A 55,331-nucleotide genomic window follows, 5' to 3' on the forward strand; every position below is an offset into this window, starting at 1 on the left:
GCTGATCATCGAGGATGGCGAGAGCGACGAGAACGCTGTCGCCGCCAGCAGCAAGCTCTGGAAGGCGGTGCAGACCGTCGCCATCGCCGACATCGTCATGAGCCTCGACAACGTGCTCGCCATCGCCGCCGTCGCCAAGGATTCGATCCCGCTTCTCGTCGGCGGCCTGATCATCTCGATCCCGCTGATCGTGCTTGGCGCCTCGCTGATCACCTCGCTGCTGACCCGTTTCCCGATCCTGGTTTGGGCCGGCGCCGGCCTGCTCGGCTGGGTCGCGGGTGAGATGTTCGAGACCGATCCCTGGCTGATCGGCAAGCTCGGCGAGACGCTGGCACACCAGCTCGAATATCCCGCCGCGATCCTGGGTGCCGTCCTGGTGCTCGGCCTTGGCTATTTCCTCAAGCAACGCCGGCCAGATCCGGCCCTTTAAGACAGGGACTGACCGACCTATGGATTTCTCATCTTCAGCCTTCTGGACATCATTGCTCCAGATCATCTGGATCGACCTTCTGCTCTCGGGCGACAATGCGGTCGTCATCGCCCTCGCGGTGCGCTCGCTGCCGGAGAAGCAGCGGAAGGTCGGCATCCTGCTCGGCGCCGGCGCTGCTGTCGGCCTGCGCATCCTCTTCGCGGTGGTCGTCACCTACCTGCTCGCCGTCCCCTTCCTGAAGGTCGTCGGCGCTCTCCTGCTGTTCTGGATCGCGATCAAGCTCGCCAAGGGCGAGGAAGAGGCGCATGGCGACATCCAGGCCTCCGACAACCTGTGGAAGGCGGTGCGCACCATCGCCATCGCCGATGCGGTGATGAGCCTCGACAACGTCCTCGCCATCGCAGCCGCGGCGCGTGGTCATTTCGAGCTCTTCATCTTCGGCCTGCTGCTGACGATCCCGCTGATCGTCTACGGCGCCCGCCTGCTCTCGACGGTTCTCGAGCGCTTCCCGATCCTGATCTGGCTCGGCGCGGCGCTGCTCGGCTGGATCGCCGGCGAGATGCTGCTTGGTGACCTGGCGGTGCTGCAGTGGCTGCAGGCGAACATGCCGAACTGGGTCGTGAGCGTGCCGGTCTCCGACACCAACCCGATCGGTCTCCTGCCCGCCAAGGTGCCGTTCTATACGGCGGCCACTCTCGGCGCGCTGATCGTCGTCGTCGCCGGCTATGTCCTGAAGAAGAAGCCGGTCGACCAGCCCGGCTGAACAATCAGGCTCGATCGAGAATGATGAACGCGGCGGCCATGCTTTCATGGCCGCCGTTTTTCGTGAGGCGGATGACCCCGGCGGCTCGGCGGCCAGTCTCGTCATCGTTCACGGTGAAGCGCTCGGCGCCGTCGAGTTGCACCGAAAAGCTCTCGGGCTCCCGCGCGAAGCCGGTGCCGAGCGCCTTCACATAGGCTTCCTTCGCGCTCCAGAGCTGGGCGAAAGCCAGCGGCCTGGCAGAGGCGGGCAGGCTCTCCAGCCAGAGCTGCTCGTCCGGATGCAGCATGGCGAACGGCGGCTCGCTCGCGAGTGCGACCCGCTCGACATCGATGCCGACCGAGTGATGCGCCAAGGCTATCGCGACAAGGCCCGCGCGCGTTGCGAGCGACAGGTGCAGGCCTGAGGCGCGCGGGCGCAGGATCAGCGGGCGTCCTGCGGGCTCATGCCCGATCTCGACAGCAGCTTCCGCTAGACCGAACTGGCGGGCCAGCAGCGTGCGGGCGAGGGAGCGTCGCAACTCCGAGCGCTCGGGCAGATTCGCAGGTTGCGCCTGCGTCGCGATCAGCCAGGCTGCGGGCAGGGCAGGGGCGGTCTGATCGATGGAGGAGAGCCAGAGCATATCGCGGTTCTAGAGCAGCATGCTCGCGTGAAAAAGGAGAGGGTCGGCCCGCCCTGCGCGGCGCTCATGGAGGCCCGGAGCTTGCAAGATGTTGACGTGAGCCAATGAAACCGGTTCGAGGACGCATGCCTTCCTCCGACGACAATTCCGACCCGCCGGCCGCGGCCCAGCTCACCCTCGCGGGCATGCGGCTCGGCCTGCGCCGCGTCTCGGTGCTGATGCCGGGCGTCGTCGTCTTCGCCGTCGCTTTCGGCGCTGCCGCCTCGGCCAAGGGCCTCACCCTGTTCGAGGCGGTGTTGATGAGCGCGCTGGTCTATGCCGGCGTCTCCCAGCTCGTGGCGATGGAGCTCTGGCGGCCGGAATGGACCTGGGGGGCGATCGTCGCGCTGGCCTTCGTGACGGCGACGGTCAACGCCCGCACCATCCTGCAGGCCGCGTCGCTGCAGCCCTGGTTCTCGCGCTATCCCTGGTTCGTGACCGCCTTCCAGCTCTCCTTCTTCACCGATGCCAACTGGCTGGTCGGCACGCGCTACCATGGCGAGGGCGGCCGCGATCTCGGTGTCGTCCTTGGCGCCGGCCTTGCGCTCTGGGTCCTCTGGGTCGCCATGACCGTCCCGGGCTACCTGCTCGGCACCCTCGTCGCCGACCCCCGCAGATACGGCATCGACATGGTCATGCCGATCTTCTTCGCGGCGATGATCGTGCCGCTCTGGCGCGGCAAGCGCGCAATGCTGCCCTGGATCATCGCCGGCGTCGTCGCGCTGGTCACCGCGCGGCTGGTCGACGGCTATGCCTTCATCATCGTCGGCGCGCTCTCCGGCGCCGTGGCGGGAGCCTTGCTCGATGACCCCTCCTGAACCGGGAAGCTGGGGTCCCTATCTCGCCATCCTCGGCATGGCGCTGGCGACCTATCTCTGCCGCATCTCCGGCGTCGTGCTGATGAGCTTCATCCCGCTGACGCCGCGGGTGCGGCGCGGGCTTGCCGCCCTGCCGGGCTCGATCGTGGTCGCGACCGTGCTGCCGCTGATCGAGCGCCTCGGCCTCGCCGCCGGGCTCGCTTTGCTGGCCGCGATCGCCAGCATGGTGATCAGGCGCAGCGAACTGCTGGCGCTCGTGACCGGCATGGTGGTGGTCTCGCTGATGCGGTCCGCGGGCTTTTGAGCCTCGGCCTCGATCGCGCAGGGCTGTGAACGAAGCTGCGCCTGCCGCCGCGATCCATCACCGGCTACGATCGCATCCATCACAGCAATCGTTCGTCGGCATGCGGCGGGCATGTTGACGTCGCCCTGCCTGCGGCAGACGGTGCCGGCCAGAAGCACTGGCGATTGGAGCGCATGATGGCCTGGTATTCGCAGACATGGACCTGGTTCGACGGTGAGTGGCGCGAGGGCAATCCCGGCATCATGGGGCCGCGCACCCACGCCGCCTGGCAGGCCTCCTGCGTCTTCGACGGCGCCCGCCATTTCGACGGCGTCTCGCCCGATCTCGACCGGCATGCGGCCCGCGTGAACCGCTCCGCCCTGGCGCTCGGCCTGAAGCCGACCGTCTCGGCCGAGGAGATCGTCGCCAAGACCGCCGAAGGCGTGAAGAAGTTCGCAGGGGGCACCGCGCTCTACATCAAGCCGATGTACTGGGCCGAGGCCGACGGTCCGTCCACCATCATCGGCGACCCCGAGTCGACCCAGTTCGCGCTCTGCCTGTTCGAGGCTGCGATGGGCGATCCCGGCAAGGGTTTTTCGGTGACCAAGGGCGCCTTCCGCCGCCCGACCCTGGAGAACGCCCCGACCGACGCCAAGGCCGGCTGCCTCTATCCCAACAATGCCCGCGTGCTGCGCGAGGCCAAGGCCAGGGGCTTCGACAACGCGCTGGTGCTCGACATGCTCGGCAATGTCGCCGAGACCGGCACCTCCAACATCTTCCTCGCCAAGGACGGCGTGGTGAAGACGCCAGCCCCGAACGGTACCTTCCTCAACGGCATCACCCGCCAGCGTACCATCGCCCTGTTGCGCCAGGCCGGCGTCACCGTCGAGGAGACGACGCTGCGCTATGAGGATTTCGAGCAGGCCGACGAGATCTTCTCCTCCGGCAACTATTCGAAGGTGATGCCGATCTACAAGATCGACGATCGCGAGCTGCAACCTGGCCCGATGTTCCGCAAGGCACGGGAACTCTACATGGAGTTCGCCCACAGCAAGGGCGCCTGAGGCCTGATGGCCCGGCTGAACGCGGGCGTAGGATCGATCGCCGGCTGAACCACGCGGTCTTTCCGGGGCAGGCCGAAGGCCTGAGCCCGGAACCCATGCACACCGCCCTACCGTCATTGCAAGGAGCGCAAGCGACGAAGCAATCCAGGGGGACGTAGAGCCCTGCCGCTTCTGGATTGCTTCGCTACGCTCGCAATGACGGAGGAAGCTTCTGAGCCGCAATCGTAATCGGTTCCGGGCCTTTCGCTGAGCGAAATCCCGGAATGACGGCGGCTGCTAGCGCAGAAGCCGCCAGAGCCCAGCCGATCTCAATCCCCCAAGCGCCACGACGCCATAGATCCCTGCCGCGACGAGGCTGAGGATGGCGAGTGCGATCAGGCGTGGCTCGACAGGGAACCCGATGAGCAGCCCGTAGAGCGGTTCGGCCAGCAGCCGGGCGACCAGCGCGGCAAGGCCGGCAGCGACGCCGACGATGACGATCAGCAGCGGCAAGGCGCGATCGGGGTTGGTCCAGCCGCGCTTCAGCGCCAGGCCGTAGAGCGCGCCGAGATTGATCCAGGCGCCGACGGCAGTGGCGAAGGCGAGGCCGGGCGCGCCATGGCTGCGCCAGAGCAGCAGCTTCAGCCCGACATTGGCGGCGATGGCCGCGAGCGAGACCAGCATCGGCGTCGTCGTATCGCCGCGCGCCTGGAAGCTCGAGACCTGGGCGCGGATCAGCACGATCGCCGGCAGGCCGATCGCATAGGCGAACAGAACGGCGCCGGCAGCCTGCGTCGCCGCATCGTCGAAGCGGCCGCGCTCGAACAGTGCCGCGACGATCAATTCGGGAATGGCGAGGAAGGCGGCGGCGAAGGGCGCGGCAGCGACCAGGGTCAACGCGATCGCGCGGTTCTGCGCCGCTTCGGCCTTGGCTTCGTTGCCGTTGGCGATGGCGCGGCTCATCGTCGGCAGCAGCACCGTGCCGACACCGATCGCGATCACGCCGAGAGGCAGCTGGTAGAGGCGTTCGGCATAGTACAGCGCCGAATAGGCGCCCGCCGGCAGCAGCGAGGCGATGATCGTGTCGGCGAATAGGGCGATCTGCACGCCGGCCGAGCCGATCACCGCCGGTCCGAAGGCCTTGAGGAAGCCCCTGACCTCGCCGTCGAGGCGCGGCCGGGTCAGCGCCGCCGACACGCCCGCCTGCCGCGCCGCGATCCATAGCAGCAGCCATTCGAGCACGCCGGCGACGGCGACGCCCCAGGCGGCGGCATGGGCCGCGCTCGGGAACAGGAAGGCGACGAAGAGCGCCCCGATCAGGCAGACATTCAACAGGATCGGGGCGGCGGCCGCCGCGGCAAAGCGATCGACGGCGTTCAGATTGGCCGAGAGCAGCGTCACCAGCGTGACGAAGAGCAGATAGGGGAAGGTGATCCGCGTCAGCGTCACCGCGAGGTCGAAGCGGGCGGGATCGCCAGCGAAGCCGGGCGCCAGCAGCCGGACCAGCTCCGGCATGAACGGGATGGCGAGCCCCGCCAGGACGAGCTGGACGAGGAGGTTGAGCGAGAAGACGCGGTTCGAGAACTGTGCTGCGGCGGCTTCGCCCGATTGCTCGCGGATGCGGCTATAGGCCGGGATATAGGCCTGGTTGAAGGCGCCTTCGCCGAAGATGGCGCGGAAATGGTTCGGCAGGCGCAAGGCCACCGAGAAGGCGTCCATCAGCCCGCTCACGCCGAGCGTTGCCGCCAGCACGGTGTCGCGGAGGAAGCCGGACAGCCGCGAGAGCAGCGTGAAGCCGCTGACGGAGAGGATCTTTCTCAGCATCGCGCCACTCGGGCCCGCCACGGTCGGCGCTCCCCTTTGCAGGTAGCCGCATAGCTGCGTCGCGGGAGATGGTCCAGCACTGGGCTTGCTATGGCGCCTACCCGATCCCGGGCGGCAGCTCATCGCCGCGCGGTTGCGTGTTGTCCTGCCTGTCGAATCCGACCCGCTCGCCGACCAGATAGAGCGGCCGGCGCTTCACCTCGGCGAAGATGCGGCCGACATATTCGCCGATCATCCCGAGCGAGATCAGCTGGATCCCGGAGAAGAACATGATCGAGACGATCAGCGAGGGAAAGCCCGGCAGGTCGGTGCCGAAGAGCAGCGTCCGGACCATGAAATACAGGCCCGTCAGGGTCGCTACGATAGCGATCAGCACGCCGAGCCAGGTCGCAATCTTGAGCGGCACGGTCGAGAACGAGGAGATTCCATCGAAGGCGAAGCTGAACAGCTTGCGGAAGCGGAACTTGCTCTCGCCATGGGCGCGGTCGGCGACCGCGAAGGGCACGCCGGTCGCCCGGAAGCCGACCCAGGCATAGAGACCCTTCGAGAACCGCGCCCGCTCGGGCAGGGCCCGCAGCGCCTCGACCACGCGCCGGTCGAGCAGGCGGAAATCGCCGGCGCCCTCCGGCAGCTCGGTCTCGCCGAAGCTGGCGAAGAGCTTGTAGAACGCCTTGGCGAAATTGCGCTTCAGCGCGCTCTCGCCTTCGCGGTCGGTGCGTTGGCCGTAGACATTGAGGAAACCCTCGCGCCATTTCGCCAGGAAGGCGGGGATCACCTCCGGCGGATGCTGCAGATCGGCATCCATGATCACCACGGCGTCGCCATTGGCATGGTCGAGCCCGGCGGCGATTGCGACTTCCTTGCCAAAATTGCGGCTGAACGAGATGGCTTGGATCCGGCTGTCCTGCGCGTTGAGGGCCCGTAGCGCCGCCAGCGTGCCGTCGCGGCTGCCGTCGTCGACGCAGACGATCTCCCAGGAAGCGACATGGGCGTCGAGGATCGGCTCGAGCCGCGCGATCAGCGGCGCGAGATTGTCGGCCTCGTTGTAGACCGGCACCACGATCGAGAGCTCCGGCCGTGGAGCGAGGGCCGGCATCGTGGCGGAGGCGGAGCTGGGCGCAATCGCGGACAAGGCTTTCGGGACCTTCGTTGCTCGGCTAGAGCCGGATCCAACCAGATTGAGTCAATCTGATTGGTGAATCCGTCTCTCATTTCTAGTTTAGAGACCGTTTTACCGATCAGCTTGCGATGCCAGCTGATCGGGACGGGCTCTAGGGCTGTGGAACCAACCGCAGGCTCAATATACCAGCGCTGATGAATAGGGGGTAACAGCCGGCATGACCCGCAGCTTCGTGCTCTGCGCCGATGATTTCGCCATGACCGAGGGTGTCAGCCGCTCGATCCTGGAGCTGCTCGCCGCCGGCAGGCTCTCGGCCACGGGGGCGATGACCAACCGGCCGCACTGGCCGCGCCTTGCCGGCGAGCTTGCGGCCTTTTCCGGCCGAGCCGATCTCGGCCTTCACCTTAATCTCACCTGCGCCGCCCCGCTCTCGCCGATGCCGACCGTCGCGCCATCAGGCACCCTGCCGAGGCTCGGCGGGCTCGCGCCGCTGGCGCTGCGCTCCGGCGCGGCGCGTGCCGAGATTGCGGCCGAGATCGCCCGCCAGCTCGACGCCTTCGAGCAGCATCTCGGCCGGGCGCCCGATTTTGTCGACGGCCACCAGCACGTCCATGTCCTGCCCGGCGTCCGCCATCAGGTGCTCGACGCGCTGGCGGCGCGCTATCCCGCCGGCTCGGTCTATCTGCGCGATCCCTCCGATTCGATCGCGGCGATCCGGGCCCGCGGCATCGCGGTCGGCAAGGCGCTGACCGTCGCCGGGCTCGCCATGGGGCTGCGCCGGGCCGCGGCCCGACGTGGCATCCCGACCAATCGCGGCTTCTCCGGTTTCTCGCCTTTCGATCCCGAGCGCGATTTCGCTGACGATCTCGAGGCCTTCCTCATCCGGCCGGGGCCGGCGCATCTGGTGATGTGCCATCCAGGCCATGTCGACGACGAACTCGTCGCGCTCGATCCTGTCGTCGCGACGCGCCCGCTCGAACATGCGGCGCTGATGGCGTTCGCCCCGCCGGGCCTGCGGATAGGCCGTTTCGCGGACATTGCCTGACCTGAGGTCTTGTCGCTGCGCGCGCGGGATGCGTCGACTGCAATCGAAAATTTACCCCGTCCGTTCACCTTGCGGAGTGACGGTCCCGGCAGCCTGGGAATGTCGGTGTCTGGAGTCCGTGGGAAGATGAGCGTGATGGCCTGGTTTCAGTCGCGGGCTCCGCGATCGCATGTGGCCGCGCCGCAGCTCGGCCAGGTCGAGAGGGTGACGCGCTCGCTCAGCAGCCGTATCGCCGGGGCTGCGGTCGCCATCGTCGCCATCGCGATTGCTTTCGTCGTCATTGCCGCCGCCCGCTACAACGAGACCAAGACGCGCGGCGATCTCGAGCAGAAAATGGCGGCGCTGACAGCGATGATCGCCCATGCCGCGCCGCCGATGATCCTGGCGCGCGACACCATCACCCTGACCTACATCCTGGAATCGCTGAAGCGCGATCCCGATTTCGATGCGGGTTTCGTCGCTGACGATTTGGTCGCGCTCGCTTCGGCCGGGCGCAATGACGAGGCGCGGCTATCGTTCACCCCGAACGGGCTCGGCCGGCAGCTCGGCCGGGAAGCCTGGAATCTCCTCGGCGAGCAGGACACGCTGCGGCTTGAGGACAAGACCTATGTGACGCAGCTGCTCTCGGTGAAGGTTGGCAGCTTCAAGAAGCAGATCGGCTATGTCGCGCTGCGCTTCGACAAGACCCGGCTCGTCGCCCGCGCGGCCTGGGAGCAGTTCCTGACGATCGGGATCGGCATCGCCCTGCTCGTCGTGCTCGGGCCGCTGCTCTGGATCTCGCTGTCGCGGACCATGCGGCCGCTGAAGAGCATGACCCGCGCGATCGTCGGCATCTCCGACGGCAAGCTCGACACGCCGATCGACGCGGTTGGCCGCCAGGACGAGATCGGGGCGATCGCCAGGGCGCTCGGCGTGCTCAAGCTGCGCCTCGCCGAGCGGGCGAGCCTGCAGCAGCAGCAACTGACGACCGAGGCGGACCGCCATCGCCACCAGAAGCATGTCGAGGAGGCTATCGCCCTGTTCCGCGGCGAGGTCGGCGTCGCGCTCGAGGCCTTCAAGAGCAATGCCGACCGGATGGGCGAGGCTTCGGACGGCCTGGCGCGGGTCGCGGCGGAGTCGTCCGAACGCGCCGCTCGCGCCGCCCAGAATTCGCAAGGCGCGTCGGCCAATGTCGAGAACGCCGCCCAGGCGGCCGAGGAAATGGGCGCGGCGATCCGCGAGGTCGAGTTTCAGGTCCGCCGCGTCCGCACCGAGATCGTCGAGGCGGCCTCGGCCTCCCGCGACACGGCCGGCTCGGTCCAGGCGCTGGACGAGACGGCGCGGGCGATAGGCGAAGTCGTCAACCTCATCCGCGACATCGCCGCGCAGACCAACCTCCTGGCGCTCAACGCGACGATCGAGGCGGCGCGCGCCGGCGAGGCAGGTCGCGGCTTCGCGGTGGTCGCGGCCGAGGTGAAGAGCCTGGCCTCCCAGACCGCCGACGCCACCGATCGAATCGTCAGCCAGGTCGGGGCGATCCAGGGCGCGACCACGGAGGTCGTCGACGCGATCCAGAATATCGCTACCCGTATGGGCGCGATCGAGAGCTTCGCCAACTCGGTCGCGACCTCGATCGAGCAGCAGGCGATCGCCACCGGCGAGATCGCCAGCGGCGTCGCGATGGCGAGCTCCTCGGCCCTCTCCGTGTCGAGTGATCTCAGCGTGTTGGCCGACAGCGTCGAGGAGACCGGCCGGTCTGCCGAGCAGGTCCGCCAGGCGGCCGGTGAGGTCTCGGCCCAGGCGATGCGGCTCGATTCGACAGTAGACCAGTTCCTCAAGCGCGTCGCGGCTTGAGCTTTGACCAAACGAAACGGGGCCCCGCAGGGCCCCGTCCGTCGTCATTGATCGACAGTGACGATCAGGCCTTGGCGCCGTCATAGAGCTCGGCGACGTAGTCCCAGTTCACCAGGCTCTCCAGGAAAGCCTTGAGATAGTCCGGACGGCGATTGCGGTAGTCGATGTAGTAGGAGTGCTCCCAGACGTCGACGCCGAGGATCGGCGTGCCGCCATGGACCAGCGGGCTCTCGCCGTTCGGGGTCTTGCTGACGGCGAGCTTGCCGCCCTTGACCTCGAGCCAGGCCCAGCCGGAGCCGAACTGGCCGACGCCGGCGGCGACGAAGTCTTCCTTGAACTTGTCGACCGAGCCGAAGGAATCGGTGATCGCCTTCTCCAGCGCGCCCGGCAGCTTGCCGCCGCCATTGGGCTTCATCCACTTCCAGAAATGGAGGTGGTTGTAGTGCTGGCCGGCGTTGTTGAACACGGCGGGGTTCTTGCCATAGGAGCCCTTGACGATCTCCTCGAGAGACTTGCCCTCGAATTCGGTGCCCTTGATCGCGTTGTTGCCGTTGTTGACATAGGCGAGGTGATGCTTGTCGTGGTGGTACTCCAGCGTCTCCTTCGACATAAAGGGCTGGAGGGCGTCATGCGCATAGGGAAGATCGGGCAGGGTAAAGGACATGGGGCCTCTCCTTGGGCTGTCGAAATCGCGACGTGAGAATGGCTGCAATGACGCAACGCTTGGGCAATGATTGCCCGGCGGAACACCCGCCATTCGCCTGTTAGTTAAGCCCCTCGGCCGGCAGCGGCAACCGCCGTGGCCCGAGAAATCCGGCACGGCCAGCCAGCGTTCCGTTGGGAGGGCCGGCGCAGGCCGTTTGGTTGGCAATACCGGATGGTATCGATAGGTTAACCGCCGAGGCGGCAAGCTGTCGCAGCTCGTCTCGCCCCAAAGGAGCAAGCGTTGGTCAGGCTTTTCGTGGTTCTCGGGTTCGCGCTGCTGGCGGGCGGTGCCTATGCCATAGTCGATGGCTGGCCATATCGCGTCCTGGAGAGTGGCTTCACTGAGGTCATCCTCGGAGGACTGTCGGTGGTCGCCGGCTTGATCCTGCTCGCGCTCGCGGCGGTTCTCGCCGAGGTCCGCCGTCTCAAGGGGCTGGTCAGCGGCGCCATGGCGGCGGTGGCACTGTCCGAGCCGCGTGTCTCCGAGCCGCATCTCGCCGAGCGTCCGGTGCCGGCCACCGCGCCTTCGCCTGCGGAGCCCGTGCTCGAGAAGGCGCCGGCGCCCGATGCCGGTTCTGTCGGCATCGCGACCACGCTGGCGGCCGGAGCCGGTGCTGCTGCAGTGATCGGTGCGCTGACCAGCCTCGGCAAGGCTGAGGATAACCCCGACGAGAAGAAAGCAATCGAGGCGGCGGACGCCGCCGACAGGGCAGAGGGCGACGAAGGAGCCCGTTCCGCTCGTGCCGAGCCGCTCTCGACCGTCCTCGCCGAACCACCCCAGTCGCCCGCCGCCACGGCCGGCGACATCGATGACTGGCTTTTGCCGCCGGTCGCGCCGGTGTTCGATCTCGCTCCCGCGGATGTTCGCCCGGACGAGCGGGACGGAAACGGTGAGGCGGACGAGAAGGCCGAGGACCCGCAGGACAAGCGCAAGCCCCTGGACACCGTCGATATCGACGAGGCCTCGCACCCGACTGACGAGAAGGTCGATGACACCGCCGAACCGGATGCTGCGGTGGATGAGCCAGAAGCCGGGCAGGGCGAGGACGAGCGCGACGATGCCCACAAGCCGCAGACCGCGCCTGCGGCGAGCTCTGAGGACCAGCTGTGGTGGCCGCGCATCGATCACTCCGCGCGGTCGGAATCGTCTTCATCGGTCGACGACGAATTCAACGCGCTGCGCGATCAGCTCGCCGGGGTCGTCAATGCGCCGGAGGTCGCGCCGCCGCGGCGCGACCGTGATGACAGCGATGCTGCCGAGAGCTGGATAGCGCCGCGGCCCTGGCCGCCGGTGACGCAGCCGCGCGATCCCGGTGCCCTGGGCGAAGTCGAGGCCGAGGTCGCCGAGAAGGCGCCGTCTGAGGAGGCGAAGGGCGAGCCCGCTCCCGTGGTGGATGAACCTTCGCAGCCCGACCCGGAGCCGGAGTTGGCTGCCGAGTCAGCGCTTGCGACGGTAGACGAGTCGTCTGTCGACACAGCCGAGCCATCAGCGGCAGAAGCCAAGCCGGACGGAGCTCAGCCGGACGAAGAGCCGGCGGCGTCAAACGAGGGCGTGATCGGCGCCTATCAGGTCGGCGAGACGCAGTTCACCATGTTCGCCGACGGCTCGATCCATGCCCGCACGCCGGATGGCGACTATGTCTTCGCCTCGATGGACGAGTTGAAGACCTATCTCGCCAGCGAGAAGTCGCGGCTCGAACCGGGTGTATCATCCGCCTGAATCCGCATCAGATTGCCGTTCGTCCTTAATCGGACGGCGATCACCTTCGTCGAAGCATCGGATTCCTACGCTAAGGTGCTCAGCGGGACGTCGCAGCACCCGGCTGCGCCGTGAGGCCGGCTTCGTCGCTGTCACCGTGTGTCGGGCCGTTCTGGGCGGCCGATGCGTCCGGAGGTGTCACGGTGGCGGGGCCGCGGGCTCGCACATTGGCCAGGCTGCCCTTGAGCGCGGCTTCCAGCAGCGCCTTCATGTCACCGTCCGGACCACCGAAATATCTGCGGGTGACGGGGTTGGCCGTCAATTGCATGCCCCAGATTCCGCGACTCTGCTGGTCGATAATCACGACCAGCTTGTTGTCGCCGCAGTTGTGCGGCTGGCACAGCTCGGCAACTGTCCAGCTTTTCCCCGACGCATCCCGCATGACGACCGGAGCCGATCCCACGCCGCCCAGACCGGGAATCCATTGGTCCCATTTCTTGAAGCTGGCCCCCTTGATCGCTTGCGTCCATTTCGCCTTGATCCAGGGTTCCTTCATCAGATCGGATGGATGCTCCTGGGAAAAGGCCGCCGCCGGAAAAAGGCATGTCAGCAGGATCGCTATGAATCGAAGCATGGAGCGGGCCTGAGCTGGGCTGAAGTCTTCGCAGATGATGCATGCGCCCGGCACCATGTCCAGACGATGCTCGGCATGGAACTTCCGGGCGGGAACTGCGCTCAGCTCGATCCAGCGGCATCCCAGCCCCCGCCGGCCGCCGTGATGGCGAAGGCATAGGCGAGGGCGGTCTCCTTCATCGAATCGAAGCGTCCGGCCGCCCCGGCATGGCCGGCGTCCATATTGGTGTGCAGCATGATCGGGCCGCCGCCGGTCATGGTCGCGCGCAGGCGCGCCACCCATTTCGCCGGCTCCCAATAGGTCACGCGCGGATCGGCCAGGCCGCCCGTCGCCAGGATCGGCGGATAGGCCTGCGCCTTGACGTTGTCATAGGGCGAATAGCCCAGGATCGTCCGGAAGGCGGCGACGTCCCGGATCGGGTCGCCCCATTCCGGCCATTCCATCGGGGTCAGCGGCAGGCTCTCGTCGAGGATGGTGTTGAGCACGTCGACGAACGGCACCTCGGCGATGATGCCGGCGAACAGCTCCGGTGCGAGATTGGCGACCGCGCCCATCAGCATGCCACCGGCGCTGCCACCCTCGGCGACGATGCGGCCCCGGCTGGTGAAGCCCTCGGCTGCGAGCATTTCGCCAGCGGCGATGAAATCGGTGAAGCTGTTGGGCTTGTTCTGGCGCTTGCCGTCGAGATACCAGCCCCAGCCCTTGTCGGTGCCGCCGCGGATATGCGCGATGGCGTAGACGAAGCCGCGATCGACCAGGCTGAGCGGACGCGTCCGGAACGAGGCCGACATCGCCGCGCCATAGGAGCCATAGCCATAGAGCAGGCAGGGCGCCGAGCCGTCGAGCTTGAGATCGCGCCGATGCAGCAGCGAGACCGGCACCCTGGCGCCGTCCTTTGCCGTCGCGAAGATGCGGCGCACGACGTAAGCCTCGGCATCGTGGCCGGAGGGCACCTCCTGGCGCTTCACCAGCGTGCGCTCGCCGGTCGCGAGGTCGTAGTCATAGGTCTCTGCTGGCCGCGCCATCGATGCGTAGATGAAGCGCAAGCGGTCGGTTTCGAACTCGTAGCCGGCGTCGACGCCGAGCCCATAAGCCTCCTCGTCGAAGGCGATGCTGCTTTCCGTCCCGCTCTCGAGGTCACGGATGACGATGCGCGGCAGCCCCTCCTCGCGCTCCAGGCGGATCAGCCGGCCAGCGAGGCAGATGTGGCTGAGGATGAGCCGGCCGCGCTTGTGCGGCACGAGATCGACCCAGTTGGACGGCGAAGGATCGCTGAGCGGCGCACGCACGATCTTGAAGTCTTCGGCGCCGTCGGCATTTGTCAGGATCAGCAACTCGTCGCCGTGATGCTCGACGCTATACTGGCGGCCCGCCAGTCGCGGCGCGACCAGCCTGGGCTTGCCCGCCTTGTCGGCGAGGTCGACCAGGCTCACCTCCGAGGTCTCGTGGTCGCTGCTGGAGATGAGCAGGAGCCGGCGCGACTGGGTCTGGTCGATATCGGCGAACAGGCCGGGATCGGTCTCCTCATAGAGCAGTTCGTCCTCGCTCTGACGCGTGCCGAGCCGATGGCGCAGCACACGCGTCGGGCGGTGGTCGTCATCGAGCGCGACATAGGTGAAGGCGCTGGAATCGGCTGCCCAGATCATTTCGCCTGAGGTATCGGCGATCGCGTCCGGCAGGTCCTGGCCGGTGGCGAGATCACGAACCCGGATCAGGAACAGCTCCGAACCGGCTTCATCGGCGCTCCAGGCCAGCAGGCGATGGTCGGGGCTGTGCTCGGCGTCGCCGAGATCGAAGAACTCCTTGCCCTCGGCCAGCGCGTCAGCGTCGAGCATGACCTGTTCGCGGCCGGGCTTGCCGCCTTCGTTCGCCTGTGGCTTGCGGCAGATCAGCGGATGCTCGCCGCCACGCCGATAGCGGCTGTAATAGAGGAATGGTCCGTCCGGCTGGGGCGGCTCGCTGTCGTCCTCCTTGATGCGCCCGCGCATTTCCTTGATCAAGTCGCGCTGGAGTGCCTTGGTCGGCGCCATCAATGTATCGCACCAGGCGTTTTCCATCTCGATATGCTTTCGGATCTCGGCTGGCAGCGTATCGGGATCGCGCAGCACATCGCGCCAGTTGTCGGCGCGCAACCAGGCATAATCGTCGTTCAAGGTAACGCCGTGGACGACGCGGCTTTGCGGACGGACCGCGGCAATCGGCGGCGAGGCGACCTTGCTTCGGCTAGTCATACTTGGTTCCCAGGCTCGGTTTGATCATTTCCAAGGAGGCGATCGATATAGCGATCGTCCTATCTTTGCCGATGACGACAGGTAGAGGTCGGGGTAGACACTGACAAGGACAACTTTTTGGCGCAAATGCTGCAGCGCAAAGCGTCATGGTTACGATCTAAGCTCGCAAAATAAGCAATAATATGTCTCGATGAATGTATTCGAATCCTTGTCCAGCCACTTGCGATATTGAAGCGTATGGCTTAGACGAGTGCCGGCTGGTCCGTTTTGCATGATTCTATTCCGGCGGAAATTCGACCGTTCGTCGGCGGCGATCAGGGAGGGCGCTCGCGCCTGGAAACAGAGCTGGGCGCAGTCACCGCTATGACCGGTCAATATAACAATGGAGCAACGCCATCATGGCTGACCAAGACGGTTCCGATTTCATCGAGCTTACGGCAGATATCGTTTCCGCCTACGTGTCGAACAATTCTGTCCCGGCATCGGACTTGCCGTCGCTGATCAGCGACGTTCACGCCGCCCTCAATCGTGTTGTCGGCGGTGCCGCCCCGATTGTTCCGGTCGAGGCACCGAAGCCTGCCATTGCGGTGAAGAAGTCGATCACGGCCGACTATCTGATCTGCCTGGAGGACGGAAAGAAGTTCAAGTCGCTCAAGCGTCATCTGCGCACGCAGTACAACATGTCGCCCGAGCAGTATCGCGAGAAGTGGGGCTTGCCGCCCGATTATCCGATGGTCGCGCCGAACTATGCCGAGGCGCGCTCGCAGCTTGCCAAGAAGATGGGTCTGGGCCAGCAGCGCCGCAAGCGTCGCTGAGTCACAGCAGACCAAGCTGCATCACCGCCTATGCAGTGAAGCCGCCGGATTGCCGGCGGCTTTTTCTTTTGGGGCCACCTCTCTTCGCCGATGGCTTCGTGGCGCTGTGCGCCAGGTGCCTTCCACCCAAACATGTCAGGAGCCTGTCGGGATGGGCGACTTCAGGCTTGCAGTGAGGAAGTGTAGGAATATATACCTGTAAGCGTCGCGGTTGAATTCGGGGAGGCAATGCCCGTAATGGAACATATCATGAACATGATGATTGCCAAGCGGTCAGACGTGATGCGGTGGAGGGCGCCGGCGAGCTTGGTCGAAGCCGCGGTTTGCGGCGCGATGGGCCTGCCTGCCGGGGTCCTTCGAACCGGGCGCGGCCAGCGCCGGGTCGCTTTCGCCCGCCAGCTCGCGATGTATCTGACCCATGTCGGCTTCGGCCTGACGTTGACGCAGGTCGGCGCCTGCTTCGAGCGCGACCGTACCACCGTGCGCCATGCCTGCGCCCTGGTGGAGGACCGGCGTGATCAGCCGGCCTTCGACCTCGCCGTATCAGCGCTCGAGACAGGGCTGGCGCATTTCGCCTTCGGCCTGCAGCTGGGTTTCGCCTCGGAGGCTGCATGATGAACGCTGACGATCGCGACCAGTCGCCATCCCGCCTGCTGCGACATCTGAGCGAGCCGGGCGCCTATGGCGTCGAATCCCCGCTCGGCTGTGGCCGGATCGCGCTCTATCGCCGGGGTGCCGGTGGAGCCACGCTAGGGGCCGGCTATGTCGAGGCCGCCGAGGCGCAGGCCCTGGTCGCGGCCGGCTTCGCCGGCTGGATCACGGAGGCGGGCAAGCGCCGGTTGCGCCTTGCCGGCACGGAGCCCGGCAGGCCGCGTGCGACCGCGACGGTGATGGTGGACGGGCAAGCGCAGCAGGTCGTGCTGGACGAGCGCGAGAGCCCGCTGCTCTGGCTCCATCGCCGTCCCGGCAAGGACGGGCAGCCGCAGATATCCGCCGTCGAGTTCGCCGCCGGCGAGCGCTTTCGTGCCGATCTGACCCTGGCGCAGATGCTGCCGCGGGTGACGGTCAACTGGGATGCGGGCCTTGCCGCCGGCACCCATGCCGCGGTGCGCAGGCCGGCGGAAGCCTCCGATTCCAGCCTGGCGGCGCGCCAGCGCGTGCGCTTTGCCTGCAAGCGCCTCGGCCCTGAAATGTCGGGCCTGGCGATCGATGTCTGCGGTTTCCTCAAGGGGCTCGACCAGGTCGAGCGCGAGCGCAAATGGCCGGCGCGCTCTGCCAAGGTCGTGCTCCGGCTGGCGCTGTCGGCGCTGGTCGAGCACTACGGGCTCGGCGCAAAGCAGGAACGACCGGTGGGCTATGCCTGGCGCGCGTCCGATGCGCGCCCCACGATCCAGGCTCCGCTGGAACCTCGCGATTAGGCGAGCGCCGCGCGGGCGTCGTTCTTGATCCGCTCCATCATCGCGCGCACGCCGTTCGAGCGCTGCGGCGTCAAATGGGCAGCAAGGCCGAGGCGCTCATAGATCGCGAAGGCGTCCGTCGCCAGGATCTCCTGCGCCGTGTGGCCGGAATGGATGGCGATGGCGAGCGCCACCAGCCCGCGCACGATATGCGCGTCGCTGTCGCCGCGGAACGAGAGGCGCGTCGCCGCGCCGGGACCGCCCTCGCTCTTGGTCTCGAGCCAGACTTGGCTGGCGCAGCCACGCACCTTATTGGCGTCGTTGTGTGCCTCTTCAGGCAGTGGCGCCAGCGTCCGCCCTAGCTCGATCAGGTAGCGATAGCGATCGTCCCACTCGTCAAGCAGCTCGAAATTGGCGACGATCTCGTCGAGGCTCTCGCTCATGAATTCCGCTGTCTGCCTCCGGCTCATCCCGCCGGCCCTGGGCGGGGATGGCGAAGCTCTTCGGCCTGCCGCGCGACGAGGTCAAGCCTCAGCGGTGTCGCGGCGACGCTTCGCTGCTGCGGGCTGCGGCGCTCGCGGCCAGGGCAAGCACCCGCGCGCGCGTCTCCGGCTCCAGTCCCGCCAGGACTTCCGCGGCTTCGCGTATGCTGGCAGCGCCTTGCAGCGCCGCCTTCGGATCGATCTTGGCGAGGATGGCGATCGCCGCCTTCGCATCGACCATGAGCGCATCGGGCTCGCTCTTGGTTCCGTACAGGGGCGAGTTCAGCGCGATCACGCCGACGATCGCCATGCTGCGCAGAAGATAAGCCATCTTGGTCCCCATCCGGTTGCGGGCTCCCCAGCCCACGGACGAGCGAACCATAGCGCCTGGGTCGAAAGATCGGGTGTCGGCGACAGCATCGATTTGAATCAAAGGCGGTGTCTCGTCTTCAGCTTCCATTCACCTTGCCGCGAACAACAGCCTGGCGCGGGCAAGCGCGCTGCGGGTCTCGCAATTCATTGAAAAGAAAAGTCTATTTGTGCTGTCGTCGGCAAAAGACCCGGTTTCCGGCGCTCTCGCCTTAAGCCCCGCTTAAACGGCAGCCGCGAGGATCGGCTCAACAAGGCGAGGCGAAAGTGCCGACGGCCGGCAGAGGTGCGCGTTGCGGTTTTCCAGTTTGATGACGGCGGTGAGGGCGCAGGTCGCGGCGATGGTCCATCCATCGGCGCTGGCCGATTCGCTCGAGCGCATGCGTCATGAGCGCTTCATGCTGAGCAGGCTGGCCGCTTCGGTCGCGGCGCTCAGCCTGATGCCGGCCTATATCGCCTGGCGCGGCCGCATCGGCGCGCTCGAACTGCTCGTGCTCGTCGCCATGGCGATGCCGCTGCTGGCGGTGTTCCTCCTCTCTCGCACCGGCCGGCTGGATCTCGCGCATTGCCTGTCCGGCGCGGCCCTGACCTTGCTGGTCACCACGCTCGCCTGCCTGACCGGAGGCGCTGCCTCGCCGCTGCTGCTCTGGCTGGCCGCAGTCCCCGCCGAAGCGATGTTCTTCGGCTCCCGGCCTTATGTGGCGCGCGCCAGTGCGCTCGCAGTGATCGGTCTCGGCGTCGTCGTCGCCCTGCAGGGAACCGGGATGATCGCGGAGCCGGCGCCATGGACCTGGCAGGCGATGCCCGTCTTCGCTGGCGTCGCGATCCTGCATGCGGCGCTCATCACGGTCGGCTTCCTCTATCGCCGCGATGACGAGTTGCGCGAGCATCGGGCTTCCGATGCGCGTGCTCAGTTGATGCTCGAGCATGTCGGCGATCTCGTCACCTGGCACGATGCGGCCGGGTCCGTCGTCTTCGCCAACGAAGCTGCCCGCAACCTGACCGGAGCCGAGCCCGCGGGGCTCTTCGGCCGCGGCCTGTTCGAGCGCGTCCACATTGCCGACAGGCCGCTTTTCCTGAAGGCGCTGAGCGATGCCGCTCATGGCAGCGGCCGGGCCACCGCCTGCTTTCGTGTCCTCTTCGTCCCGGCGGGAGCCGATGGGCGTGCCAATGCGAGCCCGGTCGTCCGCTGGCTCGACCTCAGCGCACGGCGCATCGAGCAGTCCGGCCCGCACGGCGCCGCTGCCGTCGTCTGCGTCAGCCGCGACGTGACCGACCGGCATGCGATCGACGAGGAGCGCGAGCGCAATCGCGTCGAGGCGGTCAAGTCGAGCGACGTCAAGGGCCAGTTCCTGGCGACGGTCAGCCATGAGCTGCGTACCCCGCTCAACGCGATCATCGGTTTCTCGGAGATGCTGAGCGGCGATCTCGCGGTTTCGTTCAGCCAGGCGCAGCGTCAGGAATACGCCAGGATCATCCATGATTCCGGGCAGCACCTGCTCGACGTGGTCAATACGCTGCTCGACGTCTCGAAGATCGAGAGCGGCGCGATGACGATCGAGCAGGATGCGCTCGACATGGCCGAGCTCGCCGAGGATTGCTGCAATGTCGTCGCGCTCAAGGCCGGCAGCGGCACGGTCGCGCTCGAACGCGTCGTGGGTCCGGACCTGCCGCAGCTGCTCGGCGACCGGCGCGCCCTCAAGCAGGTGATGCTCAACCTGCTCTCGAACGCGATCAAGTTCACGCCGCCCGGTGGGCGCGTCACGCTCGCTCTGGTGCGCGACGGCTGCATGATCGACCTCTCGGTTTCCGATACCGGCATCGGCATCGCCGCCACCGACCTGCCGCGACTGGGCGATCCCTTCTTCCAGGCCAAGTCCTCCTATGACCGCGCTCACGACGGCACGGGCCTCGGCCTGTCGGTGGTGCGCGGCCTTGTCGGCCTGCATGGCGGCACGCTCACCATCGAGAGTGCACCGGGCATTGGCACCCGCGTCGGCGTGCGCCTGCCGATCGGCGGCGTCGCCGCCGCGAGCGAGCCGGCCCGCATCGCGACCTTCGCCCGCGCCCCGCGCCGTGGCCTCGATACCAAGCAACCCGTTCGTCTGACCGCCTGACCCGAGAGCTCAAGACCCATGTCAGCCACGCTTGCCGCCCGTGCCCGCTCCGATGCGACGCTGTCGATGCCTGTTCGCCGTCCGGCCGGCCGGCGCGCCGCCCCGTCGATGCCGACGCGGCTGCTGCGCTGGTTCGCTCGCCGTCCGGGCCGGGGCCTCATCGTGCTGCTGTTCGCGGCGGTATCGGTGCTGATCGTCCTGAATGCGGTGCTGTTCCAGAAGGGCCGTCATCCCGCCCCGATGCTGTCGCCGCCCTCGCAGTCTGCTGCGCGACCGGCCGAACAGCGCCGCGTCGAGACGCCGGCCGTCGCCGAGCCTGCGCCCGCCCCGCAGGCGGTGATGCCGCCGGCGCGGCCCGGCTCCCTGGCACCGGCCGCTCGCGATGCGGCGCCGCGCCCACCGGCGCCGGTCGCGCCTGCCCAGCAGCGCCAGGCCCAGGCAGCTCCGGCTCCGGCCCGTCCTGCCCCGGCCGCCCAGCCGGCGGCACGCGATCCGATCGCGGACCTGATCAACGGCGCCGACATCCGGCCGCCGGCTGACATCAAGGGCCAGCGGCGCTAGAGCATTTTCAAGCGAAGTGGCGGCCGGTCCGCGGGAAGAAAATGCGACAGAACAAGACGATTGAGAATGCCCGCGCTTCGGAGAGGCGCGGACATTCTCAGTCCCGCGAGCGCTCATCTTGCCGCGCCTGACCAGCGATTTCTGGGTCTCGGCCTATCTGCGCCAGGCTGCGCATGACGGGCTCGTCGCGGTGCTGCGCCGGCGCGGCGCGCGCGAAGCCGGCGCGATCTTCGTCAAGCTCGACCGATTGGACGGTACCGCGGCGCTCTACGGCCCGGCGCCGCAGGCGCTGGCGGACGAGGCTGGCGCGCGGCGTTTCCAGCTTGTGCTCGATGCCGATCCGCTCGCGATAGAGGATCGGGTCGCGCGCGAGGTCCGCTTCGACAGCGATCTCTGGCTGGTCGAGATCGAGAATCGCGCCGGCGATGCGCGTCTCGACATCGTCGAAAGCTAGCGTTCAGTCGGCGCCGCCACCGAGCCTGCGCCTGACCTCCTGAACGATGCCGCGAACCGGCGCCCGCTCGGCGCCGGGACGGGCCGGGGTGCCGCTGGGGTCCATGGCAGGCTGCAAGGCGCCGGAGCGGGCACTGCGCGGCGCGATCCCGCCGATCTGCTGGGCGAGCCGGCGAGCCACCGCCGGCTGCAGCGCCCGCATGAGTTCGACCAGCGCGAAGATGCGCTCGACCGAGCGGGCAGCCTCGTCGCCGAGGCCGATCAGGAAGCGAGTCGCATCCTCCGGAGCCGCACCGCAGCCGATCAGCGCCAAGGCCGCAAGCTGACGGGACGCATCGTTCGCCATCGCCGTCGCGAAGCGCGCATCGCCGCCGAAGGCGTGCGCCAGCGCAGTGAAGGCGTTGCGTCGGTCGGAGAGCGCTGTCGCGATCAGAGCGGAGATCTGCTCGCCGGGGAGCGTCGCCGGGCGTGGCGAAGGCGCCAGCGCCTCACGAGCGGTGGCGGCATCGATCATGGCGAGGCGCTTTTCCAGGCTCGCCTGCAGGAAGAGCGGCGTCAGCTCCGAGACGGGCAGGTCGGCCCGCGCCAGCAAGGCAGCGCCGAGAGCCGGCGTGCCCACCGCTCGCGGCAGCAGCAGGTCGAGCGCGGCATGGGGCAGCGATGCAGCCCCGTTCGCGACCAGTGCCGCGTCGATCTCCGCGCTTCCGCAGCCGGCGAGCGCGATGCTGGCGCTGCTGGTCAGGTCGCGCCGGCCGGCGAGGGCGGTCTTCGCCTCGTCATCGCCTTCGTCCGCGATCTCCTCGATCTCGGTCGCGCTGAGCGGCATGTCATGCTTGATCAGCGCGGCCAGCACCTCGCCCCCACGGTTGCGCAAGGCAGCGAGCGCCTCGCGCGGTGCATGCGGCCAGCTCGCGAGCTTGCGGGCGAGGATCGTCGCCGTCGCCTCGTCGACCATCGGGATCAGGGCCTCGGCCATGGCGCGGAAGGCGTCCATGTCCTCCGGAGACGGGCAGGGCGTCGCCAGGAGCAGATCGGTCTTCACCCGCAGCGCGACCTGGCGCAGGTCGAGCCCGCCATCGCTGGCCAGCCTGGCGAGTTCGGCAAGGTCTGTGGCGATGCGGGACGGCATGGGCGATTCTCGTGGGCGAACTGCACTTTTGCGAAACTTATCCCCGATGCGTTAGCACGGCGTTAACCATGATGGCGCTTGATGATCTTGAGGATGGCTGGTGCGGTTTGTGCAGGCGGCCAACCAGCTTCCGCGTGGTTCGCGAATTGGTCACAGGCGCCAGCAAGGGAGGCGCATCATGGCAGACGTCATTCCTTTCGCGCCGCGCAGGCGCTCAACCAGCCAGGGGACCGCAGCGGCGGGCCCGTTCGGCCAGATCCTGTTCTTCACCGGCGTGCGCTACGAGCGCCAGCACGAGCCGGCCGCGAGCAAGCCGCCGCGGCGCCCGCGCCCTGCCGGCCGCGGTGAACGCGAGACACGGCGCAGGCGTCCCGGGTGAGGACTTTCGGTTCACGCTGATTCTGGATCGATCCAAATCAGCGCGTGCCTCGTTTCAGAGTTCGAGTGGGATTCATGCGAAAAACCGGTTCCGACTTTTTCGCATCCCATTCGGTCGCCACGATCGCGGCACTCTGCCTACTGCTCGCCGGCTGCTCGACCACCGGCGATCTCGGCCGGCCCCGCCCCAACATCATCGCCGACAAGATCGCGCCGGCGATCGGCGACTGGAGTGCGCGCTTTCGCGGAGAAGCCTCCTCATGGTCCCACCTGACGGACGACGAGGAGCAGTTGCGGGCCCGGGCCTGGCGCCTCGTCCTGCCCGCGCATGAGCGCAGCCATTTCGACCGGGAGGTCTCGAAGCTCGCCCACGCCCGCATCCTGCCGGTCGAGGCGCAATCGAACGATGTCTCCGCCTATTACCGCGCCTTGACCTCGGGCTCGTTCGCCTCGCAGGCCTCGCGCTACAATCGCCTGGGCGAGGACGCCAATGGCGACCGGCTGCTGCTCGGCCAGTTCCGCGGCAATGCCCTGCGCGTCATCAACGCCGACCGTGCGCGCCTGCGCGTCCTCGACGCTTCGCAGCAGGTGCCGCCCGAACAGCGCGATTCGGCCGCCCAGCGCGTCGCCGAGAACGAGGGGCTGATGCTCTGGGTTTGCGAGCGGGCGCGCTTCAGGCTGAAGAGCTATCGCTACTCGCTCGACAATCTGGTTGTCGAAATGCCGTCACGCGAGGCGATCCGGGCCGAGCGTGCCATCATGGGCATGGAGAGCGAGATCGGCCCCACCTGCAACTTGCCGCTGATCGGCGTCTTCGGCGGCAAGGGCGAAGGTGCGCCGCCGCGCGCTCCCGTCGTCTACAAGGGCTGATGGCCTTTCGCCGGACGCGAGCGCTTCGATCGGTCGAAGGCCTCGTCGTCCCGCGTCGCGAAAAGTGGTTCCCATCCCCCGCGCATTGGGTCTAGCTTGCCGATCATGAGCCGGCGATCGGTGGGGGATCGCATGTCAGTGACGCAGATCAGGTTCCCGGCCTCGGCCGCAGCGGAAGCGCCCTCCGATCCGCCCGTCGATCATGGCCATCGCCACGAGGCCGGCGTCATCGCCTCGAGCGTCTATGCCCATGGCGTGCGCGTCGCCGACATCCCGGTCGAGGAAGCGGGGGAATGGTCCCGCAAGGACGGCCATGTCGTCTGGATCGGGCTGTTCGAACCGGAGGCCGCACTGCTCAAATGCGTGCAGCAGCAGTTCAATCTGCATCCCCTGGCGGTCGAGGACGCGACCAACGCCCATCAGCGGCCGAAGCTCGAGCAATATGGCGACGCGCTCTTCGTCGTCGCCCGCACCGCCCAGATGGCCGACAAGCGCATCGCCTTCGGCGAGACGCATATCTTCGTCGGTCGCGGCTATATCGTCAGCGTCCGCCACGGCGCCTCGAACTCGTACACGTCGGTGCGGCAGCATTGGGAGACCTGCCCGACCTCGCTGGCCAAGGGTGAGGACTTCATCCTTTACGCCATCCTCGATTTCATCGTCGACAACTACATGCCGGTGCTCGAGGCGATCCATGACGAGGTCGAGGAGATCGAGGACAAGGTCCTGGCGACGCCGATGACCCGCAGCGACATCGAGCGCCTCTACATGCTCAGGCGCGACCTCTTGCGTTTGCGAAACGCGGCCGGCCCGCTCGTCGACGTCTGCCAGCGCCTGACCAATGGCAGCGTGCCGCAGGTTCGCCCGACGCTGGCGCCGATGTTCCGCGACGTGACGGACCATGTCCGCACCGTGCAGGAGAAGATCGACAGCCTGCGCGAAGTCCTCGCCTTCGCCTTCGAGGCGAGCCTGCTCGTCGGCCAGAGCCAGGAGAACTCCATCACCAAGCGGCTCGCCTCCTGGGCGGCCATTCTCGCGGTGCCGACGGCGGTCGCCGGCATCTACGGCATGAACTTCAAGAACATGCCGGAACTGGAGATGCATTACGGCTACTACATCGTCCTCGGCTTCATCGTCACCGCCTGCCTGACGCTCTTCTGGCGCTTCAAGCGCAATGGCTGGCTCTAGCGCATTCTCGAGCGAAGTGGATACCGGTTCGCGTGAAGAAAATACGATAAAACAAAAGCTTGGCTAATCCGCCAACCCGCAGGCGACGCCGGTCGCCTGCGCTTCCGCCTCGCTGCGGTCGAAGGCGCGGCGGACCACCACCCGGGCGACGACGAGCCCCTGCAACGACGGCGAGACCACCCGCAGCTCCCGCGAGGTCTCGCCCTCCTCGTCATTCGCCAGCCGCTCGTCGAGCTGCTCCCGCGTCATCACCACGAATTCGAGCACGCCGCGGATCGCGGCCCGGTCGGTGATGGCATAGGCGACGCCGCCGCCACGGCGATGGACGGTGAGGCCGAGCGGCAGCGAGCCGGTGTGGGCTATGACGCGCAGCGGCCCGGCCGAAAGATCGTAGCTGCAGACCGCGGCGACGCTGTTGGGATCGCCGTCGAGGATCGCCGGCAAACCTGCAGGTGGCGGTGTCACCAGCTCGGCGCGGCCGTTGGCACCGAGCGCGGCATAGACCGTGGCCGCATCATGCGTGGCCAGGGCCGGGATGCGCAGCACGGTGACGATGTGGACGATGCCGGCGAGGAACAGGCCGGCCAGGGTGAGCAGCGCGAACCGCAGCAGGCCGCTGCCCAGCCGCGACAGAAATCGGCGAGGCGCATCCGCGCGGGTAGCCGGGGGGCGCTTCGCGGCCGGCCCGGCCCGGCTGTCGTCGATCGCGCTCACCGGCAGTCGATCCTGGTGATGCGGGGGAGGGTGTCCGGCCGGAGCTCGCCGGCATGGCTCGAGATCGGCGTGTCGTAGAGGCGCAGGCGCAGCTGGAAGCGCCCTCCCGCCGGCAGGGGCAGCCAATTACCGGTCTCGGGCGTCGTCGCCAGCACGATGCGCATGCCGCCGCGCTCGCCGCGGACGATCTCGGCATCGGTGAAGCTTTCGCGCTCGATCGGCAGCTGCAGGGGCCGGCCCCTCGGGTCGGCGACGCCGAGCGACCAGCCGCGCGCCGGCGGTGTCGCCCCGCTGACCAGATAGCGGCAGCGCGCGTCGAGCGCCTGCCCGGCGTCGTCTTGCCCGGCGATCAGCTCCAGCCCCTCGCCGGCGCCGAGCGGGAGGTGCACGCCGCGGGCCAGATAGGCCCGCATATAGGGATCGATGTCGCGCGCGCCGCTGTTCGGCCAGCTGGTCCAGGCGCCGACCTGGGCGCGGCCGACCCAAGGCCGCTCCGCCACCGCATAGCGGGCGGAGATCAGGCCGAGGCCGGCTCCAAGCGCGATCACATAGGCCAGCGGGAGGACGCGCATGGAACGATCCGGATCCGCATGGATGGCAGTCAGCGTATGGCGGTGAGGCCGGTCGCGGCCTCGCGGGCTCCGACCTGCACGGAAGCGCGGGCCGTCCGCGGCGTCTCGACCGCCTTGAACATCGCGCCGACCGAGGAGAGCACCTCGAAGGACTTGCGCGGCATATGCCCGGCGCCGGCGCCTGCCGCGGCGGCCGGGTCGGTCGCCTTGGCAACTGCCGCCTTGGCGTCACCCGGCTGCGGCGCCACGCCGGGCATCGGCTTCAGCTCGATGCCTTGGTGCGCGAACGCCATGATCTCCTTCCAGGTCATCGCCGGCAGCGAGCCGCCGGTCATGTTGGCGGTCTCGGACGAATCGTCGTTGCCGAACCAGACCGCGCCGACCAAGTTGCCGGTGTAGCCGACATACCAGGCGTCCTTGTAGCCATTGGTCGTGCCGGTCTTGCCGGCGCTGACGACGCCGTCGAGCGCGGCACGCCGGCCGGTGCCGGCGGTAGGCACGGTCGAGAGCATCTGGTTCATCTCGTAGGCGACCTGCGTGCTCAGCACCTGCGCCGGCGTCGGCTCGTCGCGGTCATGGCGATAGATCTCTTCGCCCGCCGAGTTGCGGATGTCGAAGGCGGCATAGGGCCTGGCCCGCTTGCCGCCATTGGCGAACACGGCATAGCCGGCGGCCTGCTCGATCACGGTGACCTCGCCGGCGCCGATCGGCAGGGAGACCGTATCGGTCAGCGGCGTGGTCAGGCCCATGGCCCGGCAGGTCTCGACGATCTTCATCCGGCCGATGCGGGCGGCGCGGGCTTCATGCGTCTCGCCGGTTGCCTTGCCGATCGCGATCGACATCTGCACCGGGATCGTGTTGATCGACTTCGCCAGTGCCACCGTCAGCGGCATCGAGCCGGCATAGGAGCGCCCGTAATTGTTCGGGCACCAGTTGCCGATGCAGACCGGCCGGTCGGTGACGATCGTGGTCGGCTTGTAGAGCCCGGCGCTCATCGCCGCCGCATAGACGTAAGGTTTGAAGGACGAGCCGGGCTGCCGCAGGCTCGACGTCGCCCGGTTGAACTGGCTCGCGCCATAATCGCGCCCGCCGACGATCGCACGCACCGCCCCGTCCGGATCCATGATCACCGTCGCCGCCTGCCGGGCGCGGTAGGCCGGGCCATGCTGGCGCAGGATCGATTCGACCGCCTCGTCCGCGCGCTTCTGGATCGCCGGATCATGCGGGGTCTTGACCGTCAGCACCCGCTCGGGACCGAGCTTGCCGTCGTCCGCCAGCTTGCGGATTTCGTCGAAGGCCCAGTCGAGATAGTAGTCCGGGCTGGCATCGCGCTTGCGGTCGATCGGCGTCGCAGGATTGCGCCGGGCGGAGTCGACCTGTCCCGCGGTCATGAAGCCGGCATCGACCATCGCGTTCAGCACGTCGCTGGCGCGCGCCCGCGCCGCCGGCAGGTTGACGTGCGGCGCGAACTTGGTCGGCGCCTTGAACAGGCCGGCAAGCATCGCCGCCTCCGCCAGCGTCACGTTCTTCACCGACTTGCCGAAATAGTATTCGGCCGCAGCCGCGACGCCGAATGTGCCGCCGCCCATATAGGCGCGGTCGAGATAGAGCTTCAGGATCTCGTTCTTGGTCAGCCGGTATTCCAGCCAGAGCGAGAGGAAGGCTTCCTTGATCTTGCGGTCGAGCGAACGCTCGTTGTTGAGGAACAGGTTCTTGGCCAATTGCTGGGTCAGCGAGGAGCCGCCCTGGACCACGCCCGAGGCGCGGGCGTTGACGGTGATAGCCCGGAAGGTGCCGATCACGTCGATGCCGAAATGGTCGTAGAAGCGCCGATCCTCGGTCGCCAGCACGGCCTTGAGCAGATGATCGGGGAATTCCTCGAGCTTCAGCGAATCATCGTGGCGGGCGCCGCGATGGCCGATCTCGGAGCCGTAGCGATCGAGGAAGGTGACGGCGAAGACCTGGTTCTTCAGCGCCTCCTCGCGCCCTTCGCGAAAGGCGGGGATCGCCAGCATCAGCATCACGATCGCACCGGCGATGCCGACGTTGAGCCCCTCGCTGGCGAATTCGGCAGCGAGGCGCTTCGGGCCGCTGACGGTCAGACGGTCGGTGACGCTGCGGATGCGTTCATAGATCTCGCCGGCGCGGTGGCCCGCCGCATAGAGCGAGGCGTCAATCCACGAGTCGGCGCTCAGCGCGAGGCGCTTGAGACGGGTCTTCCAGCTCGCTTTCCGGAACTCGATCACGGTCGTGCGGCATCCTAAGCCTGCCGCGGGGGCGCGTCCGCGGTGTCCCGGACCGGCCGACGAAGGCCAAGCCCGATCTCAGAAGGTAAGGGCTCGCGGCTCCGAACGGAAGTATGCGAAGGTGAGGTTGCCCGACAAAAAGAAGCTGGGGTTACCCCGCAGTCAGCCCTTGGTCGCCAGCACTGCAAAGCGCGTAGAGGAGGCGAGGCGAAGCGCATCGTGCAGGGCGGCGTTGCGCTGCTGCGCCCTGACCACCTGTGCGTAGTCGGCAGCCTCGATTCGGGCGAAGCCGGCCTGGCGCAGCATCGTGCCCAGCCGCTCGAAGCTCAGCCCGTCGCGAAAGAAGAAGCGCTTGGTGATCGAGTCGAAAGCGTCGCGATCGGCTGCGTGCGGAGCAGCGCCGGCGCGCTCGCGCAGGAAGGTCGCGGCTCGGTTTAGCATCTGCTGCAGCCATGAGCGGTTGATCCAGTCGCCATCGATGACGAGCAGCTTGCCGCCGGGCTTGAGCACCCTGAACCATTCGGCGAAGGCCGCTTCCGGATCGGTCAGCGTCCAGACCAGGTGGCGCGTCACCAGCGCGTCATAGGTCCCGTCGTCGTCGAGCAGCCGCTCGGCGTCGCCAGCGAGGATACGGGCCCTGTCGCCATGCTTGGCGCGGGCGCGGGCCAGCATCTCCTCGGAGAAGTCGAGTGCCGTGACCTTGTGGCCGAGCGACAGCAGGGCGCGTGTGATCTCGCCGGTGCCGCAGGCGAGATCGAGGACCTCGCGCGGCTCCGCGCCGAAGGATTGCCGCAGCAGCGACTGGAAGGCGGCGAGCTCGGCGTCCGACTTGATGGCGTGGCCGACTTGGCTGTCGAACGTGGCGGCCCGGCCTGACCAATAGGTCCGGATCTCCTCCTTGAGGGAGTAGTTGGCGCCAGGAGTGGGAAGGCCGGAGGAAAGGCTGCTGTCTGACATCGGCGGGTCGCCAGGTTGAACTGAGAGGGGGTTATTCTGCTGCCTGGGCGGGAGCAAGCGGTGTCTCGCCGCGGCTGTGCCTGCGGGCCGAGCCGTGGACGACGATGAAGGGCGTCTCGCCTTCGTTCGCCTCGACCCGCGCGACGACGCCGTAGACCTCTTCGAGCAAAGCCGGCGTGATGATCTCGCGCGGGGCGCCGAAGGCGGCGAGCCGCCCTTGCGACAGCACCATCACCTTGTCGGCGATGCGCAGCGCCTGGTTGAGGTCGTGGATCGCGATCAGCACGCAGATCTGCCGCTCGCGCGCCAGCCGGCCGACGAGGCTGAGCACCTCAAACTGGCGGTGCAGGTCGAGCGCGCTGGTCGGCTCGTCGAGCAGCATGATCTCGGGCCGGCGCACCAATGTCTGGGCGATCGAGACGAGCTGGCGCTGGCCGCCCGAGAGCTCGCCGAGGCCGCGGAAGGCGAGGTCGGCGATGTCGAGCGCGTGCAGGGCTTCGTCGATCGCGGCAAGCTCGTCGTCGCCAACGCCCCAGGAGCCGCCCTGCTTGCGGGCGAGCAGGATCGATTCGTAGACGGTCAGCACCGCGTTCACCGCCGTGTCCTGCGGCAGGTAGCAGGGCGTCTTGCCGGTCGTGCTTTCGACCTGGACCTCGCCGGCACCCGGGATCAGCCCGGCGATGCGGCGGAACAGGCTCGACTTGCCGGCGGCGTTGGGGCCGATCACGGCGACGACCTCGCCACCGGCCATGGTCGGCGTAGTGATCCCGTCGAGGATCCGGCGCTTGCCATAGGCGACGCCGACATCGCTGAGCGTCAGGCGCTTCACCATGAACGCCTCCGGCTGGTCAGGATCAGGCTGAAGAAGAAGGGCACGCCGACCAGAGCGGTGACGATGCTGATCGGGAAGATCAGCCCGGGGATCAGCGACTTGGAGACCACCGAGGAGGCCGAGAGCACGGCAGCGCCCGCCAGCGCGGATGCCGGCATGAAGAAGCGCTGGTCCTCGCCGATCACCATGCGGGCGATATGCGGGCCGACCAGCCCGATGAAGCCGATGGTGCCGACGAAGGCGACCGGCACCGCCGCGAGCAGCGCGACGAGCAGCATGGTCTCCAGCCTCAGATAGCGCACGTCGATGCCGAAGCTCGCCGCCTTCTCGTCGCCAAGACGCAGGGTCGTCAGCGCCCAGGCCCGGCGCGCGAACAGCGGGACGCAGATCAGCAGCACGGCCGAGGTGATGGCGAGTTTTTGCCAGTTCGCCTTGGTCAGCGAGCCCATCATCCAGAACACGACGGCCCCGAGCGCCTGCTCGGAGGCAAAGAACTGCAGCAGCGCCAGCAGCGCATTGAAGGTGAAGACCAGCGCAATGCCGAGCAACACCACCGTCTCGGTGGTGACGCCGCGGCGCTGGCTGAGCAGATGGATCAGCAAGGAAGCCCCCATCGCCATGATGAAGGCGTTGAGCGGCACGACATAGTCGATCGCGAGCGGCACGATCGAGACGCCGAAGACCAGCGCGAGCGCCGCCCCGAAGCTCGCCGCGGCAGAGATGCCGAGCGTGAAAGGGCTGGCGAGCGGGTTGTTCAGCACGGTCTGCATCTGCGCGCCGGCGATGGCGAGCGCGGCGCCGGTGACGACCGCCATCAGCGCGACCGGCAGGCGGATGTCCCAGATCACCACCCGGACGGCGGCCGGTGCGGTCGAGGGCGAGAGCAGCGCATTGACCACCTCGCTCACGCTGTACCGGGCCGGGCCGAGCATCAGGTCGACGATCAGGCAGGCCAGCAGCACGGCGGCGAAGCCGGCGAGGATTAGCTTGCGGCGCAGCGCCAGCGCCCGATAGGCATCTCTCCCTTGGGCCGTGCTCCGCGACGCCTCTGCCGGCGTTGTCACAACATCGTCCGCGCTGGCGGGAGCCAGGCTCATTTGCCCGCCTCGAGCGAGACCCACAGGCCGGGCTCATAGGGCAGCGGCAGGAAGCGCTCGTGCAGCAGCTTCATGGTCGCGCCCGGATCGACGTCCTTGAACAGCTCCGGGTGCAGCCATTTCGCGATCTCCTGGATCGCCACGAACTGGTAGGGGCTGTTGTAGAACTGGTGCCAGATGCCGTGGACGCGGCCGTTCTTGACGGCGGCGGTCTGGGTGAAGGCCGGGCGCTTCATCAGATTGGTCAGCTTGCGGCGCGCCTCCGTCATGTCGGCGCCGTAGCCGAGGCCGACCCAGTTGCCGCCGGGGACATAGCCGTCCCAATTGCTCCCGGTGACGATCACGACATCGGGATTGGAGGCGACGATCTGCTCGGCATTGACCGTGCCGAAGGTGCCGGGGATCAGCGGCGTCGCCAGGTTCCGGCCGCCAGCGAAGTCGACCATCTTGCCGAAATTCTCGTTGCCGAAGGACATGCAGCAATCGTCGGAGTAGCCGCCGGCGCGCTCGACCATCACGAGCGGGCGCTTCAGGTCCTTGGCAGCGGCGAGGCGGTCGGTCACGACCTTGATTTGCTCAGCGCGGAACTTGATGAACTCCTCCGCCACCTGCTCCTTGCCGAAGAGCTTGCCGATCAGGCGCATCGACGGCTCGGTGTGCTCGAACGGCTTCTCGCGGAAGTCGACATAGACGACGGGGATGCCGACCGAGGCGAGCTTCTCGACGAGCTTGGCCTCGTCGCTCGCGATCTTCGCCTCGATGTTGAGGAAGAGCACGTCGGGCTTGAGCGCGATCGCCTGCTCGACGTCGAATGCGCCTTCCTTCATGCCGCCGAAGGTCGGCAGCTTGGCGATCTCGGGATAGCGCTTGGCATAGGCGCGGAAGGTCTCGGGATCGGCCTTGCCGAGATCGTCGCGCCAGCCGACGACGCGCTTGAACGGCTCGTCCTTGTCAAGCGCGCCGACGAAGTACATCTGCCGGCCTTCGCCGAGGATGATCCGCTTGACCGGCGCCTCGACCTCGACCTTGCGGCCGACGATATCGGTGACGGTGACCTTCTCGGCCAGCGCGGGAAGGGCCGCCGCGGCCAGGCCCGCGGTGATGGTAAGAGCGCGTAGCAGATGTCGGCGGTTCAGCATTGTCGAACTCGGAAACGAGGGAATTCTTCCCCCCGTTAGGCCGATCCGAGTATTCGGTCAATTTTCATAGATTATAACTTTTCTAAGTATAGATTAGAATTGATGTAATGAGGGGCGACCGCTAAGGGCCGCCATCGCGGTCGGGGTCAGTTCCGATCGCCGATGTCCGATTGCGGACGATCACCTCCAGGGTGCATAAGCGGCCATGGCCGACGCAATGACCGAAAGCACGCCCTTCTGGCGCAGCAAGACGCTCGACGAGATGACGCAGGCGGAGTGGGAATCGCTCTGCGACGGCTGCGGCCGCTGCTGCCTGGTCAAGCTCGAGGACGAGGATAGCGGCAAGATCCACGCCACCGATATCGGCTGCCGCCTGTTCGATGCCGCGACCTGCCGCTGTCATGACTACGCCAACCGCTCGAAGACGGTGCCCGATTGCGTCACGCTGACGCCGGAGGCGGTGCGCACCTTGCCGTGGCTGCCGCCGACCTGCGCCTATCGTCTGCTTGGCGAGGGCAGGGATCTGCCTTGGTGGCATCCGCTCGTCTCCGGCGATCCCGAGACGGTCGTCGCTGCGGGCGTGTCGGTCCGCGGGAAGGTGCACGCCAACGAGGACGAGGTCGCCGAGGAGGAGATCGTCGAGCGTATCGTCGCCTGGCCGCTGCGCTGGCCTAAGGCGGCGCGCGGGCCACGGTAAGAGCACGCCGGGCTCGAGCTTGCAGCGTCACGGTCAAAGTCTTACTCTTACGTGTAAGAGTAAGGAATGTTGCTATGCGGATCACGTCAAAGGGCCAGGTGACCATTCCTGCCGACATCCGTGAACGGGCCGGTCTCCTGCCCGAGACCGAGGTGGATTTCGAATTCGACGGCAAAGTCGTCCGGATTATGCCGGCTACGGCGCGCCGCAAGACGGGGCGCGGTGACAGGCTCGTCGCGCATCTGCGTCGCAGCAAGGGTGATATCGCCATGACGACCGATGAGATCATGGCGCTGACGCGCGAGCCCGAATGAGCGCAGTCCTGGTCGACAGCAATGTCCTGCTTGACGTTCTGACGCAGGACACGCGCTGGGGCGCCTGGTCGGCGCGAGCCTTGTCCGAGGCTGCAGATCGGCAGCGGCTTGTGATCAACGCGATGGTCTATGCCGAAATCTCGGTTCACTATTCGCGGATCGAGGATCTCGATGAGGCCCTCCCGACGACGATGCTGGAGCGGGAGCCAATTCCGTTTGCCGCTGCGTTTCTGGCCGGCAAGTGCTTCCTAGCTTACAGGCGCCGAGGCGGCGTGAAGCAATCGCCGCTCCCCGATTTCTTCATCGGCGCGCATGCGGCGGTGGCCGGCTACACGCTGATCACGCGCAATGCGTCCCGCTACCGGACCTATTTCCCTGGGTTGTCGCTGATCGCTCCGGATGTAGCGCCGCAAAAGTGAGACGTCTGTGAGACGTGGCGGAGCCGGTTCTACCTGAACCGTAAATTCTCGCGCGAGAGCTGGTCGAGACTGGTGACGCCCATCAGCTTCATGCTGCGCTCGACTTCCGTCTTGAGCTGGCCGAGCGCGCGTTCGACGCCCGGCTGGCCTGCCGCCGCGAGCGGGTAGAGGTAGTAGCGCCCGATGCCGACTGCCTTGGCGCCGAGCGACAGGGCCTTCAGCACATGCGTGCCGCGCTGGATGCCGCCATCCATGATCACGTCGATCTTGTCGCCGACAGCGTCGACGATCTCGGCGAGCTGGTCGAAGGCGGCGCGGGAACCGTCGAGCTGCCGGCCGCCATGGTTGGAGAGGATGATGCCGGTGCAGCCGATCTCTACTGCGCGCTTCGCATCGGCGACGGACATGATGCCCTTTAGGCAGAACTGCCCCGACCACAGCTTGACCATCTCGGCGACGTCGCCCCAGGTCATCGCCGGGTCGAGCATTTCGGTGAAATAGCGGCTGATCGACATTGCGCCGCCGCCCATGTCGACGTGGCTGTCGAGCTGCGGCAGGCTGAATTTCTCGTGGGTGAGGTAGTTCAGCGCCCATTGCGGCTTGATCGCGAACTGGGTGATGCCGGCGAGGTTGAGCCGGAACGGGATCGAGAAGCCGGTCCGCAGGTCGCGCTCGCGATTGCCGCCGGTGATGCTGTCGACGGTCAGCATCATCACGTTGACGCCGGCGCTCTTGGCGCGCTCCATCATCGCCCGGTTCAGGCCACGGTCCTTGTGGAAATAGAACTGGTAGACCTGCGGGCCGCTATGGGCCTTTCGTAGTTCCTCGAGGCTGATCGTGCCGAGCGAGGATACGCCGAACATGGTGCCATAGCGCGCGGCCGCGGCGGCGACGGCACGCTCGCCCTGATGATGGAAGAGGCGCTGCAGGGCTGTCGGCGAGCAGTAGAACGGCACCGCAAGCTTCTGGCCCATCACGGTGACGGAGGTGTCGAGGCTGCTCACGCCGCGCAGGACATTCGGAACGAGGTCGCAGCGCTCGAAGCTCTCTGAGTTGCGCCGCAGCGTGACCTCATCATCGGCGCCCCCATCGATGTAATTGAAGATCGGGCCCGGCAGCCGCTTCCTGGCGAGGGTACGGAAGTCGTGGAAGTTGTGACAGGCGTTCAGGCGCATCGTTGGCTTCGGTGTCGTTCTGGCTCGGCGAGTGTGGCGCTGGCGACCATCGGATCGGCGGCGGTCGTCGCTGCTCGAAAGGCGGGGACGGTACCCTATCGCGCGGCGCTGACCTTGGCCATATTGCGCGACCGGTCGCCAGGCCGCCCAGAATTGACGGTTGGGTGGCCTGGCTCCGCGGCATGATCATTGATTGTTCATCCGGTTTTCGGCATGACCACCCCCGCACCCGGTGCGCTGCAACAAGCGGGCACCGCAAATGCGAAACCAGGCGTACCCGCCGGCGTTGATGTCGGCGACAACGTTGGGAAAGGCAGGCTATGGCAGGGCAGAAGTGGGTCTACACCTTCGGCGACGGCAAGGCCGAAGGCGAGGCGGGCATGAAGAACCTGCTCGGCGGCAAGGGCGCGAACCTGGCCGAGATGAGCAATCTGGGGCTTCCGGTGCCTCCGGGCTTCACCATCACCACGCAGGTCTGCACCTGGTATTACGACAACGGCAAGAGCTTTCCGGCCGAGCTCGACGGGCAGGTCAAGGACGCGCTCGCCGGCATGGCCAAGCTCACCGGCAAGACCTTTGGTGACCCGGCCAATCCGCTGCTGGTCTCGGTCCGCTCCGGCGCCCGCGCCTCGATGCCGGGCATGATGGACACGGTCCTCAATCTCGGCCTCAACGACGTCACGGTCGAGGCGGTGGCCAAGGCCTCGGGCGATGCCCGCTTCGCCTATGACAGCTATCGCCGCTTCATCACCATGTACTCGAACGTCGTGCTCGACATCGACCACGGCCATTTCGAGGAGGCGCTCGAAGACTACAAGGAGCGCAAGGGCCTGCATCTCGACACCGATCTCTCGGCCGACGACTGGAAGGTTCTGGTCGGCAAGTACAAGGAGATCGTAAAGAAGGAGCTCGGCTCCGACTTCCCGCAGGATCCGCAGCAGCAGCTCTGGGGCGCAGTCGGCGCCGTCTTCTCGTCCTGGATGAACGCCCGCGCCATCAAGTATCGCGAGCTCAACAGCATCCCGGCCTCCTGGGGCACGGCGGTCAACGTCCAGTCGATGGTCTTCGGCAATATGGGCGAGACCTCGGCAACTGGCGTCGCCTTCACCCGCAATCCCTCGACCGGCGAGAACGCGCTCTATGGCGAGTTCCTGATCAACGCCCAGGGCGAGGACGTCGTCGCCGGTATCCGCACGCCGCAGGATATCACCGAGGCGGCAAAGCTCGCCGCCAAATCCGACAAGCCTTCGATGGAGAAGGCGATGCCGGAGGCTTATGCCGAGCTCTGCCGCATCTACGGCATCCTCGAGAAGCACTATCGCGACATGCAGGACATGGAGTTCACCATCCAGGAGGGCAAGCTCTGGATGCTGCAGACCCGCTCCGGCAAACGCACCGCCAAGGCGGCGCTCAAGATCGCAGTCGATCTCGCCCGCGAGGGCCTGATCACCGAGAATGAGGCGGTCGGCCGCGTCGAGCCCGGTGCGCTCGACCAGCTCCTGCATCCGACGATCGACACCAAGGCTGAGCGGCGCGTGCTGACCGCCGGCCTGCCGGCCTCGCCCGGCGCCGCCGCCGGCGAGATCGTCTTCACCTCCGAGGCGGCCGAGGCCGGCAAGAAGGCGGGCAAGAAGGTCATTCTCGTCCGCGTCGAGACCTCGCCGGAGGACATTCACGGCATGCACGCCGCCGAAGGCATCCTGACCACGCGCGGCGGCATGACCTCGCATGCGGCGGTCGTGGCGCGCGGCATGGGCAAGCCCTGCGTCTCCGGCGCCGGCCAGATCCGCGTCGACTACGCCAAGGGCACGATGACCGTCGGTCCGACCACGCTGAAAGCTGGCGACTTCGTCACTATCGACGGCAGCAACGGGCAGGTGCTGCTCGGCGAGGTCAAGATGCAGCAGCCCGAGCTCTCCGGCGACTTCCGGACGCTGATGGGCTGGGCCGACAAGGTGCGGCGCCTGAAAATCCGCGCCAATGCCGAGACGCCGCGCGACGCCAAGGCGGCCCGCGAATTCGGTGCCGAGGGCATCGGCCTTTGCCGCACCGAGCACATGTTCTTCGATGCCGGCCGCATCCTTGCCGTCCGCGAGATGATCCTGGCGGAGGACGAGAAGGGTCGCCGCGCCGCTCTTGCCAAGCTCCTGCCGATGCAGCGCCAGGACTTCGTCGAGCTCTTCACCATCATGCAGGGCCTGCCGGTCACGATCCGCCTGCTCGATCCGCCGCTGCACGAGTTCCTGCCGCATACCGACGAGGAGATCGCCGAGGTCGCGGCGGCGATGGGCACGACCGCCGACAAGCTGAAGCGCCGGGCTACCGAGCTGCACGAGTTCAACCCGATGCTCGGCTTCCGCGGCGTGCGCCTCGCGGTCGCCTATCCCGAGATCGCCGAGATGCAGGCGCGGGCGATCTTCGAGGCGGCCGTGATCGCCGCCAAGGAGACCGGCCATCCCGTCATCCCGGAGGTCATGGTACCGCTCGTCATGGGCGCGCCCGAGCTCGACCTGGTGAAGGGCCGGATCGACGCGATGGCGGAGGCCGTGAAAAAGGAGAGCGGCGCGGAGCTGACCTATCAGGTCGGCACCATGATCGAACTGCCGCGCGCCGCGCTGCGGGCGGAGGAGATCGCGGGGAGTGCCGAGTTCTTCTCCTTCGGCACCAACGACCTGACGCAGACCACGCTCGGCATCAGCCGCGACGACGCCGGCTCCTTCCTTGGCTCCTATACGGCGCGCGGCCTGCTCGAATCCGATCCCTTCGTGACGATCGACCAGGACGGCGTTGGCGAGCTGGTCAGGATCGCCGTAGAGCGCGGCCGCAAGACGCGTCCGAACATCAAGCTCGGCATCTGCGGCGAGCACGGCGGCGACCCCGCCTCGATCGGCTTCTGCGAGAGCGTCGGGCTGGATTATGTCTCCTGCTCGCCCTTCCGCGTGCCGATCGCGCGCCTCGCTGCCGCACAGGCAGCGCTGGGGGCGATCAAGGCCAAGGACGCGTGAGGCAGCAGGTGCGGGAAACAAGCCGCCATGCTCGCCCGTGTGGCGAGCATCCACGTCTTGAACACCGCCTCGATCAAGGAAGACGTGGATGGTCGGGACAAGCCCGACCATGACGAGGTGGCCGTGACTGTTAACCTCACCACCATCGGCTTCGATGCCGACGACACGCTCTGGCAGAACGAGCAGTTCTTCCGGCTGACGGAAGACCGCTTCGTCGCGCTGCTCGGCGAGCATGGCGAAGCGGCCGAGATCTCCGGCAAGCTGCTCGAGGCCGAGAAGCGCAACCTTGCCTTCTACGGCTTCGGCATCAAGGGCTTTACCCTCTCGATGATCGAGACAGCGCTCGAGATCACCCGCGGCCAGGTTCCACCGGCGGTGATCGGGGAGATCCTCGCTGCCGGCCGCGAGATGCTGGCCCATCCGGTCGAGACCTTGCCGCATGCGCAGGAGACGCTCGCTAGTCTCGCAGGCCGCTACCGGCTGGTACTGATCACCAAGGGCGATCTCTTCGACTAGGAGCGCAAACTGGCCCAGTCCGGCCTCGGCGACTTCTTCGACGCGGTCGAAATCGTCAGCGACAAGAGCGCCGCGACCTATGAGAAGCTCTTCGCCCGCCATGGCGACGGGGCGGTGCGGTCGATGATGGTCGGCAACTCGCTGAAGTCGGATATCGTGCCGGCGCTCGCCGCCGGCGCCTGGGCCGCGCATGTGCCGCATGAGCTGACCTGGGCGCTGGAGCATGCCGAGGAGCCGGCAGGCGAGGTCCGTTTCCGCAAGCTGTCCGATCTCGGCGGGCTGGTCGATCTGGTGCACGAGATCGGCTGAAGGCAGGGCTTTGGCCGGCAAACTGGACCGACCTTGCAATTTGTGCTAGGTCCACCGATGTAAGACGAGATGCGGCCGGTTCTGGCCAATCCTCCGCGCGGGTATTCCGACCGGCGGGCCACTTCAGATCCACCACACGTCGATACAAGACCATGGCAAGGCGTCCGCGCGTCCGGTCATGGGTTCCACGAATACGCGGATCTGAAGTGCAAGGATTAGTCCCGCTATGAACAAGGGCACCGTCAAGTGGTTCAACGCCACCAAGGGCTACGGCTTCATCACCCCTGAGGCCGGCGGCCCGGATATTTTCGTCCACATCAGCGCCGTCGAGCGCGCCGGCCTGCGCGAGCTGCGCGAAGGCCAGGTCGTCTCCTACGAGCTGATCGCCGATCGCAAGACCGGCAAGTCCTCGGCTGGCAACCTCGTCGCCAACTGAAGACACCTATCGGGCGGGCCATCAGCGTCCGCCCGTTTTCAAGGCGCGAGCCTCAAGGCTCGCGACACACGACATCCTCCGGCGCAGTGGCTAGCGGTTCGCCGGGCGGAAAGAGACCATGCGTAGACCGAGACGGCATGTCGAGGCGCTTCCGTTCACCACGTGCGCCCCATTTCGTTCGGCTCAGAAAGACCTGATTTGACCAAATTTACCGACCTCGGCCTGGCCGAGCCGCTTCTCAAAGCGCTCGCCGCCGAAGGTTATGAGACGCCGACGCCGATCCAGGCGCAGGCGATCCCTTCGATTCGCGATGGCCGTGACCTGCTCGGAGCCGCCCAGACCGGCACCGGCAAGACCGCCGCTTTCTCCTTGCCGATGCTGCACCGCCTGCTCAACCAGCCGCGGCGCATGCAGCCGCGTTCGGTGCGCGCCTTGATCCTGTCGCCGACGCGTGAGCTCGCCGCCCAGATCGAAGCCAGCATCCGCACCTACGCCCAGTTCACCTCGCTGAAGTCGACGGTGATCTTCGGCGGCGTGCCGGTCGGCAAGCAGATCCGCGCGCTCGGCCAGCATGTCGACATCCTCGTCGCGACCCCTGGCCGCCTGCTCGACCTCGTCGACCAGCGCGCGGTCTCGCTGCGCGAGATCGAGTTCCTGGTGCTGGACGAAGCCGACCAGATGCTCGACCTCGGCTTCATCCACGCGCTGCGCAAGATCGCGACGCTGATCCCGAAGCAGCGCCAGACCCTGCTGTTCTCGGCGACCATGCCGAAGGCGATCCGTGAGATCGCCTCCGCCTACCTGACCGATCCGGTCGAGGTCGCGGTCGCGCCGGTCGCGACCACAGCCGAGAAGATCGACCAGCGCGTCATCTTCACCGAAGCCGGCCAGAAGCCGGCGTTGCTGGCGAAGACCCTGAGCGTTCCGGAGATGGAACGCGCCATCGTCTTCACCCGCACCAAGCACGGCGCCGACAAGGTGGTGCGCCAGCTCGAGCAGGCCGGCATCGCGTCCGCCGCGATCCATGGCAACAAGAGCCAGGGCCAGCGCGAGCGGGCGCTGGGCGCCTTCCGTGACGGCGAGCTGCGCATCCTGGTCGCGACCGACATCGCGGCGCGCGGCATCGATGTCGACGGCATCAGCCATGTCGTCAATTTCGACCTGCCGAACGTGCCCGAGACCTATGTCCACCGCATCGGCCGCACTGCGCGCGCCGGCGCCTCGGGTCTCGCCATCGCCTTCTGCACGCCGGAAGAGCGCGGCGATCTCGCCGCGATCGAGAAGCTGACCAAGATCGCGCTCACCCCGGTCGGCGACGTGCCGCATTGGGATGGCCGCACCCCGAAGAAGCCGCCGCAGAACCGTGGTGGCCGCGGGCAGGGGCGCCCGCAGAACGGACAGCAACCGGGTCAGGGGCAGCGCCGCGACGGCCGGAGCGCTCAGGGCCGCAATGGCCAGCGCACCGAGCAGGGCGAGCGTCAGGACCCGCGCCGCGAGCAGTCCCGTCCGAGCCAGCCGCGCCAGCAGCAGGCACGTCCGGAGCAGCAGCGTCATGAGCGTCCGGCCCAACGCCAGGATGGGGGCGGCGGGCGAAAAGACGCGGCTTCCGGCAAGGAGGGACTTGGCGGCGTCGCGTTCTTGCAGCAAAGAACGGGACAACGACGCACCGGCGGCGGCGGGCGGCGCCCGAACTGACAGGCGCCGTAACCGCTGGGGCCCGGCCTAGCTGGCCTGGCCCCGCGCCGAGGACAAGACGAAGGATCAGCGAATGGCGAAAGAAGAACTGCTCGAATTCGACGGCACCGTGGTCGAGGTGCTTCCGGACGGCAACTACCGGGTCAAGCTCGACAATGACCACGTCATCCTGGCCTATGCGGCCGGCAAGATGAAGAAGAACCGCATCCGCACCATCGCCGGCGACCGCGTGGTCGTCGAGATGTCGCCTTACGATCTCGATCGTGGCCGGATCAACTTCCGCCAGAAGACCGCCAGCCCCGGCCCGATGCCGCCGCGGCCGCAGAACTTCCGCCGGCGCTGAGGTTACGATGCGTTTCAGCCGGCCCGAGCAATTCTTCGCCGCGGCCGGCATCGGCCTTGGCGCGCTCGCCTCGCTTGCGGTCAATACCGGCTGGATCGCCAGAGGGGGGACCTTCCCGCCCTTCGTCTATGTGCTGCTGGCGCTCGCTTTGGTCGAGGTCGTCGCCGGCCTCATGACAAAGCAGCCGCCCGGCACCTTGTTCTCCATGCCGGCCCGCATCCTGGCCTTCGCCCTCGGCATCGGCGTGCTGATCCTGCTGACCGGCGGGCTGGCCTGAGCGTCGGCGACCTTTCGAGCTCGACATTGATCCATTCGCGTCATGCTCGCCCCTGTGGCGAGCATCCGTGTCTTGAACGCCGGATGCGATCGAGAACGCGATGACGTGGATGGTCGGCACAAGCCCGACCATGACGGATGAGGGCGACTCGCCCGCCTCTTCAGCGTTGATCCAAAACAAGAAAAAAGCCCCGGCCGAAGCCGGGGCGTGAGGTGTTTTTACGTGGTGACAGGTACTACGAAGAAAACTTGGAAAACTCAGTAGCCGCCCTTGGCCCAATGCTGCGAGCCGGGGCTGACAAGGACCTGACGCTGCCGCGTCGCATACTCGGCCGGCACGGTCTGGTGCTCGACCCGCGACGCGCTGACCATGACGCGGCGGCTGCGCTGGCCATAGACGGCCGGGATGACGTCGTAGTCGACCGAGGCCGGGGACACTTCCACCGTGCGCTGCTGATAGCCGTATTGCGCGGGGACATGCACCCAGCAGCCGGTGGTCTGGCCATAGGCGTCGCGGCCGACTTCCCAGCGCTTGGTCGCCGGCGAGATCAGGACCTTCTCTGAGACGGTCCGGTACTGGGCCGGGATATGGCGGGCGACGCGGCGTTCCGGCTGGATCACGACCTGCTCGGTGACGGTGTCGTACTGCGCCGGGACGACCCGCGAGAAGGTGCGCTCGGGACGCACGACATAGCTTTCATCGACGGTGCCGTAGACCGGCGGGGTCGAAACCAGCTTGTAGCAGGAGCCGCTTCCGCAAGTGCTGACCGGCGCCCGGTAGCAGGAGGAGCTGGTGCAGCCGCCGGCGAGCGCCGGAGCGGCGAGGCCCATGAGCGCCGTGGTGGCGAGAGCCGAAAGCGAAAGAAGCCTGAACGTCATAGCTGAGCCCAACCCTGCGTTGCGCAACGGTGCCGCTGCGTCGTTGGGGTGAGAAAGCCAGAGACGATCTATGAAGACAAGGTTAACTGCAAAACAAGGTAAAATTAACTAATTCTAACCGAGCGGAAGCGGTCTCGTCATGACTGCCGCGTCCGGTACGCTGCCCAGTATTCAAGGGTTTCGGTGCGGGCCGGCGCAGCAGCCGGCCAGCACCGCCGGCCTTGTCTGGAAGCAGCTTTGCGGTCGGCTGTCAGTCGATGGCACCGCGCTTCATACCGAAGCCTTCGATATAGCAGCTGCAGGACGAATTGGCCGGAGCCGGCCGGGCCGCACAGGAGCCGCGTGAGGTCACGCAGGTGTCGCCGAAGCGCTGGCGATAGGGCCGCTCATAGCCGTAGCGCGGGCGGTCGTAGCCATAGGGCGGCGGCGGCCGATCGTAATCATAGCGCGGCGGCGGCGGCCGGTAGGGATCGTAATACTGGGCGTTCGCGCTGGTCGCGGACGAGATGGCCGCTCCGACGAGGGCCGCGATGGCGAGGGTCTTGAACATCATGGCGTTCTCCGGGCTTCCCCAGGCCGGGCTGGGACAGTTGACCATCGGCAGGATAGGATCGAGTCGATGAACGCGGGCTGAGCGACGTCAGCGCCCCAGTGCTTCGAGACTTGCGTCGATCGTTACGCACAGCCCCGCCGGGTTCCAGTCATATCGCACCTCCAGGCCTCGATGAGCTCTGATGGTGCGCTCGATCATCGTCGAGCCAAAGCCACTGCGCTTGGGCTGCGCCTCGATCGCCGGACCTCCCGCTTCGCGCCAGCAAATTCGGCCAGCACGTTCGTCGCGATCCACCGTGACGGTCACCATCCCGGTCTGCGATGACAACGCCCCGTACTTCACCGCGTTCGTCGCCAACTCATGGACGATGAGGGCGATGCAGGTCGCTGCTTGCGGGCCGATCGGGCCGTCCTTGCCGTCTATCCGGACCCGTTCGCCGGCCCCCTCCCGATAGGGCGCGAGCAGCCGGGAAAGCAGGTCGATGAGGCCGCCCTCGGCATCGGTCCTGCTGCGGCCGACGAAGGCGTGGGCCCGGTGCAGTGCCGCCAGTCTCTCTTCGATCCTGGCGGCAAAAGCGCGACTCTCCGGCTCGGAGCGAGCCGCCATCCGGACGAGGCTGCTAACCACCGCGAAGATATTTGCGATCCGGTGCGAGAGTTCGCGGGCGACGAGTTCGTATTGCTCCTCAGCCTGCTTGCGCGCCGTGACGTCGATATGAGCGCCCTGGAGCAGCAATGCCGCACCATCGGCATCCCGTTCGATCTCCGCCTTGGCGAGGATCCAGCGAATCTGCCCATCGCTCGGCCTGATGATCCGGTACTCGACCTCGTAATCGGTCGCGTGACCGCGAACGGTCTCGAGAAAATGGCCAAGCACGCGGTCCCGGTCATCGGGGTGGATGCGCCGGACCCAGGCCTCATGCGTCTCGTGAACCGCCTCGGGCGGCAGGCCGTGGACGACGAGGTATTCGGGCGAGCGGGTGTTGCGGAACTGGCCGCCGCGCAGGTCGACGGTCAAGCCGCCGATCTGTCCGATCTTCTGGACGCGGGCAAGTTCGGCCTCGCGGGCCGCAAGTCGCAGTTGAGCGTCCGACGACGCATCCCGATCCATGCCAGACGCCTCTGCCCGCCGTTCCGCGCAGAACTAAGGCAGAGACGCCGTGGATGCAAAGTCATTTGACAGGATCGGCCGGCGGTCGCGCTGCTTCGGCTGCCGGCCTTCATGCTCGCCGCCCAGTAGTCCTCGACCTGCCGAACCATCGCCGGGGCCCGTCAACAAGAAGACCCCGCAGGCGCTGGCCTGCGGGGTCTTCGTTCGGTCGCGAACCCACTTTACAGCGAGCCGTTCGCAATGCCGGTCATTGCCAGGTCTGGCGGCCATACCAGTCGTCGACATCGGTCCGGACCCTGTCCTTCTCGATCCCGTAGCGTTCCTGAATCTTGCCCTCGAGCTGGTCGCGCTTGCCGGCGATGACATCGAGATCGTCGTCGGTCAGCTTGCCCCACTGCTCCTTGACCTTGCCCTTGAGCTGCTTCCAGTTTCCTTCGACGCGGTTCCAGTCCATGGGACTCTCCTCGTGATCGTGATGGGTATGCTTAAGGAACGCGCGGGCGGCGGAATGGTTCGGCACAAAAAGCCGTGTCAGCGGCAAATGCCGGGCCTGCGATCGCCTGGAAGATTTCCGCGATTCTTCGGATCGCGGAAATCTTCCAGGTCCTGATTTTATCGCATTTTCATCACGCGAACCGGTGCCCACTTCGCCCGAAAATGCTCCAGGAGCGATCCCCGCCACGAGCGGCTAGGCGTGCGCGCAGGCGCGGCGCCACCCAGTCCAGGAAGGCGCGGACTTTCAGGCTGCGCAGGCCTCCTTCCGCATAGGCGAGGCTGACGGGCAGCGGGGCCGGGGCCGGGATCAGTCCCGGCCTCCGCGCAGCGAAAAATCGGCAAACCGCTAAAATGCGAGCAAAATCCGTATCGGTCGGCCAAGGGCTTGCAGGTTAGGGAGGAGCATCACAGCCCAGAACAGGCCATGACGTACTCAGCGCAAGACATCACCAACGCCCTCCTGCGGATCAAGGAGGATGGCTTCGTCCTCGACAACGACGCCTTCGGCTATGCCGCGATCAGATGGGACGCCCGCCGGCTGAAGCGCGACCTGCGCGAGGCCGGTTATGCCGGCCCCGAGCTGGCTCAAGGCCGGATGATGAACGAGGGTGAGTCGATCTGCTGGCTCTACAACCCCGACGCCGTCGCCAAGGACAGCGTCGATCGCCTCGCTGCGGCGCGGCACTCGGCGCTCTACGGCGAATAGGCGCTCGGGGTGATCGAGCCCCGCCAGTGCAAGCACCGACGGCGCCACTCTCCCTCACTGACGAGCGTCGCCGGCGCCTATCGTCCCCGCTGTTTGCAGCCGGGCGTCGTGGCTTCCTGTTCGAATGCGTCCGCTTGCCCTTCATAGGCGCTCGCCATGGCGGCCAGGCGAGCTGCGCCCTCGCTGTCCCGGGCCGTATCGGCCCAGCGGCGGCACATCAGCGCCTTGACGCGCAGGGCCTGAGCCTGCCGAACTCTGTCATGGTCCATGGCGGCGCTCCAACACACCAGATCACCCTGCAGCTTGCGGCCGTCAGAGACGAAAGCGCTTCGATCGCGGGAGTGATCACGCGAGCCCGAACAGCTTGAGACAGATTACTGTCCAAGCAGACTTTTGGATGCACAGGCCGAAATCAAAAACGCCTCGATCTGCCGTGACGCAGCTGTTCGTCGTCTTTGAAGCCACCTTACTATTTGATCGGCAAAGTGCTACGGCATGTTATTGGCAGCGTTAATGGCAGGAGCCAGAAACGACAGGCCGCGAATATTAAGCATGTTTCCTGGCTGGAACTCCGAAGATTACCGTATCGCTATAAATCCTACGCGGCGAAGGCGCTGCCAGTCGCTCAAGCGAATAGGTCCCGCGCCTGCCGCTTGGAGATCGTCGATATCAGATGAATGAGGGCGCTTGAGCACTCGGAATGATAGTCAACGATTGCCGTGTTGGACAGTTGGGCAATGCGTCGACTAGGTTTGCCCGGGCCGCAGCTTGTAGAAGACGTGCCGGCCGATCGTGTCCATCTTCTTCAGCTTCCGCGCCCAGTACGGCCGGACATAGTCGGCGTGGTAGTGGGTGGAGGCGCCGACCTCAGCCAGATAGGTCGTGCCATCATAGACCTCGCGGGCGATGCGGACGGCATCGCGCCAGGGCCCCGGCTCGGTGATGCGCAGCGCCTTGCCCTCGCAGGCGAAGGTGAACTGGCAGGCGAGATGGCGGCTGGCGTTCTGGTAGACCGCGCCGCAGACCGTGTTCGGGTAGAGCCCGCTCTTGACCCGGTTGAGCACCACCTGCGCCACTGCGGCGCGGCCCTGCTCGCCTTCCGAGCGCGCCTCGAAATAGACGGCTTCGGCCAGGCAGCGCTGCTCCTTGGCCATGTTCTCGGGCGCAATCAGGCTGGTGTAGATCTGCTTCTCGCTGGGGTCGACGGTGCGCAGGTCGATGGTCGTGCCGCGCTCCGACTTGGCGATGCGACTGCGCGATTTCGGCTCGGCGGCAACGGGCGCCATCTGCATCGGCGTGGCGGAGGCCGCTCCGGCGACGCCGGTGGCTGCGGGCGTGCTGGAGGACTGGCCGAGCGCCGTGGAGACGGACGGCGTCGAGCCGTCGAGGTTTTCCGGATTCAGTTCGCCATGGCGCGGAGAGCCGATGCTCTTCGGAACCGCCGTCGGCGAGGAATCGGACAGGGCCGGGTCGGTCATCCCCTCGTCGCGCAGGAAGGGTTCGAAGCCGAGCGGCGGCTCCTCCGGGCTTTCCTGCGCTTCGAGCGAAAAGCCGCCCGAGATCAGCCCGGGCTGGGTGTCGCCGAAGACGACCTGCTCGAGCTCGCCGGGTGGGCCGTTGCGGGTCAGCGTCGGACGTAAGGGCACGATCGGATCGCCCTTGCTGCTGCGGTCGACCTGCGGGAAAGCGCTGGCCGTGCGCTTCATGTCCTCGCGCGGCTGGCGCGGGTCGATCGCGAAGGTCCGCTCGGGCGTTTCGAAGGAAAGTCGCGCCGGCTGGATCAGGCGGGCATAGGCGCGCTCCGGCATACGAAAGGCGCTGGCGGCCACGAGCAGCGACGGGCCTTCCGCAAGGTCGGAGAGCGCGCCCGGCGCGGTGCGGAGGATCAGCGAGCCCGGCGGGCCGAGGACATCGGGCTTCTGCCCGGCCGAAGCGGTGAAGGAGACCAGCATGCCGGCCGAGAGCGCCCAGGGAGCGACGGTCGCCAGCGCCCAGCGCAGCTTCTGCCAGCCCATTCGCTTCGATCGCCGACGCAGACGCAACTGACCCAGGCCCTCGTTTCGCAAAGACGACAGATGAGCGACCGCGAATCCTGATGATGCAAATTCGCGACACTCGGATAATCCCTTGTCAGGGTTGAAAGGCGGTTAACGGCCGTCCGCTCGCGTCGGCGGCCCTCCGCCAAAAGACGGCTTTCCCGATCGGGGATTTGTCCCTTATGCTGCGCCGCAACAAAGGGAGAGAGACATGAATGCCACCGCCCTCAAGGCCGATTCCGAAGCCAATGCCGTCGCGTTGATCGCTGCCGCCTTGCCGGGCTTCGAGGCCTTGCTGGAGGAGGCGGTCGCAGCCGTCAGGCAGAAGGTGCTGGTCGACGGCCGGATTTCCTCGGCGAGGCTTGAGCAGGAGCAGCACGCTGCGCACGGCCTCTCCTGGCTCGCCACCTATGTGATGGGCCTGCGCGAGCTCAAGGCTTATGGCGAGCGCCTGCAGGCCGAGGATCGCTACGGCGCGATCGAGGACTACGCCATCCGGATCGGCGCAGGCGAGTATGCCGCCCAGATCTTCGGCGGCATCCCGATGAGCCAGGGCGAGATCGTCCGCCTACCGGCGCTAGGCCTCACGGCCAAGGCCGTCGCCGCCGCTTGCTCGGACGCGGCGGAGCAATTGATCGCCGAGGGCAACACGCCCGAGAACCGCGCCCGCTTCGTTGCCCTGTTCAGCCAGAGCCAGGGCCTCGCCAGCGTCGGCGACCCCGGCCTCGACGAGACGCTGGAAGCGATCCGCTCGGAGATGCGCCGCTTCTGCGAGCAGCAGGTGACGCCGCATGCCCATGAATGGCATCTTCAGAACGAGTACATCCCGCTGCCGGTAGTCGAGCAGATGGCCGAGCTCGGCGTCTTCGGCCTGACCATCCCCGAGGAGTTCGGCGGCATGGGCCTGTCGAAGGTCTCGATGTGTGTCGTCTCCGAGGAGCTCTCGCGCGGCTATATCGGCGTCGGTTCGCTCGGCACCCGCTCCGAGATCGCCGCCGAACTGATCCTGAACGGCGGCACCGACGAGCAGAAGGCCTATTGGCTGCCGAAGATCGCCTCGGGCGAAATCCTGCCGACCGCCGTCTTCACCGAGCCCAATACCGGATCCGACCTCGCATCGCTGCGTACCAAGGCGGTGAAGGACGGCGACACCTGGAAGGTCTACGGCAACAAGACCTGGATCACCCACCCGGTTCGCGCCGACATCATGACACTGCTGGTCCGCACCGATCCGGATGCGCCGGGCTATCGCGGCCTCTCCATGCTGATCGCCGAGAAGCCGCGCGGCACGGATGCCGAGCCGTTCCCGGTCGAGGGCCTGACCGGCGGCGAGATCGAGGTGCTCGGCTATCGGGGCATGAAGGAATACGAGCTCGCCTTCGACGGCTTCGAGGTGAAGGGGGAGAACCTGCTCGGCGGCGTCGAAGGGCAGGGCTTCAAGCAGCTGATGCAGACCTTCGAGGCCGCCCGCATCCAGACCGCGGCGCGGGCGCTCGGCGTCGCGCAATCTGCCTTCGATCTCGGCCTGCGCTATGCCCAGGAGCGCATCCAGTTCGGCAAGCCGCTGATCGCCTTCCCGCGCGTCGCCGACAAGCTCGCCATGATGGCGGCCGAGCTCGTTATCGCCCGCCAGCTTACCTATTTCGCCGCGCGCGAGAAGGATGCCGACCGGCGCTGCGATCTGGAAGCCGGCATGGCCAAGCTGCTCGGCGCCCGCGTCGCCTGGGCGGCGGCCGACAACGCCCTGCAGATCCATGGCGGCAACGGCTTTGCGCTGGAATACCCGGTCAGCCGCGTGCTCTGCGACGCCCGCATCCTCAACATCTTCGAGGGCGCGGCCGAGATCCAGGCGCAGGTGATCGCGCGGCGGCTGGTGGAGGGGTGAGGTGAGGCCTTTGGCCTAGAGGCTGGCCGCCGCCCGCGCCGCCTGGTCGTACTGGCCCGACAGCGAGCGCATCGCGGCGGCGATCTCGGACAGTCGGGCCGGATCGACGCCGGTCGCCAGCACAGATTTCACCAGCAATTGCTCGCGGATCTGGGCGTAGCGCTTGCAGGCGTCCTCGCCCGCGGGGGTGATCGCGACGGTCTTTTCCTTGCCCTTGCGGCCGCTCTTCAGAAGCTTCAGGCGCTCGAGCTTCTTCAGCGAATAGTTCACCAGATGCGTGTCCTCGATGTTGAGGACGAGGCAGATGTCGGCGAGGCGCTTGGCCTTGCCGCGATGGTTGACGTTGTGCAGGACGAGCACGTCCATCGGCGTCAGCTCGGGAATACCGGCGGCGGTCATGCAGCGCAGCATCCAGCGCTGGAAGGCGTGCACCGTCATCGTCAGCGCGAACTCGAACTCCGACAGCGCCGGCATCGCGCCAGAGGCGAGATGGCCGGAAGAGACGATCGGGCCGAGGTCGTCGGAAGGGAGCATGCTGTCTCTAGCCGAAAGAGGCGCGGTGCGCGGGGGGCTCCCTTCTCCCCTCGGGGGAGAAGGTCCCGGCAGGGGGATGAGGGCAGTACGACTGGGTGAGAGTCGGACAGGTCGAGCCTATCCTTCCCTCATCCGTCAGCGCTTCGCGCTGCCACCTTCTCCCCCGAGGGGAGAAGGAAAGCATCACGCCTCACATCTTCTTATAGGCGTCGACGATCGCCTGGCCGTCGGCGCCGGCCTTCTTCAGCCAGTCGGCGGTCAGCGTCTCGCCGGCCTTCTTGAAGCCGTCCTTGAGCGCCGGCGACGGGGCCTGCACCTTCATGCCCTTGGCCTTGAGCTGGTCGAGATACCAGTTGGTCTTCTCTTCCCACATCTTCCAGCCGCGCGCTTCGGCGGTGGCTGCGGCCTTCAGGATCGCCTCCTGCGTCGGCTTGTCGAGCGCGTCGAAGGCGGCCTTGTTGACGAAGGTCGCGTCCTTCGGGATCCAGGCCTGGACGTCGTAGAAATGCGTCAGCGTCTCCCAGGCTTTGGAGTCGTAGCCGGTGCCCCCCGACGACATGAAGGAGTTGACCACACCGGTCGCCAGCGCCTGCGGCAGCTCGGCCGCCTGGATCGTCACCGACTGCATGCCGAGCAATTCGCCGAGGCGGGCGGTGCCGACATTATAGGCGCGCCACTTCAGGCCCTTCATGTCCTCGATCGTGTTGAGCTCCTTCTTGGTATAGACGCCCTGCGGCGCCCACGGGACCATGAACAGCAGCTTGATCCCCTGGCTGTCGAGCTTCTTCTCGACCGCCGCCTTCGAGGCCTTATAGAGCTTCAGCGAGTCGGCGAACGAGGTCGCCAGGAACGGCACGACGTCGATGCCGAAGACCGGGTCCTCGTTCTCGTGCAGCGAGATCAGCACCTCGCCCATCTGGGCCTGGCCGCTGGCGACGGCGCGCTTGATCTCCGGCGCCTTGAACAGTGCCGCGCCGGGGTGGACGGTGATCTGCAGCTTGCCTGACGTCGCGGTCTCGACGTCCTTGGCGAAGAGGACGAGGTTTTCCGAGTGCGGGTTGTCGGCAGGGTAGGCCGCCGGCAGGTTCCACTTGGTCTGGGCCGAGGCGGGGGCGGCTAGCGCGAAGGCGCTGCAGCCGAGTGCGAAGGCGGCGATGGCGGTTCTGCGGTTGAACATGCGTTGTCCCTCTCTCTTTTGCTTGGTCTTGAACTCAATCGGGGAATGCGAGCTTGGGCAAGTAGAGCACGATCTGCGGGAAGGTCGTGATGATCACCACCGCGACGTTGAGCAGAATGAAGAACGGGAAAGCCGCTTTCGCAACCGTCCAGGTGTCCTTGCCGCTCATGTTCTGCAGCACGAACAGGTTGAAGCCGACCGGCGGGGTGATCTGCGCCATCTCGACATGGATGACGAGGTAGACGCCGAACCAGACGAGGTCGAACCCGGCCTCCTTGACCATCGGCAGCACGATAACCGCCGTCAGCACGATCATCGAGATGCCGTCGATCAGGCACCCCAGGATGATGTACATCACGGTCAGCGCCAGCACGAGCATGTGGGGCGAAAGCTGCTGGCCCTTGACCCATTCGGCCAGCGCCGCCGGGATGCCGGTGAAGCCCATCGCCGCCGTGCAGAAGGCCGCGCCCGCAAGGATCAGCATGATCATGCAGGTGAGGCGGGTCGCGCTCATGATGCTTTCGAGCAGCGCCGCCCAGGTCAGCGTACCGCTCCACCAGGCGAGGAAGAGCGCGCCGGTGACGCCGAAGGCAGCGCATTCGGTCGCGGTCGCGAAGCCGAGGATCAGCGACAGGAAGACGGCGGCGATCAACAGCAGGCAGGGGGCGAGCTTGGCCGATTGCCGGAGCTTCTCGCGGAACGGAAGGGACGGGTCGCGCGGGGGGGTCTTGCCCGGGTTCAGCCAGGACCAGATGATGACGTAGCCCATGTAGAGCGCCATCACGAGCAGGCCGGGCAGGAAGCCGCCGAGGAAGACCTGCAGCACCGAGACGTTGGCGGTGACTGCGTAGACGACCATCGGGATCGATGGCGGGATCAGGAGGCCGAGCGTGCCGGACCCGGCGAGCGTGCCGAGGCTCAGGCGCTCGTCATAGCCGCGCTTCGCCAGCTCGGGCAGGGCGATCTTGCCGATGGTGGCGACCGTCGCGGCCGACGAGCCGGAGACCGCCGCGAAGATGCCGCAGCCGACGATGTTGGTATGGATCAGCCGGCCGGGCAGCCATTGCAGCCAGGGCGAGAGACCTTGGAACATCTGCTCGGACAGCCTCGTCCTGAACAGGATCTCGCCCATCCAGATGAAGAGCGGAAGGGCCGCGAGGGTCCAGGACGCCGTGGCGCTCCACACCGTCGTCGCCAGCACTTGGCCGATCGGGACATTGGTGACGAGGTTCATCGCCAAGAGGCCGACAAGGCCGAGGCCGACGGCGATCCAGACGCCGCTCGCCAGGATACCGACGAGGAAGAGCAGCAGGACGAGCGAGAGTTCGGGCAGGGACATCAGACGCCTCCACCCTGCGCGACGCGCTCGACCAGTTCCTCGACGGATTTCGGCGGTTCGGGCTGATAGGTCGGACGTCCGCCGCGGGCGACGATGACGAATTCGTCGAGCAGCGCGATCAGGAGGATGCCGAGCCCGATCACCATGGCGAGCTGCGGAATCCATAGCGGCACGGACACGACGCCGGTCGACATGTCGTCGAAGCGCCAGGAATCATGCGCGAGACGCCCGGTCTGCCAGGTGAAATAGCCTATGAAGGCCGATGCAACGGTGAGCGACACCAGTTCGGCGACCTGCCGGCGGCGGCCGCTGAGTCGTTCGATCAACAGGCCGACGCGGATCATCTCTCCACGCTTGAAGGTGTGGGCGAGGCCGAAAAAGGCCATTCCCACCAGTGCCCAGGAGGCGAAATCGTCACCGGAGGGAATGTTTAAGCTGATCTCGCGGCCGATCGACATGAACATCATCAGCACGAAGATCGCGACCAGGCTGACGCCGGAGAGCCAGCCGGAGACCAGATAGAGTGCGTCGAGGAAGCGGCGGATCATGCGCGCGCCTCGCGACGATGCGTCGCCGCGCCGGGCCGCTCGGCCATGCGCAAAGCGGCGGTTGCCAGGACTGGTCCCGTCATGAAAGCCTCCCCTAAGATCGGCCCGGCCCCTCAGCCATGTCCCGATCGCTGATCGTCGATCCTAATCGGCGAAATGAGCTTGTCAACGTTTCATCGACGATTTATCGATGAAACGTCAAAGAGCCTTGTTGGCCAATAATCGGGGGATCAGATGACGAACGGCCGTTGGGACTTCTGGATCGACCGTGGCGGCACCTTCACCGACGTGATCGGCCGTGATCCCACAGGCAAATTGCATGCCCGCAAGCTGCTCTCCGAGAATCCCGGTGCCTATCGCGACGCCGCCGTCCAGGGCATCCGCGATCATCTCGGCCTGAAGCAAGGCGAGCCGATCCCTGCCGGCACGGTCGGCGAGGTCCGCATGGGCACGACGGTCGCGACCAATGCGCTGCTGGAGCGCAAGGGCGACCGGACCTTGCTCGTCACCACCAAGGGTTTCCGCGACGCACTGCGCATCGGCTACCAGGCCCGGCCCGACATCTTCGCCAAGGAGATCATCAAGCCGGAGCAGCTCTACGACGCAGTGGTCGAGATCGAGGAGCGCGTCCTCGCCGATGGTACGGTCGAGAAGGCCGCAGACGAGGCCGCGATCCGCGCCGCCTTGCAGGCTGAGTTCGATGCCGGATTCCGCGCCGTCGCGATCGCCTTCATGCACGGCTACCGCTACCCCGCGCATGAAGAGCGCGCCGCCAGGGTCGCCCGCGAGATCGGCTTCCCACAGGTCTCGGTCAGCCATGAGGTCTCGCCCCTGATCAAGCTGGTCGGGCGCGGCGACACCGCCGTGGTCGACGCCTATCTCTCGCCGATCCTCGCCCGCTATGTCGCGCAGGTCTCCGAGGAGCTCGACATCGCCCGCACCGGCGCGCGGCTGATGTTCATGATGTCCTCGGGCGGCCTCACCGCCGCCGACCTGTTCCAGGGCAAGGACGCGATCCTCTCCGGCCCTGCCGGCGGCGTCGTCGGCCTCGCCGAGACCGGCCGCTCGGCCGGCTTCGACAAGGTCATCGGCTTCGACATGGGCGGAACCTCGACCGACGTCGCCCATTTCGACGGCGAATACGAGCGCGCCTTCGAGACCGAGGTCGCCGGCGTGCGCATGCGCGCCCCGATGATGCTGATCCATACCGTCGCTGCAGGTGGCGGGTCCATTCTGCATTATGACGGCTCGCGCTTTCGCGTCGGCCCAGATTCCGCCGGTGCCAATCCGGGCCCGGCCGCCTATCGCCGCGGCGGCCCGCTCGCCGTGACCGACGCCAACGTGATGGTCGGTAAGCTGATCCCGTCCTATTTCCCGCCGATCTTCGGCCCCGGCCAGGACCAGCCGCTCGATGTCGCGACGGTGCGCGAGAAATTCGCCGCTCTCGCCGCTGAAGTTGGCGATGGTCGCTCGCCCGAGGAGGTCGCCGACGGCTTCGTCCAGATCGCCGTCGCCAACATGGCCGAGGCGATCAAGAAGATCTCGGTCCAGCGCGGCTACGACATCACCCGCTATGCGCTGAATTCCTTCGGCGGCGCCGGCGGCCAGCATGCCTGCCTCGTCGCCGATGCGCTCGGCATCAAGACGGTGCTGCTGCACCCGTTCTCCGGCCTGCTCTCGGCCTATGGCATGGGACTGGCCGAGATCCGCGCAACCCGCACTGCGGCGCTCGACGTGCCCCTGGATGCCGAGGCCAAGGCCGCGATCGGCGTGCTCGCCGACAGGCTGGGCGCCGAGGCGAAGGGCGAAGTTGCCGGGCAGGGCGTGCCGGATGGCGACATTGCCATCCATGTCCGCGCCCATATCCGCTACGCCGGCACCGACACCGCGATCGCGACACCCTTCGGCAGCCGCGCCGAAATGCAGGACGCCTTCCAGGCCGCGCACAAGGCCCGCTTCGGCTTCATGGACGAGACCAAGGCGCTGGTCGTCGAGGCCGTCGAGGTCGAGGCCGTCGGCGGCGGCGCCCGTTTCGAGGAGGCTGCGGCAGCCGAGAGCGCTGGCGATCCGGAGGTCGCCGAGCGCACCCGCTTCTTCTCCAAGGGGCAGTGGCACGAGGCGGCGATCGTCCGGCGCGAGGCGATGGCGCGCGGCCAGGGCATTGCCGGCCCGGCGATCGTGATCGAGCCGAACCAGACCGTCGTGGTCGAGGATGGCTGGACTGCAAAGCTGACCGCCAAGGACCATCTCGTCCTGACCCGCAGCAAGGCGCTGGTTCAGAACGCTGCGATCGGCACTAAGGCCGACCCGGTCATGCTCGAGATCTTCAACAACCTGTTCATGTCGATCGCCGAGCAGATGGGCGTGACGCTGCAGAACACCGCCTATTCCGTGAACATCAAGGAGCGGCTCGACTTCTCCTGCGCCGTCTTCGACCAGACCGGCGCGCTCGTCGCCAACGCGCCGCACATGCCGGTGCATC

General features: G+C 66.9%; 55 protein-coding genes and 1 pseudogene (2 of these 56 cut by a window edge). 29 read left to right on the forward strand and 27 right to left on the reverse strand.

The features are described from left to right. Both V7S63_RS14895 and V7S63_RS14900 read left to right on the forward strand, forming a co-directional pair. Positions 1-430: the 3' portion of a TerC family protein gene (locus V7S63_RS14895; RefSeq protein WP_244543745.1), read on the forward strand. The gene continues 275 nt to the left of window position 1, outside the view; the window shows 430 of its 705 coding nt (coding positions 276-705); its start codon lies beyond the left edge, outside the window; the stop codon is at positions 428-430. A 19-nt stretch (positions 431-449) separates the two neighbouring features. Beyond that, positions 450-1,193, forward strand: a complete 744-nt coding sequence (locus tag V7S63_RS14900; RefSeq protein ID WP_091831676.1) for a TerC family protein — start codon at positions 450-452, stop codon at positions 1,191-1,193. A 4-nt stretch (positions 1,194-1,197) separates the two neighbouring features. On the opposite strand, the gene V7S63_RS14905 is transcribed toward V7S63_RS14900, so the two are convergent. After that, positions 1,198-1,812 (reverse strand): 4'-phosphopantetheinyl transferase family protein, encoded by a 615-nt coding sequence (locus tag V7S63_RS14905; RefSeq protein ID WP_336530781.1) that lies wholly within the window; start codon positions 1,810-1,812, stop codon positions 1,198-1,200. A 125-nt stretch (positions 1,813-1,937) separates the two neighbouring features. Between V7S63_RS14905 and V7S63_RS14910 the strand changes: the two genes are divergently transcribed. The 3 genes from V7S63_RS14910 (at position 1,938) to V7S63_RS14920 (ending at position 4,016) form a co-directional block, all read left to right on the forward strand. Beyond that, entirely contained in the window at positions 1,938-2,669 is a 732-nt protein-coding gene (locus tag V7S63_RS14910; RefSeq protein WP_336530782.1) for an AzlC family ABC transporter permease, read from the forward strand. Next, positions 2,656-2,973, forward strand: coding sequence for an AzlD family protein (locus V7S63_RS14915; protein WP_336530783.1), 318 nt, complete (start codon positions 2,656-2,658; stop codon positions 2,971-2,973). The genes V7S63_RS14910 and V7S63_RS14915 overlap by 14 nt, the downstream gene beginning before the upstream one ends. Positions 2,974-3,149: 176 nt before the next feature. Further along, positions 3,150-4,016, forward strand: a complete 867-nt coding sequence (locus tag V7S63_RS14920) for a branched-chain amino acid aminotransferase (protein WP_336530784.1) — start codon at positions 3,150-3,152, stop codon at positions 4,014-4,016. Positions 4,017-4,292: 276 nt separating this feature from the next. On the opposite strand, the gene murJ is transcribed toward V7S63_RS14920, so the two are convergent. After that, on the reverse strand, positions 4,293-5,819 hold the full coding sequence (gene murJ / locus V7S63_RS14925) for a murein biosynthesis integral membrane protein MurJ (protein WP_336530785.1): 1,527 nt from the start codon (positions 5,817-5,819) through the stop codon (positions 4,293-4,295). A gap of 97 nt (positions 5,820-5,916) precedes the next feature. Further along, positions 5,917-6,915 (reverse strand): glycosyltransferase family 2 protein, encoded by a 999-nt coding sequence (locus V7S63_RS14930; RefSeq protein ID WP_336530786.1) that lies wholly within the window; start codon positions 6,913-6,915, stop codon positions 5,917-5,919. A 241-nt stretch (positions 6,916-7,156) separates the two neighbouring features. Between V7S63_RS14930 and V7S63_RS14935 the strand changes: the two genes are divergently transcribed. Further along, positions 7,157-7,984, forward strand: a complete 828-nt coding sequence (locus tag V7S63_RS14935; RefSeq protein ID WP_336530787.1) for a ChbG/HpnK family deacetylase — start codon at positions 7,157-7,159, stop codon at positions 7,982-7,984. Positions 7,985-8,119: 135 nt separating this feature from the next. Then, positions 8,120-9,817, forward strand: a complete 1,698-nt coding sequence (locus V7S63_RS14940) for a methyl-accepting chemotaxis protein (protein ID WP_336530954.1) — start codon at positions 8,120-8,122, stop codon at positions 9,815-9,817. Between the two features lie 64 nt (positions 9,818-9,881). On the opposite strand, the gene V7S63_RS14945 is transcribed toward V7S63_RS14940, so the two are convergent. Then, positions 9,882-10,481 (reverse strand): superoxide dismutase, encoded by a 600-nt coding sequence (locus tag V7S63_RS14945; protein ID WP_091831660.1) that lies wholly within the window; start codon positions 10,479-10,481, stop codon positions 9,882-9,884. 282 nt (positions 10,482-10,763) lie between these two features. Here V7S63_RS14945 and V7S63_RS14950 point away from each other — a divergent pair, with 282 nt between their 5' ends. After that, positions 10,764-12,242, forward strand: a complete 1,479-nt coding sequence (locus V7S63_RS14950; RefSeq protein WP_336530788.1) for a hypothetical protein — start codon at positions 10,764-10,766, stop codon at positions 12,240-12,242. Positions 12,243-12,321: 79 nt separating this feature from the next. On the opposite strand, the gene V7S63_RS14955 is transcribed toward V7S63_RS14950, so the two are convergent. Together V7S63_RS14955 and V7S63_RS14960 are read right to left on the reverse strand one after the other, a co-directional pair. After that, positions 12,322-12,912 (reverse strand): Ivy family c-type lysozyme inhibitor, encoded by a 591-nt coding sequence (locus V7S63_RS14955; protein ID WP_336530789.1) that lies wholly within the window; start codon positions 12,910-12,912, stop codon positions 12,322-12,324. A gap of 44 nt (positions 12,913-12,956) precedes the next feature. Continuing rightward, a complete protein-coding gene (locus V7S63_RS14960) occupies positions 12,957-15,086 on the reverse strand; it encodes a S9 family peptidase (RefSeq protein ID WP_336530790.1) in 2,130 nt (709 codons plus the stop codon). Positions 15,087-15,484: 398 nt separating this feature from the next. Between V7S63_RS14960 and V7S63_RS14965 the strand changes: the two genes are divergently transcribed. From V7S63_RS14965 to V7S63_RS14975, 3 genes are all read left to right on the forward strand, one after another. Then, the gene (locus tag V7S63_RS14965) at positions 15,485-15,901 is read left to right on the forward strand and encodes a Ros/MucR family transcriptional regulator (protein WP_091831652.1); all 417 of its coding nucleotides are present in this window, start codon (positions 15,485-15,487) and stop codon (positions 15,899-15,901) included. Positions 15,902-16,150: 249 nt separating this feature from the next. After that, positions 16,151-16,516 (forward strand): helix-turn-helix domain-containing protein, encoded by a 366-nt coding sequence (locus V7S63_RS14970; protein ID WP_336530791.1) that lies wholly within the window; start codon positions 16,151-16,153, stop codon positions 16,514-16,516. Continuing rightward, on the forward strand, positions 16,516-17,319 hold the full coding sequence (locus tag V7S63_RS14975) for a DUF6456 domain-containing protein (RefSeq protein ID WP_336530792.1): 804 nt from the start codon (positions 16,516-16,518) through the stop codon (positions 17,317-17,319). The genes V7S63_RS14970 and V7S63_RS14975 overlap by 1 nt, the downstream gene beginning before the upstream one ends. Here V7S63_RS14975 and V7S63_RS14980 read toward each other — a convergent pair. Further along, the gene (locus V7S63_RS14980) at positions 17,316-17,741 is read right to left on the reverse strand and encodes a SufE family protein (RefSeq protein ID WP_091832406.1); all 426 of its coding nucleotides are present in this window, start codon (positions 17,739-17,741) and stop codon (positions 17,316-17,318) included. The genes V7S63_RS14975 and V7S63_RS14980 overlap by 4 nt on opposite strands. Before the next feature lie 88 nt (positions 17,742-17,829). Beyond that, positions 17,830-18,240, reverse strand: a complete 411-nt coding sequence (locus tag V7S63_RS14985; protein ID WP_336530793.1) for a hypothetical protein — start codon at positions 18,238-18,240, stop codon at positions 17,830-17,832. A gap of 202 nt (positions 18,241-18,442) precedes the next feature. Between V7S63_RS14985 and V7S63_RS14990 the strand changes: the two genes are divergently transcribed. From V7S63_RS14990 to V7S63_RS15000, 3 genes are all read left to right on the forward strand, one after another. Beyond that, the gene (locus V7S63_RS14990) at positions 18,443-20,266 is read left to right on the forward strand and encodes a sensor histidine kinase (RefSeq protein ID WP_336530794.1); all 1,824 of its coding nucleotides are present in this window, start codon (positions 18,443-18,445) and stop codon (positions 20,264-20,266) included. Between the two features lie 18 nt (positions 20,267-20,284). After that, the gene (locus tag V7S63_RS14995; protein ID WP_336530795.1) at positions 20,285-20,827 is read left to right on the forward strand and encodes a hypothetical protein; all 543 of its coding nucleotides are present in this window, start codon (positions 20,285-20,287) and stop codon (positions 20,825-20,827) included. 118 nt (positions 20,828-20,945) lie between these two features. Beyond that, positions 20,946-21,281 (forward strand): DUF1491 family protein, encoded by a 336-nt coding sequence (locus V7S63_RS15000; protein ID WP_091831639.1) that lies wholly within the window; start codon positions 20,946-20,948, stop codon positions 21,279-21,281. Positions 21,282-21,284: 3 nt separating this feature from the next. Here the strand turns inward: V7S63_RS15000 and V7S63_RS15005 are convergent, their stop codons facing one another. Continuing rightward, entirely contained in the window at positions 21,285-22,409 is a 1,125-nt protein-coding gene (locus tag V7S63_RS15005; protein ID WP_336530796.1) for a DUF2336 domain-containing protein, read from the reverse strand. Positions 22,410-22,587: 178 nt separating this feature from the next. On the opposite strand from V7S63_RS15005, the gene V7S63_RS15010 reads away from it, so the two are divergent. From V7S63_RS15010 to corA, 3 genes are all read left to right on the forward strand, one after another. Further along, on the forward strand, positions 22,588-22,788 hold the full coding sequence (locus V7S63_RS15010) for a hypothetical protein (protein WP_100965571.1): 201 nt from the start codon (positions 22,588-22,590) through the stop codon (positions 22,786-22,788). Positions 22,789-22,862: 74 nt separating this feature from the next. Beyond that, on the forward strand, positions 22,863-23,657 hold the full coding sequence (locus V7S63_RS15015) for a hypothetical protein (protein WP_336530797.1): 795 nt from the start codon (positions 22,863-22,865) through the stop codon (positions 23,655-23,657). Positions 23,658-23,789: 132 nt separating this feature from the next. Further along, positions 23,790-24,845 (forward strand): magnesium/cobalt transporter CorA, encoded by a 1,056-nt coding sequence (corA, locus tag V7S63_RS15020; protein ID WP_091831630.1) that lies wholly within the window; start codon positions 23,790-23,792, stop codon positions 24,843-24,845. A gap of 63 nt (positions 24,846-24,908) precedes the next feature. On the opposite strand, the gene V7S63_RS15025 is transcribed toward corA, so the two are convergent. From V7S63_RS15025 to V7S63_RS15055, 7 genes are all read right to left on the reverse strand, one after another. Further along, positions 24,909-25,559, reverse strand: a complete 651-nt coding sequence (locus V7S63_RS15025) for a DUF1254 domain-containing protein (RefSeq protein WP_336530798.1) — start codon at positions 25,557-25,559, stop codon at positions 24,909-24,911. Beyond that, entirely contained in the window at positions 25,556-26,131 is a 576-nt protein-coding gene (locus tag V7S63_RS15030; RefSeq protein WP_336530799.1) for a DUF1214 domain-containing protein, read from the reverse strand. Before V7S63_RS15030 ends, V7S63_RS15025 begins: the two co-directional genes overlap by 4 nt. Before the next feature lie 29 nt (positions 26,132-26,160). Continuing rightward, the gene (locus V7S63_RS15035; RefSeq protein WP_336530800.1) at positions 26,161-28,377 is read right to left on the reverse strand and encodes a transglycosylase domain-containing protein; all 2,217 of its coding nucleotides are present in this window, start codon (positions 28,375-28,377) and stop codon (positions 26,161-26,163) included. A gap of 162 nt (positions 28,378-28,539) precedes the next feature. Then, on the reverse strand, positions 28,540-29,334 hold the full coding sequence (locus tag V7S63_RS15040) for a class I SAM-dependent methyltransferase (RefSeq protein ID WP_336530801.1): 795 nt from the start codon (positions 29,332-29,334) through the stop codon (positions 28,540-28,542). 31 nt (positions 29,335-29,365) lie between these two features. Next, positions 29,366-30,163, reverse strand: a complete 798-nt coding sequence (locus tag V7S63_RS15045) for an ABC transporter ATP-binding protein (RefSeq protein ID WP_442896477.1) — start codon at positions 30,161-30,163, stop codon at positions 29,366-29,368. Further along, positions 30,160-31,263 (reverse strand): FecCD family ABC transporter permease, encoded by a 1,104-nt coding sequence (locus V7S63_RS15050; RefSeq protein WP_336530803.1) that lies wholly within the window; start codon positions 31,261-31,263, stop codon positions 30,160-30,162. The genes V7S63_RS15045 and V7S63_RS15050 overlap by 4 nt, the downstream gene beginning before the upstream one ends. Then, positions 31,260-32,402, reverse strand: a complete 1,143-nt coding sequence (locus V7S63_RS15055) for an ABC transporter substrate-binding protein (protein WP_336530804.1) — start codon at positions 32,400-32,402, stop codon at positions 31,260-31,262. The genes V7S63_RS15050 and V7S63_RS15055 overlap by 4 nt, the downstream gene beginning before the upstream one ends. A gap of 205 nt (positions 32,403-32,607) precedes the next feature. On the opposite strand from V7S63_RS15055, the gene V7S63_RS15060 reads away from it, so the two are divergent. From V7S63_RS15060 to V7S63_RS15070, 3 genes are all read left to right on the forward strand, one after another. Then, positions 32,608-33,099: a YcgN family cysteine cluster protein gene (locus V7S63_RS15060; RefSeq protein WP_425285414.1), complete on the forward strand. Its 492-nt coding sequence runs from the start codon at positions 32,608-32,610 to the stop codon at positions 33,097-33,099. 74 nt (positions 33,100-33,173) lie between these two features. After that, positions 33,174-33,413 carry an AbrB/MazE/SpoVT family DNA-binding domain-containing protein gene (locus V7S63_RS15065; protein WP_336530805.1) on the forward strand — a complete coding sequence of 80 codons (240 nt, stop codon included), beginning with the start codon at positions 33,174-33,176 and terminating at the stop codon, positions 33,411-33,413. Next, on the forward strand, positions 33,410-33,832 hold the full coding sequence (locus V7S63_RS15070; protein WP_336530806.1) for a type II toxin-antitoxin system VapC family toxin: 423 nt from the start codon (positions 33,410-33,412) through the stop codon (positions 33,830-33,832). Before V7S63_RS15065 ends, V7S63_RS15070 begins: the two co-directional genes overlap by 4 nt. 29 nt (positions 33,833-33,861) lie before the next feature. Here the strand turns inward: V7S63_RS15070 and V7S63_RS15075 are convergent, their stop codons facing one another. Then, positions 33,862-35,007, reverse strand: coding sequence for an alpha-hydroxy acid oxidase (locus V7S63_RS15075; protein ID WP_100965561.1), 1,146 nt, complete (start codon positions 35,005-35,007; stop codon positions 33,862-33,864). 320 nt (positions 35,008-35,327) lie between these two features. Here V7S63_RS15075 and ppdK point away from each other — a divergent pair, with 320 nt between their 5' ends. From ppdK to V7S63_RS15105, 6 genes and pseudogenes are all read left to right on the forward strand, one after another. Further along, a complete protein-coding gene (gene ppdK / locus V7S63_RS15080) occupies positions 35,328-38,012 on the forward strand; it encodes a pyruvate, phosphate dikinase (protein WP_336530807.1) in 2,685 nt (894 codons plus the stop codon). Between the two features lie 117 nt (positions 38,013-38,129). Beyond that, a pseudogene (locus V7S63_RS15085) lies at positions 38,130-38,837 on the forward strand (HAD family hydrolase). A 226-nt stretch (positions 38,838-39,063) separates the two neighbouring features. Further along, positions 39,064-39,273, forward strand: a complete 210-nt coding sequence (locus tag V7S63_RS15090; RefSeq protein ID WP_091831606.1) for a cold-shock protein — start codon at positions 39,064-39,066, stop codon at positions 39,271-39,273. Between the two features lie 198 nt (positions 39,274-39,471). Further along, positions 39,472-40,968: a DEAD/DEAH box helicase gene (locus tag V7S63_RS15095; protein WP_100965559.1), complete on the forward strand. Its 1,497-nt coding sequence runs from the start codon at positions 39,472-39,474 to the stop codon at positions 40,966-40,968. A gap of 73 nt (positions 40,969-41,041) precedes the next feature. Then, positions 41,042-41,311 carry a translation initiation factor IF-1 gene (gene infA, locus V7S63_RS15100; RefSeq protein ID WP_057187732.1) on the forward strand — a complete coding sequence of 90 codons (270 nt, stop codon included), beginning with the start codon at positions 41,042-41,044 and terminating at the stop codon, positions 41,309-41,311. Between the two features lie 7 nt (positions 41,312-41,318). Then, positions 41,319-41,588, forward strand: coding sequence for a hypothetical protein (locus tag V7S63_RS15105; protein WP_336530808.1), 270 nt, complete (start codon positions 41,319-41,321; stop codon positions 41,586-41,588). A gap of 257 nt (positions 41,589-41,845) precedes the next feature. Here the strand turns inward: V7S63_RS15105 and V7S63_RS15110 are convergent, their stop codons facing one another. From V7S63_RS15110 to V7S63_RS15125, 4 genes are all read right to left on the reverse strand, one after another. After that, the gene (locus V7S63_RS15110) at positions 41,846-42,466 is read right to left on the reverse strand and encodes a hypothetical protein (protein ID WP_336530809.1); all 621 of its coding nucleotides are present in this window, start codon (positions 42,464-42,466) and stop codon (positions 41,846-41,848) included. A 250-nt stretch (positions 42,467-42,716) separates the two neighbouring features. Next, positions 42,717-43,019, reverse strand: a complete 303-nt coding sequence (locus V7S63_RS15115; protein WP_244543742.1) for a hypothetical protein — start codon at positions 43,017-43,019, stop codon at positions 42,717-42,719. An 87-nt stretch (positions 43,020-43,106) separates the two neighbouring features. Then, positions 43,107-44,036 (reverse strand): sensor histidine kinase, encoded by a 930-nt coding sequence (locus tag V7S63_RS15120; protein ID WP_336530810.1) that lies wholly within the window; start codon positions 44,034-44,036, stop codon positions 43,107-43,109. Positions 44,037-44,376: 340 nt separating this feature from the next. Further along, positions 44,377-44,583 (reverse strand): CsbD family protein, encoded by a 207-nt coding sequence (locus V7S63_RS15125; RefSeq protein WP_336530811.1) that lies wholly within the window; start codon positions 44,581-44,583, stop codon positions 44,377-44,379. A 465-nt stretch (positions 44,584-45,048) separates the two neighbouring features. Between V7S63_RS15125 and V7S63_RS15130 the strand changes: the two genes are divergently transcribed. Then, complete coding sequence (locus V7S63_RS15130; protein WP_091831593.1) at positions 45,049-45,330, forward strand: hypothetical protein; 282 nt, start codon at positions 45,049-45,051, stop codon at positions 45,328-45,330. A gap of 77 nt (positions 45,331-45,407) precedes the next feature. Here the strand turns inward: V7S63_RS15130 and V7S63_RS15135 are convergent, their stop codons facing one another. Continuing rightward, on the reverse strand, positions 45,408-45,599 hold the full coding sequence (locus tag V7S63_RS15135) for a hypothetical protein (protein ID WP_091831591.1): 192 nt from the start codon (positions 45,597-45,599) through the stop codon (positions 45,408-45,410). A gap of 477 nt (positions 45,600-46,076) precedes the next feature. Continuing rightward, the gene (locus tag V7S63_RS15140; protein WP_336530812.1) at positions 46,077-47,345 is read right to left on the reverse strand and encodes a cell wall hydrolase; all 1,269 of its coding nucleotides are present in this window, start codon (positions 47,343-47,345) and stop codon (positions 46,077-46,079) included. A 232-nt stretch (positions 47,346-47,577) separates the two neighbouring features. Between V7S63_RS15140 and V7S63_RS15145 the strand changes: the two genes are divergently transcribed. Further along, positions 47,578-49,251, forward strand: coding sequence for an acyl-CoA dehydrogenase family protein (locus tag V7S63_RS15145; protein ID WP_336530813.1), 1,674 nt, complete (start codon positions 47,578-47,580; stop codon positions 49,249-49,251). A gap of 15 nt (positions 49,252-49,266) precedes the next feature. On the opposite strand, the gene V7S63_RS15150 is transcribed toward V7S63_RS15145, so the two are convergent. The 4 genes from V7S63_RS15150 to V7S63_RS15165 all read right to left on the reverse strand — a co-directional run bounded on the left by V7S63_RS15150 (position 49,267) and on the right by V7S63_RS15165 (position 52,849). After that, entirely contained in the window at positions 49,267-49,785 is a 519-nt protein-coding gene (locus V7S63_RS15150; RefSeq protein ID WP_091831584.1) for a winged helix DNA-binding protein, read from the reverse strand. A 190-nt stretch (positions 49,786-49,975) separates the two neighbouring features. Continuing rightward, on the reverse strand, positions 49,976-50,962 hold the full coding sequence (locus tag V7S63_RS15155) for a TRAP transporter substrate-binding protein (RefSeq protein ID WP_336530814.1): 987 nt from the start codon (positions 50,960-50,962) through the stop codon (positions 49,976-49,978). A gap of 34 nt (positions 50,963-50,996) precedes the next feature. Beyond that, positions 50,997-52,301, reverse strand: coding sequence for a TRAP transporter large permease (locus V7S63_RS15160; RefSeq protein WP_100965376.1), 1,305 nt, complete (start codon positions 52,299-52,301; stop codon positions 50,997-50,999). After that, positions 52,301-52,849 carry a TRAP transporter small permease gene (locus V7S63_RS15165; protein WP_100965377.1) on the reverse strand — a complete coding sequence of 183 codons (549 nt, stop codon included), beginning with the start codon at positions 52,847-52,849 and terminating at the stop codon, positions 52,301-52,303. Before V7S63_RS15165 ends, V7S63_RS15160 begins: the two co-directional genes overlap by 1 nt. 234 nt (positions 52,850-53,083) lie before the next feature. Here V7S63_RS15165 and V7S63_RS15170 point away from each other — a divergent pair, with 234 nt between their 5' ends. Then, positions 53,084-55,331 carry the 5' portion of a hydantoinase B/oxoprolinase family protein gene (locus V7S63_RS15170; protein WP_336530815.1) on the forward strand. It continues 1,352 nt past the right edge of the window, so only the first 2,248 of its 3,600 coding nucleotides appear in the window; its start codon is at positions 53,084-53,086; the stop codon falls past the right edge of the window.

Source organism: Allobosea sp. CCNWLY174, from assembly GCF_037120455.1.
GTDB classification, from domain to species: Bacteria; Pseudomonadota; Alphaproteobacteria; order Rhizobiales; family Beijerinckiaceae; genus Allobosea; species Allobosea lupini.

Bases quoted from the DNA above. Each gene is read 5' to 3' on its own strand.
- infA (WP_057187732.1), top strand. From the start codon at position 41,042: ATGGCGAAAGAAGAACTGCTCGAATTCGACGGCACCGTGGTCGAGGTG.
- V7S63_RS15140 (WP_336530812.1), bottom strand. From the start codon at position 47,345: ATGGGCTGGCAGAAGCTGCGCTGGGCGCTGGCGACCGTCGCTCCCTGG.
- V7S63_RS15040 (WP_336530801.1), bottom strand. From the start codon at position 29,334: ATGTCAGACAGCAGCCTTTCCTCCGGCCTTCCCACTCCTGGCGCCAAC.
- V7S63_RS14935 (WP_336530787.1), top strand. From the start codon at position 7,157: ATGACCCGCAGCTTCGTGCTCTGCGCCGATGATTTCGCCATGACCGAG.
- V7S63_RS14905 (WP_336530781.1), bottom strand. From the start codon at position 1,812: ATGCTCTGGCTCTCCTCCATCGATCAGACCGCCCCTGCCCTGCCCGCA.
- V7S63_RS14945 (WP_091831660.1), bottom strand. From the start codon at position 10,481: ATGTCCTTTACCCTGCCCGATCTTCCCTATGCGCATGACGCCCTCCAG.
- V7S63_RS14960 (WP_336530790.1), bottom strand. From the start codon at position 15,086: ATGACTAGCCGAAGCAAGGTCGCCTCGCCGCCGATTGCCGCGGTCCGT.
- V7S63_RS14995 (WP_336530795.1), top strand. From the start codon at position 20,285: ATGTCAGCCACGCTTGCCGCCCGTGCCCGCTCCGATGCGACGCTGTCG.
- V7S63_RS14940 (WP_336530954.1), top strand. From the start codon at position 8,120: ATGGCCTGGTTTCAGTCGCGGGCTCCGCGATCGCATGTGGCCGCGCCG.
- corA (WP_091831630.1), top strand. From the start codon at position 23,790: ATGTCAGTGACGCAGATCAGGTTCCCGGCCTCGGCCGCAGCGGAAGCG.
- V7S63_RS15115 (WP_244543742.1), bottom strand. From the start codon at position 43,019: ATGATGTTCAAGACCCTCGCCATCGCGGCCCTCGTCGGAGCGGCCATC.
- murJ (WP_336530785.1), bottom strand. From the start codon at position 5,819: ATGCTGAGAAAGATCCTCTCCGTCAGCGGCTTCACGCTGCTCTCGCGG.
- V7S63_RS15065 (WP_336530805.1), top strand. From the start codon at position 33,174: ATGCGGATCACGTCAAAGGGCCAGGTGACCATTCCTGCCGACATCCGT.
- V7S63_RS15075 (WP_100965561.1), bottom strand. From the start codon at position 35,007: ATGCGCCTGAACGCCTGTCACAACTTCCACGACTTCCGTACCCTCGCC.
- V7S63_RS14915 (WP_336530783.1), top strand. From the start codon at position 2,656: ATGACCCCTCCTGAACCGGGAAGCTGGGGTCCCTATCTCGCCATCCTC.
- V7S63_RS14900 (WP_091831676.1), top strand. From the start codon at position 450: ATGGATTTCTCATCTTCAGCCTTCTGGACATCATTGCTCCAGATCATC.
- V7S63_RS15005 (WP_336530796.1), bottom strand. From the start codon at position 22,409: ATGCCGTCCCGCATCGCCACAGACCTTGCCGAACTCGCCAGGCTGGCC.
- V7S63_RS15105 (WP_336530808.1), top strand. From the start codon at position 41,319: ATGCGTTTCAGCCGGCCCGAGCAATTCTTCGCCGCGGCCGGCATCGGC.
- V7S63_RS15110 (WP_336530809.1), bottom strand. From the start codon at position 42,466: ATGACGTTCAGGCTTCTTTCGCTTTCGGCTCTCGCCACCACGGCGCTC.
- V7S63_RS15155 (WP_336530814.1), bottom strand. From the start codon at position 50,962: ATGTTCAACCGCAGAACCGCCATCGCCGCCTTCGCACTCGGCTGCAGC.
- V7S63_RS14930 (WP_336530786.1), bottom strand. From the start codon at position 6,915: ATGCCGGCCCTCGCTCCACGGCCGGAGCTCTCGATCGTGGTGCCGGTC.
- V7S63_RS14985 (WP_336530793.1), bottom strand. From the start codon at position 18,240: ATGGAAGCTGAAGACGAGACACCGCCTTTGATTCAAATCGATGCTGTC.
- V7S63_RS15015 (WP_336530797.1), top strand. From the start codon at position 22,863: ATGCGAAAAACCGGTTCCGACTTTTTCGCATCCCATTCGGTCGCCACG.
- V7S63_RS15060 (WP_425285414.1), top strand. From the start codon at position 32,608: ATGGCCGACGCAATGACCGAAAGCACGCCCTTCTGGCGCAGCAAGACG.
- V7S63_RS15050 (WP_336530803.1), bottom strand. From the start codon at position 31,263: ATGAGCCTGGCTCCCGCCAGCGCGGACGATGTTGTGACAACGCCGGCA.
- V7S63_RS14980 (WP_091832406.1), bottom strand. From the start codon at position 17,741: ATGAGCGAGAGCCTCGACGAGATCGTCGCCAATTTCGAGCTGCTTGAC.
- V7S63_RS15135 (WP_091831591.1), bottom strand. From the start codon at position 45,599: ATGGACCATGACAGAGTTCGGCAGGCTCAGGCCCTGCGCGTCAAGGCG.
- V7S63_RS15055 (WP_336530804.1), bottom strand. From the start codon at position 32,402: ATGCTGAACCGCCGACATCTGCTACGCGCTCTTACCATCACCGCGGGC.
- V7S63_RS14910 (WP_336530782.1), top strand. From the start codon at position 1,938: ATGCCTTCCTCCGACGACAATTCCGACCCGCCGGCCGCGGCCCAGCTC.
- V7S63_RS14970 (WP_336530791.1), top strand. From the start codon at position 16,151: ATGAACATGATGATTGCCAAGCGGTCAGACGTGATGCGGTGGAGGGCG.
- V7S63_RS14975 (WP_336530792.1), top strand. From the start codon at position 16,516: ATGAACGCTGACGATCGCGACCAGTCGCCATCCCGCCTGCTGCGACAT.
- V7S63_RS15125 (WP_336530811.1), bottom strand. From the start codon at position 44,583: ATGGACTGGAACCGCGTCGAAGGAAACTGGAAGCAGCTCAAGGGCAAG.
- V7S63_RS15150 (WP_091831584.1), bottom strand. From the start codon at position 49,785: ATGCTCCCTTCCGACGACCTCGGCCCGATCGTCTCTTCCGGCCATCTC.
- V7S63_RS14920 (WP_336530784.1), top strand. From the start codon at position 3,150: ATGGCCTGGTATTCGCAGACATGGACCTGGTTCGACGGTGAGTGGCGC.
- V7S63_RS15145 (WP_336530813.1), top strand. From the start codon at position 47,578: ATGAATGCCACCGCCCTCAAGGCCGATTCCGAAGCCAATGCCGTCGCG.
- V7S63_RS15165 (WP_100965377.1), bottom strand. From the start codon at position 52,849: ATGATCCGCCGCTTCCTCGACGCACTCTATCTGGTCTCCGGCTGGCTC.
- ppdK (WP_336530807.1), top strand. From the start codon at position 35,328: ATGGCAGGGCAGAAGTGGGTCTACACCTTCGGCGACGGCAAGGCCGAA.
- V7S63_RS15160 (WP_100965376.1), bottom strand. From the start codon at position 52,301: ATGTCCCTGCCCGAACTCTCGCTCGTCCTGCTGCTCTTCCTCGTCGGT.
- V7S63_RS15070 (WP_336530806.1), top strand. From the start codon at position 33,410: ATGAGCGCAGTCCTGGTCGACAGCAATGTCCTGCTTGACGTTCTGACG.
- V7S63_RS15010 (WP_100965571.1), top strand. From the start codon at position 22,588: ATGGCAGACGTCATTCCTTTCGCGCCGCGCAGGCGCTCAACCAGCCAG.
- V7S63_RS14955 (WP_336530789.1), bottom strand. From the start codon at position 12,912: ATGGTGCCGGGCGCATGCATCATCTGCGAAGACTTCAGCCCAGCTCAG.
- V7S63_RS15030 (WP_336530799.1), bottom strand. From the start codon at position 26,131: ATGCGCGTCCTCCCGCTGGCCTATGTGATCGCGCTTGGAGCCGGCCTC.
- V7S63_RS15130 (WP_091831593.1), top strand. From the start codon at position 45,049: ATGACGTACTCAGCGCAAGACATCACCAACGCCCTCCTGCGGATCAAG.
- V7S63_RS15090 (WP_091831606.1), top strand. From the start codon at position 39,064: ATGAACAAGGGCACCGTCAAGTGGTTCAACGCCACCAAGGGCTACGGC.
- V7S63_RS14965 (WP_091831652.1), top strand. From the start codon at position 15,485: ATGGCTGACCAAGACGGTTCCGATTTCATCGAGCTTACGGCAGATATC.